Origin of the sequence: Pseudomonas sp. 9Ag, assembly GCF_902506445.1 — a bacterium.
Taxonomy (GTDB): domain Bacteria; phylum Pseudomonadota; class Gammaproteobacteria; order Pseudomonadales; family Pseudomonadaceae; genus Stutzerimonas; species Stutzerimonas stutzeri_AB.
On record NZ_LR733836.1, the window covers coordinates 2,055,323 to 2,112,993 of the forward strand.

A 57,671-nucleotide genomic window follows, 5' to 3' on the forward strand; every position below is an offset into this window, starting at 1 on the left:
GCCGCCCAGCCTTGAACTATTACCTCATCTCCTCCTGGCCGGGCGAAGCGAAAGACGACCCGCAGTCGCGCTTCATCAACGAGCGCGCCCACGCCAATATCCAGAAAGACGGCACCTACTCGGTGGTGCCCCGCATGTTCGGCGGCGTGACCAATGCAGCCGAGCTGCGCCGCATTGCGGATGTTGCCGACAAGTACCAGGTGCCGATGGTCAAGGTCACCGGTGGCCAGCGCATCGACCTGCTGGGCATCAAGAAAGAGGACCTGCCGAACGTCTGGCAGGACCTGGACATGCCGGACGGCCACGCTTATGGCAAATCCATTCGTACCGTGAAGACCTGCGTCGGCAAGGAATTCTGCCGTTTCGGCACCCAGAACTCGACCGCGCTGGGCATCGATCTGGAGAAGGCGCTGTTCGGTATGTACTCGCCGCACAAGGTCAAGCTGGCCGTCTCCGCCTGTCCACGCAACTGCGCCGAATCGGGCATCAAGGACGTCGGCATCATCGGCGTGGACTCGGGCTGGGAGCTCTACGTCGGCGGCAATGGCGGGATCAAGACCGAGGCCGGTGAATTCTTCGTCAAGGTGAAAACCGCAGAAGAAGTCGCCGAATACAGCTTTGCCTTTCTTCAGCTCTACCGCGAAGAAGCCTTCTACCTCGAGCGCACCGTGCACTACATGCAGCGGGTCGGCCTGGAATACATCAAGAAGGTCGTTCTCGAGGACGAAGCCCGGCGCAAGGCGCTGGCCCAGCGGCTGATGTTCTCGCTAAGTTTCGAGGGCGACGGCTGGAAGAAGGCCATCGCCGAGCAATCGTTGAAGAAAGAGTACGAAACCATCCAGTTGACCCAGATCGAGCCGGCATGAGCGGCCGCCGTCAGCTCCAGCCGATCACCCCATCGCGAGGAAACACTCCATGAAATGGTTCGATATCTGCTCCCTGGACGAGATCAACCCACTCGGCGCACGCATTGTCGCCGGGCCGAAAGGCGACATTGCGGTGTTCCGTACCGCCGACGATCAAGTGTTCGCGCTGGACGACCGCTGCCCGCACAAGGGCGGCCCACTGTCCCAGGGCATCGTGTTCGGTAAGCAGGTCGCCTGCCCGCTGCACAACTGGCAGATCAACCTCGACAGCGGCGAAGCGGTCGCGCCCGATGTTGGCTGTGCCCATCGCCATGAAGCCCGCATCGAGAACGGTCGCGTGCTGCTTTCGCTGAACAGCGCAACGGAGTGCGCCTGAGCGTGGCGGGCAACCGTAGGGTGGGCCGGGCGGCGCTCCGCTTCAGCCCACCAACCCGCGCAACCGCAGCTCGGGTTATAGAAGAGAGATGCGTGCTGGAAATTCAATGTTGAAGACCGTTGCTAAAGCCAAGCCACGGTGGGCTAAAGCCCAAACTACGGTTAGGGAATCTCATCAGGAGACCGCGCCATGCAAATGACAACCGCCTCTACCTGCTGCTACTGCGGCGTGGGCTGCGGCGTGCTGATCGAGCACGACGGCGAGCGCATCCTTGATGTCAACGGCGACCCCAGCCATCCAGCAAACTTCGGCAAACTGTGCAGCAAAGGTTCGACCCTGCACCTGACCGGCGATCTCGACGCCCGGGCGCTCTACCCCGAGCTGCGCTTGGGCAAAGCCCTGGCCCGTACACGTACCGGCTGGGACAGCGCGCTCGATCATGCTGCCAACGTATTCGCCGAGACCATCGCCGAGCACGGGCCGGACAGCGTTGCCTTCTATATCTCTGGGCAGTTGCTGACCGAGGATTATTACGCGTTCAACAAGCTGGCCCGCGGGCTGGTGGGCACCAACAACATCGACTCGAATTCGCGCCTGTGCATGTCCTCAGCCGTGGTTGGCTACAAGCGCAGCCTCGGTGCCGACGCGCCACCCTGCAGTTACGAAGACATCGAGCAAAGCGACTGCGTGCTGATCGTCGGCAGCAACATGGCCTATGCGCACCCGGTGCTGTTTCGCCGCCTCGAAGAAGCCAAGGCTAAACGACCCGAGATGCAGATCATCGTGGTCGATCCGCGGCGTACCGACACCGCCGAGCTGGCCGACCAGCATCTTGCGATTCTTCCGGGCACGGACGTCGCGCTGTTCCACGGCATCCTGCACATACTGCTGTGGGAGGGCTGGATCGACCGGGACTTCATCGAAGCCCACACCGACGGTTTCGAGGACCTGAAGCGTCTGGTTCGCGATTACAGCCCGGCCCTGGTCGCGGACCTCTGCGGCATCAGCGTGGCCGAGCTGCAGGATTGCGCGCGCAAGATCGGCAGCGCGCCGAGCTTCCTTTCGCTCTGGTGCATGGGCGTCAACCAGTCCACGGCCGGCAGCGCCAAGAACAGTGCATTGATCAACCTGCATCTGGCTACCGGGCAGATTGGCAAGCCTGGCGCCGGCCCCTTCTCGCTGACCGGTCAGCCCAATGCCATGGGTGGCCGCGAGACGGGCAGCCTGTCCAACCTGCTACCCGGTCATCGCGAAGCTGGCAATGCCGAGCATCGCGCCGAGGTCGCCGACTATTGGGGCGTGCCGGCACTGCCGGAAACCGCTGGCCTCTCGGCCATCGAGCTGTTCGAGGCGGTGCGCAGCGGCAAGATCAAAGCCCTGTGGATCGCCTGCACCAACCCCGCGCAATCGATGCCGGACCAGCAGAAGGTTCACGAAGCCCTGGCGGCTTGCCCGTTCGTGGTGGTGCAGGAAGCCTTCTTTACCACTGAAACCTGCCGCTACGCCGACCTGCTATTGCCCGCCGCCAGTTGGGGCGAAAAGGAAGGCACGGTGACCAATTCCGAACGCCGCGTCAGCCATGTGCGCTCGGCCATCGCCGCACCGGGTGAGGCGCGTGCCGACTGGTCGATCACCTGCGATTTTGCCCGGCGGCTGGAAAGCCTGATGCGTCCCGGGCAGACCAGCCTGTTCGACTTTAACAACCCAGCCGCGCTGTTCGAGGAATACAAGCTGCTCACACAAGGCCGCGACCTTGACCTGTCCGGCCTCAGCCACGCCGTGATCGACCGCCTCGGCCCGCAGCAATGGCCTTTCCCCGCCGGTGCTCGGCAAGGCACGCTGCGACTCTACGAAGACGGCGTGTTCCCGACCGGCAACGGTCGTGCACGTTTCCTCGCCGAGCAATATCAGGCGCCGAAGGAGAAACGCGAGGCGCGGTTCCCACTGACACTGAACACCGGCCGCCTGCGTGATCACTGGCACGGCATGAGCCGCACCGGAACCGCTGCGCGCCTATTCAGCCATGTCGAAGAAGCGCTGCTCAGCATGAACGGCGATGACATGCGCCGTCGTCGCCTGCTCGATGGCCAACTGGTCAAGGTGCGCAGCCGCAGAGGCGAGCTGCTGTTGCCGGTTCACAAGGACGACAGCCTACGTCCGGGTCAGGCTTTCCTGCCGATGCATTGGGGTGACCGCTTCCTCAAGGGCTTGGGCGTCAACAGCCTCACGCTGCCGGCCTTCGACCCGATTTCCAAGCAACCGGAACTCAAGCACGCCGGGGTCGAGGTGGAAAAGATTGAGCTGCCGTGGCAGTTCTTTGCCCTCGTCGAAGGCTCCGTGCAGAAACGCTTCGAAGCGCTGCGCCCGCTGTTCGAAGGCTTCGCCTACGCCAGCTTCAGCCTGACCGGCCGCGAGCGGCCGGCGCTGGTGATCCGCGCGGCATGCAACGAGCCGCCTAGCCGCACGCAACTGGCGAAACTTGAGCAACTGCTCGGCCTGGATGAAGGCCCTGTGCTGGTCTATGACGACCCGCGACGCAGCGTCGGCAAGCGGGTGCGTATCGAGGATGGCCGCATTGTCGCCCTCAGTCTGTCCGGCGAAACCGCCGCGCGCGACTGGCTCAAGCAACTCTGGCACGACGGCAAGGCCGACCAGGCACTGCGCCGCTGGTTGCTCGCGCCGTTGAGCACGCCGCCAGGCGGCGACGTGCGCCCCGCGAAGACGCTTTGCAACTGCATGAACGTCAGCCAGGACGCGATCTGTTCAGGCATTGAGCGGGGCCTGGATTTGAATGGATTGAAGCGGGAGCTGGGTTGCGGCACCAGCTGCGGCTCCTGTGTACCGGAAATCAAGCGGCTGCTGGTGAAACAACCGGCAGTGGCTTGAACACCAACAGCTGGCGATGCATGGCGCGTCGCCGACATGATTAAAGCAACAGGTGAGGTGGAAACATGAGCGCAAAAGTCTGGCTGGTTGGCGCGGGGCCCGGTGATCCGGAGCTGCTGACACTCAAGGCCGTACGCGCCATGGGTGAGGCACAGGTCGTACTGATCGATGATCTGGTCAATCCCGCCATGCTCGAACACTGCCCCAACGCGCGGGTGATCCCAGTGGGCAAACGCGGCGGCTGCCGGTCGACACCACAAGCCTTCATCCATCGGTTGATGCTGCGCTATGCACGCCAGGGCAAATGCGTGGTGCGCCTGAAAGGTGGCGATCCATGCATCTTTGGCCGTGGTGGCGAAGAAGCCGAATGGCTGGCCCAGCGCGGGATAGAGGTCGAACTGGTGAATGGCATCACCGCCGGCCTGGCCGGCGCCACACAGTGCGGTATCTCGCTGACCCAGCGCGGCGTGGCACGCGGCGTGACACTGGTCACCGCGCACACGCTCGACGGCAGCGGCCCCGAGTGGCATGCGCTGGCGCAAACCGGCACCACCCTGGTCGTCTACATGGGCGTGAGCAGCTTGCAGCAGGTTCGGCTCGGTCTCATGGAAGGCGGCCTGTCGGCCAGCACCCCGGTGGCGATGATCGAAAACGCCTCATTACCACAGCAACGCGAATGTCGTTCGCAGCTCGGTGTGATGTGCACTGACGCAGCCGCTTTTCAGCTCAAAAGCCCAGCGATTCTGGTCATCGGTGAGGTCGCGGCGCAGGCCGTAACGCAGGTTTTGAGCCGAATCGCATAGCCTGCGTGCATTGGACTCACAAAGGCGTTTGATTGGTTCGGTGGCCATGATGGCAATGTGATGGTAGTTTCCGCGCCCCACGCTCAAGGCACGGAGCCAACCGATGAATAACCCGCATATACGCTGTCCTAGCTGCTGCGGCCTTGCTGACAGGCTGCGTGGTGCAAAGCACGTACACCAATACCGTAACGGTGACAAAAGACCCGAGCGGCAAAGTGTTAAACATCACCGAGACCGAAACCGTGGTGCAGCCTGCCCAGGGCTATCCAGTCAAGTTGCAACTGATCAAAGACGTTCAGCCATAACTGGGTGCGTCATCTGCAAATCAAGCGGGCTATAAAAAAACCGCGACCCTGAGGTCGCGGTTTTTTGTCACGGCTCGAGCATCACGCCTTCTGCCGCAGCTTCTCCGGTTTGATCAGGAAGCGCGCCAATGCAGGCAGCAGCCAGATCGCGCCGACCATGTTCCAGAGGAACATGAAGGTCAACATCAGGCCCATGTCAGCCTGGAACTTGATCGCCGAGAACACCCAGGTGAACACACCGATGGCCAGGCAGATGCCGGTGAAAACCACCGCCTTGCCTGTCGACTTCAGGGTTTCGTAATAGGCATCCTGCAGCGTCATGCCCTGGCGCAGGTAGGATTCCAGACGGCTGTAGATATAGATGCCGTAGTCCACACCAATACCCACCCCGAGCGCGATCACCGGCAGCGTCGCGACTTTTACGCCAATCCCCATGAAGGCCATCAGCGCGTTGCCTAGGATGGAGGTCAGGACCAGCGGCAGGACGATGCACAGGGTCGCAGCGACAGAGCGGAAGGTCAGCAAGCACATGAAACTCACCGCTGCGTAGACCGCAATCAGCATGGTGGTTTCGGAGGCGGCGATGACTTCGTTGGTCGCTGCTTCAATACCGGCATTGCCTGCAGCAAGGACGAACTCTAGCCCTTCGCGGTTGTTTTCCTCGGCGAACTCGCGGGCCGCAGAAACAACATGCTCCAGCGTCTCGGCTTTGTGGTCATTGAGGAACACCAGCACCGGCGCGAGCGAGCAATCGCTGTTGTACATGCCTTCGGCACGCGCGATGGAGCTGTTCAGCACGAACTGGTTACGAGACAAGGTCTCCCACTTCAGGCTGCCCTCGTTCATGCCCTTGATGCTTTGCCGCGCCACGGTGACCATCGACACCGCTGACTGGACACCCTCGGTGTTCTCCATTTTCCACATCAGCTCGTCCATGGCGGCGAGCGTGTCGTAATGGGCGCAGCCCTCGGGCGCCGTTTTCACCATCACCACCAGCACGTCCGAACTGGTCGAGTAGTTGCTGATGACGAAATCGTTGTCGAGGTTGTAGCGCGAATCCGGGTGCAGTTCCGGTGCGCCCTGGTCAAGGTCGCCGATCTTCAGGTTCTGTCCGTACCAGAGTCCTCCACCCACGGCGAGCAGCGCGATGACAATGGATATCGGCGCGACGATCGGGTTGGCAAAGTTGGACAGCAGGCGCCAGAACGGATGGTTACGCGCGGCCTCATCTCGAGCCTGCTTGACTGCGCGCTGGCTGATGCCCATGTAGGAAATCGCCACCGGCAACAGGATCAGGTTGGTCAGGATGATGACCGCCACACCCAGCGAAGCACCGATCGCCAGTTCGCGGATTACACCGATGTCGATCAGTAGCAGCGTCACGAAGCCAACGGCATCGGAGGCCAGCGCCACCATGCCTGGGATGAACAGTTGACGGAATGCCATCCGCGCAGCCGCAAGCGGATCGTCGGTTTCGCCGGAAGCCATGGCGATGCCGTTGATCTTCTGCACGCCGTGGGAAATACCGATGGCGAATACCAGGAACGGGACCAGCATCGAGTAAGGATCGAGCCCGAAGCCTAGCGTGTGCAGCAGACCGAGCTGCCAAGCAACGGCGATAAGCGTGGTCACGACGACCGCGATGGTGCTCTTGAAGCAGCGGGTGAACCACAGCAGCAGCGCCAGGGTGATGCCGATGGCGACAAAGAAGAACAGCGCAACGCCGACCAGACCATCAATCAGATCACCGACCTTCTTGGCGAAACCGATGATGTGAATCTCCACATTCGGATTCTGCGCCTCGTACTTGTCGCGAATCTTCTCTTCCAACTCATGAGAGAACTTCTGGTAGTCGAGCTTGATCTGCTTGCTGCGATCTTCCGGATCCGAGTAGGACTCCATCAGCGGCACATCGATGATGCTGGACCTGAAGTCGTTGGCAACCAGACGCCCAACCTGACCGGATTTGAGGATGTTGCTGCGAAGGTCATCGAGGCTTTCCGGCGACCCGTCATAGGTCTGCGGGATGACCTCACCGCCGGCGAAGCCTTGCTCCGTCACCTCGGTCCAGCGAACGCTGGGACTCCAAAGCGACTTCATGTTGGAGCGATCAACACCCTGGATATAGAACACTTCGTCATGAATCTGACGCAGTGTTTCCATGTAGTCCTTGGCGAAGATGTCACCGTCCTTGGCTGCCACGGAGATCCGCACCGTGTTGCCCAGGTTGGCCAGATCATCGCGATGCTGGAGCATGTTCTGAATGTAGGGATGCCCCAGCGGGATCATCTTTTCGAAGCTGGTCGAAGGACGAACCTGGGCGGCCTGATAGAACAGGAACACGCTGATCAACAGGCAGACGAGGATCACTGCCGGTCGATTGTTGAATATCAGGCGCTCGAGAAAAGACGCCGGCTTCTGCTGATGCTTGGTCATGTTGGCTCCGGCTTATTGTTGTTGTACGGGCAGGTTGGCGCCGGTCGGCGAAACGATCCGGACGCCGCTCTGCCCGACGAGGACCAGATTGCCACCCGGGTTGCCGACGACGCCCGACAGGGAGCGCCGGTCAGGCCGGCTAAACAGCGTGAAGCTCTTTCCGTTGTCCTCGCTGCTGAGCACGGTGCCGCCGTGGCCAACCACGACGATGCGTCCATCGGCCAGCCTGTTGCCATCAGCCAGTCCCGACTCGACCGCATCACCATCGTCCAACAGCTCGATGGCTTGCCAGCTATCGCCAAAATCGGTTGAGCGGAACAGGTTGCCGCGCAGGCCAAACACGACCACGACACCCGGCTCGCCACCACCAACGACGCCAAAGAACGAGCCCTGATAAGGCGACTCGACGCGCTCCCAGGTCTCACCCATGTCGGCGGAGCGGAACATGCCGCCCATCTCGCCAACGATGAACAGGCCGGACCCGGGAATCTCGGCAATGGCATTGAGGTGAGAGCCGTCCTCGTTGTCCAGGCGATCGGCAACGTCTTCCCAGTTCTCGCCGCCGTCGGTGGTTTCCAACAACACGCCGTAAGCTCCGGTGGCGAAACCGTGCTGGGCATTCTCGAACCAGACGTCGAGCAGCGGCACTTCGCCTTCGCGGTTCTCGTACTGCTGCGTCCAGGTCTGACCACCGTCCGTGGTACCGAGGATCAGCGCGTCGTGACCGACCGCCCAACCGTGCTGTTCGTCAGCGAAATACACCGCCGTCAGCAGCTGCCGGGTAGGCACCTTGGCCTGGGTCCAGCTGGAACCACCGTCGTCGGAATAGAGGATGTGGCCGCGATCACCGGCCGCCACCAGACGCTTGCCGGCATGGGCAATATCGAGAAGCAAGCTGGTGGCGGCTTTCTGCGATTCGATCGCATATCGAACGCCCGGCTCGGCAGGGTTTTGGGCCTGAGCAGGCGCGGCTAGAAACAGGATGGAGAGAACACTGCAGAGCGAGAGCGTTCTTGCCAGCGGCGATTGACTACGGAACATCGGCGTGCGGGTCGTTTTTTCCACGCGGCCAACCGGTGTGCGCCACATGACGGGCTCACTCATACATACCCCCTTTATTCTTATTAGGTAAGGCCTGCGTAGGAAGGCAGGCGAGGCCATGCTATAGGGCTTTCGAAAGCGGCGGCAATTGGCTGGACGTTATGTTTTGTTAAGCATGGCTCAATGATGTTGCGTGATAGGTATGCCTTATGGCACGGCGCTTGGCGCTCTTCTTCTCCGGCATAGGAAGGGGATGTCTGATCGCGACCGGCTAGCACCTCTGTGAACGAAAAATCCCACGGCAAGCGCGGGATTTTCGACAGTCATTGCCTCAAGTCGCAGCCCTGATCAGGCAAGGCTCTTGCTTACCACCTCGTAGACATCACTCGACAACTCCCCGGAGGCCAGGATGCGCTCCAACTCTGTTTTCATCATGCCCTGACGACCGGCATCGTACTTGCGCCAGCGGGTCAGCGGTGCCAGCAGCCGTGAAGCGATCTGCGGATTGAGCTCGTTGAGTACGATGACCTGGTCAGCGAGGAAGCGGTAACCGGCGCCATCGGCACGGTGGAAGTTGACCAGGTTCTGATTGGCGAAGGCCCCGATCAACGCACGCACCTTGTTCGGGTTCTTCAGCGTGAACGCCGGATGCTGCATCAGATGCTGGACGCGCTCCAAGCCACCCGGTTGCGTATTGCCGGCCTGGACGCTGAACCACTGATCCATGACCAGCGGGTTGTCCTTGAAGTGCTCGGCAAAGGCTTCCAGTGCCTTGGCGCGCTCGGCCTCGAAGTCTGAATTGACCAATACCGCCAACGCCGTCAGGCGCTCGGTCATGTTATCGGCCTGCTCGAACTGGTCCACGCACGCGGCCACCACGTCCGGCTTGCCGCTGAGCATCAGGTAGGACAGCGCGATGTTCTGCAAGGCGCGACGGGCAAAATGGCTGGCTTCAGCGACATAGGCCGTCTGGCGCGACACCTCGCGATTGGCCTGATAACGCTTCCAGAGCAGATCGTACAGAGCAGCAGAAATACCATGGCGAGCGAAGTCGCGCGCTGCGTGAATAGCATCGACGTCAGCCACCTCACTGATTTCGGTGAGGTAGGCCTCACTCGGCAGTGACAGCATTTCGGCAACCATGGCCTGATCGAGACTCTCATCTTCCAGCTGGCTGCGCAGCGCAGCAACGAGCCGTTGATCCAGCTGCAACGCTTCGCCGCGCTGGTGCTGGCCGATCATCTCCTGCAGAACCTGAACCGACAGCTGCTGGCCCGCTTCCCAGCGATTAAAGCCGTCGGAGTCATGCTGCATCAGGAACATCAACTGATCGCGGCTGTAGGGGAAGTCCAGCTTCACTGGTGCGGAGAAACCGCGCAACAGCGACGGCAGTGGCTGCTCTGGCACGTCGACAAAAGTGAAGGTCTGCTCAGGCTGGTCGACTGCCAGCACACGGGTAGTGCCCACTGCAGCGTCTTCGCCTTGGAGGCGCAAGGCGATTTCATTGCCCTGCCCGTCCAGCAGGCCCAGCGAAACCGGGATGACGAACGCCAACTTCTCGCTCTGCCCAGGCGTGGGTGGGCAGCTCTGGCGGAACGTCAGGCCGTAGGTTTTTGCGGTGGCGTCGTATTGCTCGCTGACAGCCAGACGCGGTGTGCCAGCCTGGCTGTACCAGCGCTTGAACTGGGTCAGGTCGGCGCCGTTCGCGTCTTCCATGGCTTTGACAAAATCGTCAACAGTGACCGCCTGGCCATCATGCCGCTCGAAGTAGAGGTCGCTGCCCTTGCGGAAGCCCTCCTCGCCCAGCAGCGTCTGGATCATGCGAACCACTTCGGCGCCTTTCTCGTAAATGGTCAGGGTGTAGAAGTTGGAGATTTCGATGAAGGATTCGGGGCGTACCGAATGCGCCATCGGGCCGGCGTCCTCGGCGAACTGATGGGTGCGCAGGTAGGACACGTCCTCGACGCGCTTCACCGTCGGCGAGTTCATATCAGCGGAGAACTGCGAGTCGCGGAATACCGTGAAGCCTTCCTTCAGCGACAGCTGGAACCAGTCGCGGCAAGTCACGCGGTTGCCGGACCAGTTGTGGAAATACTCGTGAGCGACGATGGCCTCGACGCGCTGGTGAGCAGCATCGGTAGCCGTTTCGGCGCGCGCCAGCACGGCGCTGGAGTTGAATATGTTGAGGCCCTTGTTCTCCATGGCGCCCATGTTGAAGTCGTTGACCGCGACGATCATGAAGATATCCAGATCGTATTCGCGGCCGTAGGCTTCCTCGTCCCACTTCATGGACTTCTTCAGGCTGTCCATGGCGTGCTGGCATTTGTCGACATTCTCCGGCTCGACGTAGATGCGCAGCGCCACATCCCGACCGCTCATGGTGGTGAAGCTGTCCTCGATACACCAGAGGTCACCCGCTACGAGGGCGAACAGATAGGCTGGCTTCTTGAATGGATCTTCCCAGGTCGCCCAGTGACGGCCGTCGTCTTCTTCGCCGCTGGCCAGCGGATTGCCGTTAGACAGCAGGATCGGATAGGCCTGTTTCTCGGCGCTGACCGTCGTGGTGAAGGTGCTCATCACATCCGGGCGGTCCAGGTAATAGGTGATCTTGCGGAAGCCCTCGGCCTCACATTGGGTGCAGAACATGCTGCCGGATTTGTAGAGGCCTTCCAACGCCGTGTTGCTTTCAGGGTGAATCACCACTGTGCTGTCGAGGGTGAAGTTCGCCGCGTCGGGCTGCAGCGTCAGGCTTTCTTCGCCTATTTCGTAATCACCCAGGCCGAGCTGACGGTCGTTGATCGCCAGCGATAGCAACTCGAGATCCTGGCCATCCAGCCGCAGGGAAGGCAGACCGGCACCGGCCTCCGGGTTCCGCCGCATGACCAGCTGCGCATGGACCATGGTGCGGTCCTCGTATAGCTCGAAGGTCAGGTGGGTTTCATCGATCAGGTAATCCGGAACCTGATAATCCTTGAGATGAATGACTTTCGGTTGTTCGGTGCGCATCGGCTGGGCCTCTTCGAGGCAGCTAAAAGCGGCGAGCTTGAAGCTGCAAGTGAATAGCATTTGTTGGGCGGATCGTCATGCGTGATCCAACCAGTACCTGCATGATCGATCCGTTGGGTGGATGTCGCTTTCTACATCCACCAATAATCTGCCGCTGTGTTCATTTGGGTGGACGGCCACCCGTGGATCGCCACCCGGTGGATCGCCACCCGGTGGATCGGTGACGTGTGATCCACCCTACGCCGCGCTGCTTGCAGCTACCTGATACGACGTGAACTTGCGAACGTTGATAACGCCTGTATCGAGAATCAGATATTGACCCTTGATGCCCCGCAGGGTGCCTTCGACCACCGGCGTCTTTTCCAGGTCCAGGCTGACGATCTTGGTTGGGTAGGCCTCAACGGGGTAGCGGATCTCCAGCACCTGTGCATCGGCCACTGGCTGGATCGCCTGTAGCCCGTAGCGCTGCTGCAGCTCACGCAGCCCTTCGGCGCAAGCATCGAAGATCTGTTCACGGATCTCGACCAGATCAATGGGCTCTGCATCGCCTTTGAGCAGTGCGCGCCAGTTGGTGCGGTCTGCCACCTGACTGCGCAACAGGTCTTCGACCATACCCGACTGTTGTCGAGTCGCGACGCGCATGATCGGCAGCGCCTGGCTGGCGCCCTGATCGAGCCAGCGCGTCGGCAGTTGCGTAGCTCGTGTGATGCCGACCTTGATGCCCGACGAGTTGGCGAGATACACCACATGGTCGGTCATGCAGAAGTCCATGCCCCACTGCGGATCGCGGCAGGTGCCGAAGTCGTGGTGGCATTTTTCCGGGCTCATGATGCAGATGTCGCATTGCGGCAGTTTCTTGAAGCAGGGATAGCAATAACCCTGGCTGAAACTCTTGTTGGTCTTACGGCCACAGTGGCTGCAATGGATGGCGCCCAGGTACTCCAGCCGAATCGTCTTGCCGATCAGTGGATTGACCGGAACCAGCGTGTCGTTCAGGCGGAAGGAATACTGGGCCTGATCACCCAGTTGAATCGACATCTTGCTCAGGGCGCCGCGTCCCAGCTCGAGCATCAGTGTCGGGTCCCGGAAGCGGGTGAAAACAGGCTGGTATCGATAGACGCCTTGTTCTTGCTCTTGGAGGCGCATTCCTGGCCACCCATGTAGCCGGTGCGTTCCTCTTCCGGCAGATTCTTCATCTCCCAGGCAATCATTGCGCCGAGGCAGGTTTCTTTCTGCTCGGGCGTCAACTTGCGGCCGTCGCTCCACTTGCCCAGCTCGACGGCGGTCTTCAGGTTTTCGTAGATTTCAGGGGTGATGTTTTCGATGGCTTCGATAAAGGACGACATGACCGGCTCCCGGGGAAACGAGGGCGCATTCTACCGAGCGGCGCGGTTTTAGGGAAAACCGATCAGCCGTTGTGCTGCACTAGACCGCGGCCTTGCGGCGTGACAGCAACCCCCCTAGAATGCCCGTCAAGCAGCCGGCCATCAGCCCGCCAACGTGGGCTGCGTTGGCAATCGCCAAGGCGCCGAAGCTGACCACTTCGATCACGCCCGTCAGGCAGATCACCAGCCAGACCAGCATCAGCACCACAACGCCTGGGGGCAGCCGGTAGGACTCGTCGGGCGACAGTTTCTGGTACAGCCAACAATGCCCGAGCAGTCCGTACAACACGCCGGATAGACCGCCAAATAGGCCCGGACCGCCGTAGCTATATTGCGCCACGTTGGACACGACACCGAACACCAGCGTCAGGCCAAGCAACATCAGCGCACCTTGTCGATATTCGATGCGCCGCCCGAGTTCCCAGTACCACATCGAGTTCATGGCCAGATGCAGGAAGCCGAAATGGACGAAGATGGGTGTCACTAGTCGCCACCACTCCCCGGCGGCCAGCGTCTGCTCGAGCGTCGCAAAGTAGGCGTAGTCACCGTCGATGCGGAAGTCACCAAAGCTGAACCAGCGGATGGTCTCGAAGTTTTCACCAAGCATGGTGATCGCGGCGGCGATCATCGTCAGCAGCAACACGGCTGCTGTCAGCGGGCTGCGGCGAAGGCTGGCTAAGAAATCGCCGCCCCGGCGTGCCGGTTGTTCGGCTACCACAGCGCCATCGCCCCTGGGGTAGCGCTGATACAGCTCTCGGACCTGCTCGGCGGTTGCCGCCGGTACCCGCAACACCTGCTCGCCGGACTCTTCGGAGACCCGGCATGGGACCTGCAGGCGATGCAACAAGGCGATGAATCCGCTCAGGTCTTCTGACAATGGCAGGCGCAGCGCCTCAACGATGTTCATCTATCGCTCCACGTCTTCCCAGACGAACTTCGCCGGGTCGAGTCTGGTTTCCTCATCGAGCCGGTAGGCGACGAGCTTGCCGTATTTCACCGCGCTGTAATCAAGACAGGCGAGGTTGGGCCGAATCGGCGCCGGCGTTCCGCTGCGCCAGTAGTGCCCGACAAACAACAGCGGGTCATCGGGGCCATAGAGCAACAGTTTATTTTTCTGGCTTTCGCTGAGCGGCATCCGCGCAGCCTTCTCCGGCAGGCCGTCGGGCTGAAAAACGATATCGCCATAGGTCTTGGGGTTCTCTTCCCAGAACTTCGTCCTGAAAAAACTGCGGGTGAAGCCTTCAGCACTGGTCAAGGTCAGGCCTTCCGGCAGGGGCATGTCGGTGCCGCGCAGGAGCCGATCCAGCGCCTTGGCAGCGAAGCCCTGGTTGAACGCCGCGTCACGCAGAAAATCCAGATCGACGCGCCCCTGGCTTAGCCGCAGTCGCAGCTGACTAATCACAGCGTTGTCCCAGCACGCATGCACGACGCGAAAACGCTCGCTTTCGAGGTACAGCGGTAAGGTCATGAACCACTCGCGGAAGGCACTCCACTCTTCCGAATATTGCTCGAACTGCTCAAAGGTATGCTGCAACAGCATGGCGTAACGCGGCGTGTGATCACGAACGAAGGTCTTGCCGCTGTCGGGCGGTGCCGGGGTATACCAGCCCAGCGCGTTGAATTCGTGATTGCCCATGATGCAATGCGCCTGTCCCGCTTCAACCATTGCATGGACCAAATGCAGCGCCTCGCGAATTCGAGGGCCGCGATCAATGATGTCGCCAAGAAAGATCACTTGTCGGCGTGGATGCCGCCACACATCCCCGTGCTGACGATAGCCCAGCTGCTCGAGCAGGCGGGTCAAGGTGTGGGCACAACCATGCACGTCCCCGATCAGGTCGTAGCTGCGCTCCGGGTCGACAAACACTATTCCCCTCCACCGAGTCGGCTGCCCCAGCCAAGTTTGGTGCGGCAGACCTCGTAATAATTGTGGTCAAGCGGGTGGATCAGGTGAAGCTTTTGCGGCTTCTTGCGCACCGTGACGGTATCGCCTGGCGCACAGGTGAAATGGTTCTGCCCATCACAGGAGACCTGCGGATAGATCTGCATGTTCGGGGAAACGACGATTTTCAGCTCGCTGTTGCCATCCACCACGATCGGCCGGCTGGACAAGGTATGCGGGTACATCGGAACAACCACGATCGCATCCAGGCGTGGGTGCATGATCGGCCCGCCGGCGGACAGCGCATAGGCCGTAGAGCCTGTGGGGGTGGCAATGATCAGCCCGTCGGCCTTCTGACTGCAGACGAACTGACCATCGATGTACAGCTCGAACTCGATCATCCGGGTCGACTTGCCGGGATGCAGCACCACGTCGTTGAGCGCATCGCCTTCGCCGATGGACTCCTCGAAGCGCCGCACCTGAGCCTCAAGCAGGAAACGATTCTCGAGGGTGTATTGCCCACTGAGCACCTCCGCGACCTTCTCTTCCAGCTCATCAGGGCGGATGTCGGTGAGAAACCCAAGGCTGCCACGGTTGATCCCCAGCACCGGGACCCGATGTTTGGCCAGCGCACGCGCCGCGCCCAGCAGGCTGCCGTCGCCACCCACCACGATCACCAGATCGCAGGAATCGCCGAGACGCTGCCGCGACGAGGTCTGCATGCCATGGCCAGGCAGCACCTCAGCGATGTTTTCTTCGAGAATCACGTGCAGGTGGCGCTCCACGAGGAATCTCTTCAACCGGCGGATGGTATCCAGCACCTGGGAACTGCCCAGGCGGCCGATGATGCCGATATTGCGGAACTGATCCATTGAAGCTCCCTGAGGCGAGACGGGTGACAAGCAATTGCGCGACAGAAGAAACACCGACCGGCCGAAGCTTAACAGGCACTGATTTGGTGTCGCGTAGGCACACTCAAGTTCAACGCCCTGTGTTGACCTGGATTCCCTGTCGCAATGCAGCCGACGAATTATGGGCGAAAGCTGGAAGTGGCAGCAAACCAACCTCGGCTATGCTGCTTGCATGAATCTTCCTTGTCTTGGTGATCTGCTTCCCAGCTTGCAGCACCCCGCCGTGCGGGATCTCGCCTGGGCGCTGCTTTCGCCACCTTTGCTGAGCGAAGCCCCGGCACCACAGCGACACCCCCTCACGGCCAGCCGCTGGGCTGAGCAGCCTGATGAACTCGCGGACTGGCTGCGCCTGCTCGACACGCAGCCGGGCGTTCTTGATGCCTGGCTTGCACAACGCAGTGTTCGGCGGCTGGGCCTTTATTACGAGCGGCTCTGGCAATTTGCGTTGTGCCAGGCGCCGGATATCGATCTGCTGGTGGCGAATCTGCCGATCCGTCAAGGCGGTCATACCCTGGGCGAACTGGATCTGCTCCTGCGCGACCGGGAAGGCGTCCATCACCTGGAACTGGCCGTTAAGTTCTACCTTGGGCTGGACGGCGACAGCGCACGGCACGATCGCTGGCTGGGCCCCGGCAGCCACGACCGGCTCGATATCAAGCTGCGGCGACTTTGCGAGCATCAACTCAGGCTGCCGTCGGAGCCCGCCGCGCAGCTGCTGCTCAGCGAGCTGACCTGCGCCCAGATCAACAGCGCACTGTGGCTGGGCGGCTATCTGTTCCGGCCGCTAGCAAGCAGGTGCTCTGCGCCTGTTGGCGCCGACCCAAGACATCTGGGCGGGCGCTGGCTGCGTCACCAAGACTGGGCCAGCTTCGCTGGATACGACGATCGCGCCACCTGGCAACCGCTACCCCGGCATGCATGGTTGGCACCTGCGCAGATGCCGCTGGATGACGTTTGGAAGCGCGCCGATTTCGATCGTTGGCTCAGCGAAGTAGAGGGTCAGCGCCAGGCGAAAATGCTGGTGCGCCTGGAGCCGCAGGTGAACGGAACCTGGCTCGAACAGGAGCGTCTGTTCCTGGTACCCAGCGCCTGGCCGGCTCACTGAGCCGCAGCTGACGTGAAAACGTCATCCGCATCCTGCAGACTTGAGCGGCGACAGCAGTGCCACCTCCTTTCACCGCAAGGGTCAGCCTCGATGAGCTCGGACCAGCTCCATTCAAACGCCCCGGAGCACTCGAATCCGTGGACAATTTTTCTGTTATTCCTGCGCCTGGGTCTGACCTCATTTGGCGGTCCGGTGGCGCATCTGGGGTATTTCCGTGAAGAGTTCGTCCACCGCCGGCGCTGGCTCGACGAGCAAGGCTATGCGGACCTGGTTGCGCTCTGTCAGTTTCTCCCCGGCCCGGCGAGCAGCCAGGTCGGGATCGCCATAGGGTTGTTGAGGGGCGGCTATCGCGGTTCGCTGGCGGCCTGGACGGGATTCACCCTGCCCTCAGCAATCGCGTTGGCATTGTTCGCGCTCGGCGTCGGCCGCTGGGGGGACAGCTTGCCTGACGGAGTCCTCCACGGACTGAAAATCGTCGCGGTCGCGGTCGTGGCTCAGGCGGTATGGGGAATGGCGCGCAATCTGTGCACCGATGGCCCGCGTATCGCTATCGCCCTGCTGGCTGCATGCGCTGTTCTGCTGTTGGCCAGTGCCTGGGCGCAGCTGGTCGTCATTGCCATCGCCGGTCTGACGGGGTTGCTGTTGTTTCGTCCGGCTGCGGCGTCCGGCCTGACGCCCTTCCAGCCTCGCGTGAGCCGAACAGCCGGCGTCTTGGCGTTGCTGCTGTTCTTTGCCTTACTGCTGCTGCTGCCCGCCTTGGTTGCTGTCTCGAGCAACCAGCTGGTGGCGATGGTCGACAGCTTCTACCGCGCCGGGGCCTTGGTCTTCGGGGGAGGCCATGTGGTGCTGCCGCTACTGCAAGCCGAAGTCGTGCCCAACGGCTGGGTCAGCAACGACACGTTTATGGCCGGTTACGGCGCAGCCCAGGCGGTCCCAGGACCCCTGTTCACCTTCTCAGCTTTTCTCGGGGCCTCAATTGGCAGCGGCAGCAGTCTGATCAACGCCGCGCTGTGCCTGATTGCCGTGTTCATCCCCTCGTTTCTACTGGTATTTGGCGCTATGCCTTTCTGGGATCGTCTGCGCGCCAATCGAAGGATGCAGGCTGCACTGGGCGGTGTGAATGCGGCGGTGGTCGGCCTGTTACTTGCTGCGCTGTACGATCCGGTGTGGACCAGCGCGATTTATGGCCCTGTTGACATTGTCCTGGCAGCGATTGCTCTGGCGGCCCTGATGGTGTGGAAGTTGCCGCCCTGGCTGGTGGTAATGGCCGGTGGCATCGGCGGCTGGCTACTTGTCATGCTGAGCTAGGATCACATCGGCTCAGCCGCTGAGTTCGGTACGTCCGCCGGAACGTGCGAGGTAACCGTTACCCTGCTCACAGAGCAACATCGCATAATCCTCCGCCGACAGCCCGTCGAGGCCGCCCCGCAGCGGATACGCGCTGAAGCCCAACTGCGTCAGCAGAAACACCGCGCTGGCGCTGCGTTTGCCGCTGTCGCAGTAACACAGGTACAACCGATCCTGCTTCAGCAATCGCGTCTTCAGCCGCAACAGATGCAGTGGCATCGTCAGCGCTTGCTGGGCATGCCCCCGCTCATACTCTTCCAGCAACCGGACATCCAGCCATTGAGCACCCTGCTCGATCAGCGCGTTGGCCTCCTCGAGGCTGAGCTCGTCAACCACCGGCGCTTTCAATAGCGCAACGAAATTCTCGCGCGCCAGCTTCAGCACGCAGCCATCCTCGATCAGCGTAACGGTGGCGTTACGCGGTGCGTCGGTCAGCAGCGCTTCTTCCCCGAAGCAGGCTCCGACGTCCAGCTCCGCCACTACCTGGCTGGCGCTGCCAAGGCCGATCATAACCTCGGCGCGGCCACTCTTCAGAAAGTAGCAACAGTCGCCGGCCTCCCCTTCACGCAGCAGCACGTGGCCGGCCGGAAGGTCGATGGTTTCGAGCTTGGTAAGCATGTCGCGTACGTTTGCTGGAGGCACCTTGGCGAACAGCGGGTTTTCCAGCAGCGCTTCGAGCCAGTCGGTCAGCTCACCTGCCGTTGCCAGCTCCAACAGCAGATCGGCATTGGCATGCTGCCATGTCACAAGGCGCTCGAGCAGCGCACTGTCGATGCACAACACGCTGGCATCTTCCAGGCCGCAGACCCTGTTCAGCCGTACGCTGGAGGCAAAAACATGGCAACTTTCAGACGAGCCCGCAACCAAACGACGCTCGCCATCCGGCGTCAGCTGCAACAGGGTGCCGCTGAGCAGAAAATAGCTCAGACCCGACGGCGTCTGCTCATCGAACAGCACCTCGCCTGGCGCGAGGGTACGCGACACCAACTGATGACGAATCTCCTGCAAATACCGAGACGGCAGCGTGTTGAGCGGAACCAGGCGTTGGAGCAGATCCGAAGCTAGCGGCTTGTTCATCCATGAATTCCAAGGGAGCGAGAGGTCAGCGCAGCAGCTCTTCCAGTTGCGCCTTGGCAGCTCTCCTGCCCTGCAGGCCACCGGTGTGCACGAAGATGAGCCGCGTACCAGCGGCAAAATAACCGCCCTGTACACTAAGGCGCAATGCCATCATCGCCTTGGCCGTGTAAACAGGCTCCAGCGGCACCCCTGCCATCGCTTCGGTCTCCCGCAGGAACCGAGCCAGCGGCTCGTCGAATCGACCGAAGCCACCGCGGCAGGCATCAATCAGCTGATACCCAGAATCGGCTGTGCCGGCGTCATGCAGCAATCGACTCACCTCGTCCGCTACACCGTGCGAAGGCGGGCCTGCCAGGGCTCCATGGACCGTTCTCCTGCGCTGCTGCGCCTCACCGACCACCAACCCGGCCAAGGTGGTACCGGTGCCCGCGGCAAGCCACCAGCCTTCGTAATCCGCCCAGCCGAGGGCGGCCAGGCGAGTTTGCACGTGACCGACCAACGGAGCGCAACCCAGCGCACCAGCAAGCCCGCCGCCACCTTCAGGCACGCTGTAGTAGTCGGGATATCGATCGCGCCAGGTATCGAAGAAATCCGCCCGGTGCCGATCGCGATAACCGCCATAACCCAGCCAGTGCAACTGCATGCCGAAGCGCTGCAAGTCTTCGACAGTCGCTGTTTGCTGCGGATGGCCGCGCAGCAGCCCAACGCTGCCCAGGCCGTGACGCTTGGCCGCCGCCGCCAGCGCATGCAAGTGATTGGAATGAGGACCGCCAACGCTGATCAGCCCTGACGCGCCGCCGGCCTGTGCCGCAGCGAGGTGGTGGACGAGCTTGAACCATTTGTTGCCGGACAGCTCGGGGTCGATCAGATCCAGGCGCAGCATGGCAACCTGAACATTGGCTGCGTGCAGCCAAGGCAAATCAAGCCGCTGCAGCGGTATCGAGGCCAGACAGGGGATGGACACAGAAATGATAGCGACCCTGTCAGCTACCGGTACGCAGGCGATCCTGAGACCGGTGCCTGGCGCAACAGTTGGACTCGCCAATCACGAAGCGTGCGGGTGAATCGACCTTATCCAACGGCATGTTGCAGCGCTCGCCCGTCGAGAGACTGGCCACACAGGTTGGTTGCTGATAATGCTGAACCCACTTGCCGTATTGCTCCTCGGACACACCGCACTTGGCGGCGGCATAGGCCAGCGGATTCTCCTGATAACCCGCCATGTCCTGCAGAGCGATGGTCAGATGCCCGGCGCCTGGATGATAAGCCATGAATATCACGCCGAGCCGGGAAAGACGTTCAAGCACCCGGTCACCAGTCTGCTCGGTCAGCACCCCGACCTGCTTCTGCAGCGCTTCGATCTCATCCTGAAGCTGCGCATCCAGTTCGTTGCGATAAGCCAGCTCGACGTCCCGGATAGCAACCTGTTCCTTGTATTCGGCCACCGCTGCGGCGACTTGCACCTGCACCTCGGTGCTGAAGCGCGCCCGGGCAGCGTCAGCTTCGTCGCGACTGTTGTGCTCAACCGCACGCAACTGCCGGCTCATCTCTTCGCGGGTCTTCTGGAAGCCCTCGGCCTGCTCTGCGAGCTGCGCGCGAAGTTTCACTGTCTGCTGCTCCTGCTCAAGCAACTCGCCACGCAATCGAGCCAGTTCGTTCTGCAGCGTTGCTTGCTGTTGAGCGGCCAGCTCTCGAAGTTTGCTGATGTCGGCCTCACGCAACTGTTCCAGGCTGGCAATGCGCAAACGCTGCTGCTTGATCAACTGCGCAGCCTTGAGTCGTTGTTCCTTTTCAAACTGCTCGGCGCGGCGAGTGGCGACCTGCTTGGCCGCGTCCGGCGCGTACCAGGTATCTTCGGCCACCATTTGCAGGCGCTCGGCGGGCACGGTTTGCGATGTCTCCTCTTCGACCAGCAGCCCCAACTGGTTGCGCTTGATGCGATCACGCAACATGACGAAGTGATTCTTGCCAGGCGTCAAGTCCGGGTCCCATAAGTGCATCTGGTGCCAGGACACCGGGCACTGGCTACGACAGGCCAGGCGAATCGGCCCGGCGCCGAGGTCCGGCCCGCGCCCGGTGCGTTCGGCAAGGCTGCGCAGCGGAATATTCCAGCCACTGTCGGCTGATCCGTCCTCGTCGAAATCGAGATAGAAGAAAACCGCCGCGCGAATCTGTAGCCGAGGGTTGATCAGCACATACGCGACCCGCATCTGCTGATCGGCAAATTCCCGCATGCTCACCACCCCATCGAGCATGGCCTCGAACTCGGGGTAGAGCATTTCCTTGCAGACGCCGCCATCATTGAAGAACAGTACGGCCTCGACCGTCTGCGGTTTGATCTGCATGCTCGGCTTCCTCAACAACTTGAAACGGCCCGCGGGAATCCGCGCTGCGGGTTCGTGGCGCCCCGCTAGCCCATGGTTGGCGCAAAGTGTAGGGGAAAAAGCGAAACCGGCAATGTGACTGGGTTGGCAGCGACTTCGGCACCAGGAGCACCTGTCGAAACGCCACCGACAAAGTGTGAACGGGTCGGACTAAGCCTGTCGGCCTTTCAGTGCCGCGAGCTGAGGTGCCAGGCGCCGGCCCATCTCCTCGCCGAGCGCCTGCAGTCCGCTCATCGGCCGAACCATCACTTCGAAATCGGTGATCAGCCCTGCTTCATCGAAGCGAATCATGTCGATGCCCTTGAGTTGACGGTCACCGACGCGCGCACTGAACTCCAGCACGACATCTGCCCCATCGGTGCTCGCCAACTCGCGGTGGTAGGCAAAATCTTCGAACACCGTCACCACTGTATTGAGAATCAGATTGACCGCTGCCGCGCTTTCGTAAGGCACGAAGGCCATCGGCGAGCGGAACACCGCCTGCGGATGCAAGAGCTCCGGAAGCCGGCTCAGATCTCCTGCTGCAATCATCTGATGCCACCGTTTCAAGGTTTCGCCAGCGGGCGGTTGTAGCGCAAGGGATGTACTCACATCGTCGCTCCTATACGAAAAAGTCCCGCCAAACAGACTGTGTGAGAAGCGGGACTTGTCTGGATCAGACTTCAGCGGCCAACCGTGAACCCTGGTTGATGGCGCGCTTGGCATCGAGTTCTGCGGCGACATCGGCTCCGCCGATCAGGTGAACCTGACGCCCGGCCGCCTCGAGTTCGGCCTGCAATTCACGCAATGGGTCCTGGCCGGCGCAGACAATGACCGTATCAACCGGAAGCACCTGCGGCTCGCCATCGGCCACACGGATGTGCAGGCCTTTATCGTCCACCGCCAGGTATTCAACGGCGCTGATCATCTGCACGTGCTTGTTCTTCAGCCCCGTGCGGTGAATCCAACCGGTTGTCTTGCCCAGGCCGTTGCCCACTTTGGACTTCTTGCGCTGCAGGAGATAGACCTGCCGTGCCGGCGCATGCGGCTCCGGCTGAACGCCGGCAACCCCACCCCGAGCTTCCAGCGCGAGATCGATACCCCACTCGCGCCAGAATGCCTCTCTGTCGAGGCTGGTCGATAGGCCGTTGTGTGTGATGAATTCCGACACGTCGAAGCCGATCCCACCGGCCCCGATCACTGCCACATGCTGCCCAACGGGCTTGCGTTGCAGGATCGCGTCTATGTAGCTGATCACCATTGGATGATCGATACCTGGGATATCCGGTGTGCGCGGCGCGATACCGGTTGCCAAAATGATCTCATCGAAGCCGCCCGCCAGCAGGTCAGCCGCACTGACGCGGGTGTTCAGGCGGACATCAACGCCAGTGCTCTGCAGCTTGCTCTTGAAGTAGCGCAGGGTTTCGAAGAACTCTTCCTTGCCCGGCACACGCTTGGCGATATTGAACTGACCGCCAATCTCACTCGACGAGTCAAACAGCGTCACCTGATGGCCACGCTCCGCTGCTACGGTAGCAGCCGCCAAGCCAGCCGGGCCCGCACCCACCACCGCTATTTTCTTTATCGTGGTGGTGGGGATGTAATTCAGCTCGGTCTCGTAGCACGCCCGTGGATTGACCAGGCAGGTGGTCAGCTTGCCGCTGAACGTATGGTCCAGACAGGCCTGGTTGCAGCCGATACAGGTATTGATAGTCTCGCTGCGGTCCGCGGCCGCCTTGTTGACGAAATCAGGATCAGCAAGGAACGGACGCGCCATGGACACCATGTCTGCATCACCTTCTGCCAGGACCTGCTCGGCGACTTCCGGCGTGTTGATGCGGTTGGTAGTGACCAGCGGAATGCCGACCTGGCCGCGCAGTTTCGCCGTTACCTTGGTAAAAGCCGCGCGCGGCACCTTGGTGGCAATCGTCGGAATACGAGCCTCGTGCCAGCCAATTCCGGTGTTGATCAAGGTGGCACCGGCTTGCTCAATGGCCTTTGCCAGCATCAGTACCTCGTCCCAGGTGCTGCCGCCTTCCATCAGATCGAGCATCGAGAGGCGATAAATAATGATGAATTCGGAACCAACCGCTTCGCGTACGCGACGGACGATTTCAACCGGTAGACGCATACGGTTTTCGTAGCTGCCGCCCCACCGGTCGGTGCGGTGGTTGGTGTGGGCTACCAGGAACTGGTTAATGAAGTAGCCTTCCGACCCCATGATTTCGATGCCGTCGTAGCCAGCCTCCTGAGCCAGACTTGCGCAGTTGACGAAGTCACGGATCTGTTTTTCGATGCCCTCTTCGTCCAGCTCGCGTGGCGTAAAGGGGTTGATCGGCGCCTGGATGGCGCTAGGTCCTACCAGCTGAGGGCTGTAGGCATACCGCCCGGCGTGGAGAATCTGCATACAGATCTTGCCCCCTGCCTCGTGCACCGCCTGGGTGACCACCTTGTGCTCTTCTGCTTCCTCTTGAGTCGACAACTTGGCTGCTCCAGCGCGTACCGAACCTTCCTCGTTCGGCCCGACCCCACCGGTGACGATCAGGCCAACACCTCCACGGGCCCGCTCGGCGAAAAAGGCGGCCATGCGCTCGAAACCGTTGGGCATCTCTTCCAGGCCGGTGTGCATCGAGCCCATCAGTGTTCGGTTGCGCAGCGTGGTAAAACCAAGGTCCAGCGGAGCCAGTAGATGCGGAAAAGCAGTCATGTTCGTTCCTCGATCAGGCGGCACAGCCAGTGCCAGTAATACTTCGGTCGGTCGCCACGCCTCTGTTGGGCGCAGTCGCAATGCCGTGACGATAAACAGCACCTGCCGCGCGCTCAATGACCGAAAATTACAACTATCTGACTGAAACGCGCAAAACGCTTGGCAAACGGCAGCACGATGCCTAGGCTCTGCGCAACACCTTCGGTTCTGTATCCCATGCGCACCTATAGCAAGTTGCTCGGCGTCGCCGTTGTCGCCCTGGCGGCGCTCATCATCTATCTCGACTGGACCCGTGATCGTCGCAGTGGGGCTCTGCTGTCCGATCTCCGGATCTTGCCAATCGAGAGTCAGGGCCAGCCGAGTGAGACCGGCAACCTGCTCGGTATCGAGACCCGGCTGATGCCGGCGGACTACCAGAGCCGCGAACGATTGCGGTTGAAGTTCGCCACCTACCTGGACCAGGCGCGAGCAGCCGGACTGCTGAATGCCCGAACCGTTGCAGTTCTGCCCGAGCATGTCGGCACCGGCTTGTTCGCCCTCGGCGAGAAGCCTGAAGTCCAGCAGGCCCGTACGCTACGCAACGCCATGCAATGGATGGCGCTGAGCAATCCATGGGACTACCTGCGGGCGTTGCTGGATAACGAAGGGGATGATCGCCGCACCGAAGCGGTAATGAAGCTCAAGGCACGGAAAATGGCCGATGATTATCAGGAAATTTTTGGAGGTCTGGCGAAAGCGTATGGCGTGACGCTCGTCGCCGGCTCGATCGTGCTGCCTGAACCCTATCTGGACGAGGGTCGACTGCGAAGCGGTAGCGGGCCGCTTCGGCAGGTCAGTCTAACGTTTATGCCAGACGGCAATGTGCTGGGCCCGCTGCAGTACAAGAAGCATCTGAGCCGTTACGAGCGCCGTTACAGCGAAGCGCCTGAGGACCGGGCACCATCGGTGCTCCAGACACCAGCTGGGCGTTTGATCGTGCTGCTCGGCTGTGACGGCTATACACGACACATCTCCGAAGAAGCCGAGCTGCTGGCGGTGCCGGGTGCGCGTGACGAACCGCTGAACACCTGCGGCGCGAACCTGAGCACAACGGCAACATTGGCACGGATGGAGGTGCAGACACTCGGACTACCCTGGAATCTCGTGGGTTCACCTCGCAGACCGACAAGACACCTTCACGGCGAGCCGGTGCGATTGAACAACCTGTGGCTGCCAAGTCGACCATGAATCATCAACGGGTTCGCCTCGGTGATCTTTCGGTCGGCTTCGTGCACAGCCTGGTCAGCGCCTTGCAGGAACAACAGATCGACCCACAACCGCTGCTGGACGCGTACGGTCTCGACCATGCGCGGCTGTCGGAGCCGCGAGCGCGACTGTCGATCCCCCGCTACATGCGGCTGGGTCATGCGGCCATGCAGCTGGTGGGAGATCCTGGGCTTGGGATCGAAATGGGGCGGCTACGCAAGGCCGGTCACCTCGGACTCGTCGGGGTGACCTCGGCCCAAGCCCCTACGGTGCGCGAAGCTGCACGTGCGCTGATTCGCTACGAGCCGCTCTATGCGAGCAACTACCGAGGCGCCTCAGGATTTCATGAGGATGCGACCGGCGCCTGGCTCAGGTTCTATTCGATCAGCCCATACAACTGCTACAACCAGTTTGTCGTAGACACAGTATTGGCGAGCTGGGTTACGCAACTTGGTGCGGTCGCGGGCCAACCGCTCACTTCGGTTGCGGTACAGATCGAATTTCAGCGCCCCAACTACGCCGCGCGTTACGAAACGTTTTTTGGAAAACCCGTCGAGTTCGCATCGGAGCACAATCAGCTGCGGTTGGATCAGGCGACGCTGGCGCTCCGTAACCCGGAACACTGCCCGGGCACCTGGCGCCAGCTTCTTGAGCTTTGCGAAGCTGAACTGGAGCTCCGCACCCGCACCCGCAGCCTCCGCGAGCGCGTGGCTGAGCTGCTCGGGCCAATGCTCAAGGGCCAGGAACCTGATCTGCAGCAGGTCGCAGGACGGTTGCAACTGCCGCCCTGGACGCTGCGCAGAAAGTTGGATGAAGAAGGCACCAGCTACCGAGCGATTCTCAACGACACTCGGCGAGATCTCGCCATGGCTTACATCCGCGACACCGAATCGGCGTTCGGCGAGATCGCCTGGTTACTCGGGTTTTCTTCGGCGGAAGCCTTTCAGCGGGCGTTCAAACGTTGGAGCGGACAGACGCCGGGAGAATATCGGCGCGCACAACGGCGCGCCGAGTGATCCGTCAAAGCTCGAACGCGTCGTCAGCAGGCTCTGGCCCATCCTGCTCAGATGCATGCCATTCGAGTATTTCGTCTTGATAGTCGTCCATAGAAACGATCCTCTTCTCAGGTTTGCCTAGTTCTGCTTTTCAAAGTCCATGCCAGCGAAACTAACCTGCATACATGACGGAAACATGAAGCACTTCACAGCGCGGATGACCATTAAATAGCCTCAGCAGGCTGTAGCCACAACGCGCCATATCGCCGCACGTTCGCTCAAAGGCTCTAGCTCGGTGATCAGGGCGAGGTCAAGCCCGCTGCAGTCATCGCCTGTCGGATCAGCCAGGCCACTACTCCCAGGGCGAGTACGCTTGCTGACCAGATCAGAACCAACCAGGTCATGCGCTTCCACAGCGGCTTGGGCTCGGCTGCACCGCTTTCGTGCTTGTTTTGCATATATCGCTCCGTGACGGCCCGTTTCAGTGATAGCCGTCTTCTGCACTGACCTTTCCGCGAAACACGTAATAGCTCCAGGCGGTGTACATGAGGATCAGCGGAATGATCAGCAGCGCCCCAACCAAAGTGAACCCCTGGCTCTGGGGTGGCGCAGCGGCTTCCCAGATGGTGACGGATGGCGGAATGATATTTGGCCAGAGGCTGATCCCGAGTCCGCTGTAACCCAGGAAGATCAGCGCCAGGGTAAACAGGAACGGAGAATAATGGGCGTAACGCTTGATTGATCGCAGCAGCCCGAAGGTGCACGCCAGCACGAGAATCGGCACCGGTAGGAACAGGATCAGATTCGGCATGCTGAACCAGCGCTCCGCGATGTCCGGATGGGTCAGCGGCGTCCAGATACTGACGATGCCAGTAACGGCCAGCACCGCCCAGACCAGCGGAATACCGATGTCATGCATGCGTTTCTGCAGGTCACCGGCGGTTTTCATGATCAGCCAGGTGCAGCCAAGCAAGGCATACGCCACGATTAGGGCCAGACCGCAGAACACCGAGAACGGCGTCAGCCAGTCCAGTGGGCCACCGGCATAAGCGCGATCAGCCACAGGGAAGCCATGGATGAAGGCCCCAAGTGCGACCCCCTGGAAGAAGGTTGCGGCCAGCGAGCCACCAACAAAGGCCTTGTCCCACACGTGCTGCCGGGCCGCGCTGGCCTTGAAGCGAAACTCGAACGCCACACCACGAAAGATCAACCCCATCAGCATGAAGATGATCGGCAGGTACAGCGCCGAAAGCACAACCGAATAAGCCAGCGGGAACGCGGCGAACAGTCCGGCCCCACCTAGGACGAGCCAGGTCTCGTTGCCGTCCCAGATCGGCGCCACGGTATTCATCGCGACATCACGCTCGGAGGTATCGGCCAGAAACGGAAAGAGGATGCCAATACCCAGATCGAACCCATCCATCACCACGTACATCATGATGCCGAAGATGATGATGACGGCCCAGATCAGCGAAAGATCAATTCCCATAACTCAGTTCCTCTCGCCCAGTTGGTCACCATGATCGTGAGGGATCGCCTCGTCTGCTGCGGACAGTGGCCGCATCGGCGTGCGCTTCTCGCCCGGCCCACCGGCGCCCTTCTCGTTGCCTTCATTGATGATCGGCCCTTTGCCGATCAGACGAAGGACGTAGACGAAACCAATGCCGAATACCGCGAAGTAGATCAGGACGAACATCGCCAGGGTCAGCCCCAGCTGCCCGGCGCTATGGTTGGATACCGCATCGGCAGTCCGCATGATTCCGTACACCACCCAGGGCTGCCGCCCAACCTCGGTGGTAAACCAACCGGCGAGAATCGCGAGAATCCCCGACGGGCCCATCAACAATGCGAGACGCAAGAATGGCTTGGAGTGAAACAGTCTGCCGCCGCGACGCAGCCACAGACTCCAGAAACCGGTGAAGATCATCAGCAGCCCCAACGCAACCATGATCCGGAAGGTCCAGAAGACAATGGTTGAATTGGGCCGGTCCTCCTTGGGGAAGTCCTTCAGCGCCGGGATCTGCTCGGTCAGGCTGTGCTTGAGAATCAGACTGCCCAAATAAGGAATTTCGACCTTGTAGCGCGTTTCTTCCCGCTCCATGTCCGGCCAGCCAAACAACAGTAGCGGCGTCGGCTCACCTGAAGCGTTATCCCAGTGGCCCTCCATCGCGGCGATCTTGGCGGGCTGATACTCCAGGGTGTTGAGACCATGGAAATCCCCCACCACCGCCTGGATTGGCGCAACGATCAGCGCCATCCACATTGCCATGGAAAGCATCTTGCGCACTGCGGGGTTGTCGTTGCCGCGCAGCAGGTGCCATGCGGCAGAGGCGCCTACCATGAACGCCGTCGCTAGAAACGCCGCGATCGCCATGTGGGTCAGACGGTAAGGAAACGACGGGTTGAAGACGATGGCAAACCAGTCCACTGGAATCACGATGCCATCGATGATCTCGTGACCCTGTGGGGTATGCATCCAGCTGTTGGATGCCAGGATCCAGAAGGTTGAAATCAAGGTGCCGACTGCGACCATCAATGTCGAAAAGAAATGCAGCCCGGCGCCAACGCGGTTCCAGCCAAACAACATGACGCCGAGGAAACCCGCCTCCAGGAAGAATGCGGTAAGCACCTCATAAGCCAGCAACGGCCCCGTGACGCTCCCAGCAAACTCGGAATAGGCGCTCCAGTTCGTGCCGAACTGGTACGCCATGACGATGCCAGAGACCACTCCCATACCGAAGTTGACGGCAAAAATCTTCAGCCAGAAATGGTAGAGATCTCGATAGACCTGGCGCTTCGTTTTCAGCCACAGACCTTCCAGCACCGCCAGGAAACTCGCCAAACCAATGGTGATCGCCGGAAAGATGATGTGGAACGAAATCGTGAAAGCAAACTGGATTCGCGCAAGCTCAAGCGCTTCCAAACCGAACATTAACCACCCCTCGTCAGTAAGCCACCAGCCCCTGGCTTGTTAGTCAAAGCACGCATTACTGACAGCATTAAACCGCAAGGGTGCGTCGATTACCCCGTTACAGGTTGACGCAGGTCAAGGTAAACGCTTGAAGGTTGTGGTCAGGCCAACCTCTGGCACGTTGCTGTCCTGCATGTGCAGCAACTACCACGCCGTTGTTGGCAGCCCATTGAGAATCGCAAAGAAAGCATGGCGTGCATCAGCAAGGCATCACCACGCAGCATCAGCCTCGGAAGTAACCCACCTTGCGATTCAACTCCTGAGCGAGCGTCGTCAGGTCTCGACTCGAGGCGGCTACTTGATTGGAGGCAGCAGAACTGGCGACGGCCGAATCATGGATGCGCGTGACGCTCTGGTTCACCTCCTCGGCCACCGCACTCTGCTCTTCCGAGGCCGTTGCGATCTGAGCATTCATTTCGTTGATCGAGCCGACCTCTTGGCGAATCTTCGACAGCGCCCCCTCCGCCTCGTGAGTTTGCTCGACCGTCTGTTGCGCCATTCGCCTACTGGCCTGCATCACCTCTGTCGCCTTGCCTGCTCCAGCCTGCAAGGACTCGATCATTTCACTGATCTCACTCGATGACTGCTGGGTGCGGTTGGCCAGCGACCTCACCTCGTCGGCCACGACCGCGAATCCTCGGCCGTGCTCCCCGGCACGCGCCGCCTCGATGGCAGCATTCAGGGCCAAAAGGTTGGTCTGCTCTGCAATGGCGGTGATGACCTGAAGAATTTTTTCGATGCTGCCGCTTTGCTCGGAAACCTGGGTAACCGTTTCGGTGGCCTCCTCAAGCACCTTGGCCAGATTGTGGATCGATATCGCCGTTTCGCCCACCACACGGGTACCGGTCTCGACTTGCTCGTCGGCACTTTTGGCTGCAGACGCGGCGCGGGCAGCAAAGTTGGCGACTTCACTGACGGTCGCTGCCATCTGATTAATGGCGGTCGCCACCTGCTCGGCCTCGGCGGACTGCTGCTGGATCTGCTGATTGCTGTTGGACGATGAGGTCAGCAGTTCTCCTGACGCCACGCCAAGCCCGTCTGCAGCCGCACGAACTTCGGCGATGATGCCGGTCAATCGGCTGGCCATTTTTGCAGTCGCACCCATAACGCTGTCCGGATAGCGGGTGAGGATCACCTGGCCGAGGTCGCCATCGGCAAGGTTGCCGATTACGCGGGCCACTTCATCTGGCTCTGCGCCGAGGGTTGATCGCAACTTGCGGATGATCAGCACTGCGATCGCCGTGCCCAACAAAATCGCTATGCCGGTGACAGTGACGATGAGCATGAGAAAGCCGCTAGCCGTATCACGTACTACGGTCACCTGCTGATTTATGGACATCTCCTGATGATCGATAAAGGCGTTGATCAGGCGCAGCCATTCGTCATAGCCACCTGCGACGTTTTCCAGGAGAAAGGCGTAGGCCCGTTCCGAGCCTTGAGCGAACCGCATGTCGATAACTTGCCTGGTCAGCTCATTGGTCTTCACTTCTACCGCTTCGATCTGTCCCATCAGTTGAAGCTCGATAGGGTCAGCGGTGCGCTGGGCCAACATTGCCTTCATCGGACCGGCCGAGTCGGCATACATTTTTGCAAGCCGGTCGATTTCAGCTACCCGATTACGCGCAAAATTCGGGTCAGCCGCGCTTACCGCGTCGCGTACGGCAATCGCCCGGTCGTGAACGCTACCGCGGAAATTGATCGCGTAGCGCTGCTTCAAACCTGCCTGAGAACTGATGCTCTTCATGGTCTGATCAATGGTGTCGACCTTGAACGCACTGATCATTGCAACAACCGCCATCAACGCGAGTACGACGAAAAAACCGAGACCGAGGCGCCTGGACACTGACATATGCTTGTTCATGATGAGTCTCTGTACGGGAGCTGCTAGGCAGCTAGCGATAAAGGTCGTTACGGCGCGCCACCAGAAACTGTGAGCCGGCCATATCCTGTACAAGACAATGGCACATTGACATATATTTGTACAAGTATTTCGCGATTATCGTCAGTAACAAGTGGTTATTCGGATGAAAAACCCTCCGGAAGAGCGAAAAAACCTTCACCGCGCACGTTGGATGTACAAGTTTGAGAATTTAGCTTGATACACAGGCGTGCAGATCCAGACCAGACGCATCGGCGTGGATGGGGCCGATTGATGAGATCGAAACCAGCATGAGGAAGGTAGAAACGAAAAAAGCGGCCTTAAGGCCGCTTTTCGCGTGGCTTCCGCAAATGGGAAGCAGATATGGCGCAGCGGACGGGACTCGAACCCGCGACCCCCGGCGTGACAGGCCGGTATTCTAACCGACTGAACTACCGCTGCGCGTCGGCCGGACTTTCGTCCGATTCGCAAAGCTTCAATTCTCAACCGTTGTGACTAGTGGCTGATCGCCCTGCGAGGCGCGCAATTTACGCACCCCCCCTCACCAAGTCAACACTGTGCCGCGATTATTTATAAAAAAATAACGGCGAACCCAAATGGTTGCTGTAATTGACCGGCCGTTGGGCACCTTTTGCCTGAAAAACAGTCAGTTGCACTGGCATACTCAGGTGCTTGTTTGTCATGGTCTGGGTCTACACTGCCAGCCAAGCCCGCCGCTTGCAGCTTCCGCGATCGAACAAGCGGTCACCGTCATCAATCACTTGGTTTCATGGAGCGCCTAGCTTGGCTTCCCCCGCAGCACTGCAGAAAGTTCGCCAGTATGCGCCCCTGGTCGTTAGCGCAGTGGTCGTCGTGCTATTCGGCCTCTATCTGGCTGGCCAGATCATGACCTGGCTCAAACTGACTCAAACGCCGCCTGCCGCTATGCTGGACGATCGCCAAGTTACCGGGGCAGCACCTGATCTTGAGCGAATGGAGCAGCTATTTGGATCTCCTCCTTCAACCGGCCAGAGCTATAGGCCCGGCGAATCGAGTTCTAATCTAACCTTGCTAGGCAGCTTCGTTCATGCGGACCCGGCTCGGTCGACCGCAATCATTCAGCTGAGCAGCCAACCGCCGCAGCTTTACCGGATTGACCAGGAACTTGAATCGGGGGTGCGCCTGTACAGCGTTCACCCAGACAGGGTCGAAGTGAAGCGTGGTGATCGTATCGAGAGCTTGTTTTTCCCAAGCGTTCGCTCCCCCACGGCCGCGCTCGATAGCCTGCCCGACTATAGTGAGCCAGCGGAGGAGGAAATACTCGATCCGCAAGCCGAGATGCTTCAACAGCAGATGGAAGCACTCCGGCAACAGATGGAAGGGACTACAAGCCCGCCAGAAACCATGCCCTCCGACGAACAGACCACGGAAGACAACTGACCGATGCTGCCATTTTCCTCCCGCCCGCTCATTGCTTTGCTCGCCGCCGGTCTGCTTGCCGCTTCCCTGCCTCTGTACGCCGCCGACCCAGGAATCGAGCCGAGCGAGACCCAACAGGACGGCTGGACGATCAACCTCAAGGATGCGGATATCCGAGCCTTTATCGATCAGATAAGCCAGCTGACCGGGCAGACCTTTATTGTCGATCCTCGCGTAAAGGGACAGGTGAGCGTCGTGTCGTCAACGACCCTTTCCCTTGAAGAAATCTACCAGCTCTTCCTGTCAGTCATGGCCACCCACGGCTTCAGCGTGCTCACCCAGGGTGAAGTCGCTCGAATCGTGCCCAATGCTGAAGCCAAGTCGGAGGCTGGCGGAGGACCGACCGGTGGAGATCTGCTGGAGACTCGCGTCATCCAGGTCCAGCACACCTCGGCCACTGAATTGATTCCATTGATCCGTCCCCTGGTGCCGCAATACGGGCATCTTGCGGCCGTCAGCTCGGCCAACGCGCTGATCATCAGCGACCGCAGCGCCAACATCGCGCGCATCGAAGACCTGGTACGACAGCTCGACAAAGCCCAAAACGACGATTACTCGGTGGTGAATCTGCAATACGGCTGGGCTGTGGACATCGCTGAGGTGCTGCGTAATACCTTGGCACGCGGAGAAGCCAAAGACACTGCCGGTGCGCAGATCATTGCCGATTCGCGCACTAACCGTCTGATCTTTACCGGACCAGAACTGGCCCGCCAGAAGTTGGCCAGCCTGGCCAATACACTCGATTCACCCAGCACGCGCTCAGCCAATACCCGAGTGATTCGCCTGCGCCACAATGACGCCAAATCGCTCGCCGAGACGCTCGGAGACATTTCCGAAGGGCTTGCCACACCTGGAGATGGCGAAGCCCAGGGTGGTCGCCAGCAGAACATACTCATTCGCGCCGACGAGAGCCTCAACGCTCTGGTCATGCTGGCCGAACCGGAACTGATCTCGACGCTCGAATCGATAGTTCGCCAACTCGATGTGCCCCGGGCTCAGGTGATGGTAGAAGCAGCCATCGTCGAAGTATCCGGTGACATCACTGACGCACTTGGCGTGCAGTGGGCCGTGGATGCGCGAGGTGGCACTGGCGGAGTCGGTGGTGTCAGCTTCGGTAACACGGGCCTTTCCATCGGCAGCGTGCTCAACGCCATCAATGACAATGAGATCCCAAGCAATCTGCCCGACGGCGCCATCATCGGTGTTGGCACGCGTAGCTTTGGTGCACTGATTACCGCACTGTCTGCCAACAGCAAGAGCAATCTGCTCTCGACCCCGAGCCTGCTAACGCTAGACAATCAGGAAGCCGAGATTCTGGTGGGGCAGAACGTGCCGTTCCAGACCGGCACCTACACAACCGACGCGTCTGGTGCGAACAACCCGTTTACCACGATCGAGCGAGAGGATATCGGCGTCACACTCAAGGTGGTCCCGCATATCAACGAGGGCGCCACGCTGCGCCTGGAGATCGAGCAGGAGATTTCTTCGATCGCACCGTCCGCAAGCCTTTCGGCGCAGGCCGTGGATCTGGTGACCAACAAGCGATCAATCAAGAGCACCATCCTCGCCGAAGACGGCCAAGTCATCGTACTGGGTGGTTTGATTCAGGACGACGTGACTCGTACCGATTCCAAGGTGCCGCTGCTCGGCGATATCCCACTGCTGGGAGCGTTGTTCCGCTCCACCCAGGAAAGTCATATCAAACGCAACTTGATGGTGTTTCTGCGGCCGACAGTGATTCGCGACCGTGCTGGCCTGGCCGCGCTGTCCGGCAAAAAGTACAGCGACATCCGAGTCATCGAAACCAGTCCAGGCAGCCCGAGTATCCTGCCAGCCACGCCTGAAGGCCTGTTCGATGGGCAGGGACAGCCGGCCCCGGCAATCGACCTGCGCTCCAACGAACCCCGCCAACGCAGCCGTATGCCCGCTACACCGGCAACGCAACGCGCGCCACAGAGCTTCACCGCACAACCGCAGCCTCCGGCTCAAGCGCCGGTTCGCTCAGGCTGGGCAGTGCAGCTGGCGAGCCTGCAAAATGGCGACAGTGCCCGGGGGCTGGCGAACAAGCTTCGCGAGGAAGGATTTGAGGCCTACCTGCGCGTCAGCGGGCGCACGCACCGGGTCTTCGTGGGCCCGATAGACAGTCGGCAGGAAGCCAGTCGGATTCGGGACCAACTGGAGATCGAACAGCGGCTTGATGGTTTTGTGGTGAATTTCGAGCCGATGAAGAACTGAACCACTGACACTCGACACTGACAGGTTGCGTCGGCGTCCAGCCAGTAAAAAAAAGCCCCGCCTAAGCGGGGCTTTTTTTACTGTATCGATCTAAAGCGCAGCCAATCCTCGTGCGAGATCAGCTTGCAGGTCAGACACGTCCTCAAGCCCCACAGCTACCCGAATCAAGCTATCACGGATCCCTGCTTTGGCTCGGTCTTCGGCAGATAGACGCCCATGGGTGGTGGATCCGGGATGGGTGATGGTGGTTTTGCTATCACCCAGATTCGCCGTGATTGAGATCAAGCGAGTGGCATCGATGAAACGCCAGGCGCCCTCTTTGCCGCCAGCCACCTCGAAGCTCAAGACCGCACCAAAGTCTTTCTGCTGACGCTTGGCCAGTTCGTATTGAGGATGGCTAGGCAACCCTGCGTAATAAACTTTCTCGACGCCCGGCTGTTGCTCTAGCCACTCCGCCAATGCGCGCGCACTGGCACAGTGTGCTTGCATACGCAGGCGCAGCGTTTCCAGGCCTTTGAGAAAGACCCAGGCGTTGAACGGACTCAACGTCGGTCCTGCTGTGCGCAGAAATCCCACCACTTCCTTCATTTGTTCGGCACGACCAGCAACCACACCGCCAAGACAGCGGCCTTGGCCATCGATGTATTTGGTGGCGGAATGAATGACAATATCGGCACCAAGTGCCAGCGGCTGCTGCAGGACAGGTGTGCAGAAGCAATTGTCCACCGCGAGCATGGCACCATTGTTATGACACAGCGCAGCCAGCTCGGCAATATCAACCAACTCGGCCAGCGGGTTGGAGGGGGACTCGACGAAAACCAACCTGGTGTTGGGCTTGAATGCGGGCGCCCAGTCTGCAAGATCGGTAAGCGGTACGTAATCGACCTGCAGCCCGAAACGCTTGAGGTATTTCTCGAACAACGAAACGGTAGCTCCGAAAACGCTGCGCGATACCAGCACGTGGTCGCCAGCGGAGCACAGGCTCATCACCATGGCCAGGATTGCGGACATCCCCGACGCGGTCGCTACGGCCTGCTCAGCGCCTTCCATGGCGGCAATACGCTCTTCGAATGCTCGCACGGTGGGGTTGGTATAGCGTGAATAGACATTCCCTGGCGTCTCACCGGCAAAACGCGACGCAGCGTCAGCCGCACTTCGGAACACATAGCTGGACGTGAGGAATAACCCTTCGCCATGCTCCCCCTCAGGCGAGCGGCGCTGGCCCGCTCGAACAGCCAGCGTATCCATGCTCACACCGGACAAATCACTGTCCAGACGGCCTGCGTCCCAGTCGGTTGTCATAGTCATTTCCACCCTGGACCGTGGCGGCAAAGCCGCCGGGTCGATCAGTTGTTATACAGGTCGATAATGGCGCTGCCGGCGACGCCCTTGCTTTTGCTCAGGTCATTGCGGGCCTGCTCGATCTTGTGCAGATAAACGTCATCGATATCGCCGGTCACGTACTTACCGTCAAACACTGCGCAATCGAAGTTCTCAATCTTTACCTTACCGCCGCCAACAGCCTCGATCAGGTCTTGTAGGTCCTGATAGACGAGCCAGTCGGCACCAATAAGTTCGGCGACCTCTTCGGTGCTGCGATTGTGCGCGATGAGCTCGTGTGCACTGGGCATGTCGATGCCATAAACGTTCGGATATCGAACGGCTGGCGCTGCAGAACAGAAATAGACGTTTTTAGCCCCGGCTTCGCGAGCCATCTGGATGATTTGCTTGCAGGTCGTACCGCGGACAATGGAGTCATCCACAAGCATCACATTTTTGCCGCGAAACTCGAGGTCGATGGCATTGAGCTTCTGACGTACCGACTTCTTGCGCGCGGCCTGACCGGGCATGATGAAGGTCCGACCGATATAACGATTTTTCACAAATCCTTCGCGAAACTTTACGCCAAGCCGGTTCGCCAGTTCCAATGCAGCCGTGCGGCTGGTGTCGGGAATCGGGATGACCACGTCGATGTCATGTTCGGGACGCTCCCGAAGAATCTTGTCAGCCAGTTTCTCACCCATGCGCAGGCGCGCCTTGTATACCGACACGCCGTCCATCAGCGAATCCGAACGCGCCAGATAGACATGTTCGAAGATGCAGGGGGCGTAGTGCGGGTTAGGCGCACACTGACGAGTGTGCAACTTGCCATCAGCCGTGATGTAGACGGCTTCGCCTGGGGCTAGATCGCGAATCAGCGAAAAGCCCAGTACATCCAGCGCGACGCTCTCAGACGCGATCATGTACTCCACACCCTGATCGGTGTGACGCTGGCCGAACACAATTGGCCGTATTGCATGCGGATCGCGGAAGCCAACAATGCCATAGCCGGTGACCATAGCTACTACGGCATAGCCGCCCACACAACGTTCATGCACCTTTGCAACGGCGGCAAAGACATCCTCCTCGGTGGGCTGCAACTTGCCCCGCACTGCCAGCTCATGGGCGAAAACATTGAGCAGCACTTCCGAGTCTGAGTTGGTGTTCACATGGCGCAGGTCGGACTCGTATATTTCCTTGGTCAACTGGTCGACATTGGTCAGGTTGCCGTTGTGCGCCAGCGTGATGCCATAAGGGGAGTTCACATAAAATGGCTGCGCCTCTGCCGAGCTCGAGCTGCCCGCCGTGGGATAACGCACATGACCGATACCCATGTTGCCTACCAGCCGCTGCATGTGACGCTGCTGGAAGACGTCCCGTACCAGCCCGTTGTCCTTGCGTAGAAACAGCTTGCCGCTGTCACTGGTCACGATTCCGGCGGCGTCCTGCCCACGATGTTGCAGTACGGTAAGCGCGTCATACAACGCCTGGTTGACGTTCGACTTACCGACAATGCCGACAATGCCACACATGCAAGGAACCTCTCAGTTGTTACAGGCTGATCCGGACATAGCACTGGCTTGAGCCTTGGCACGTCCTTCTAATGAGTGCTCGCCTCAGCTTGAAGCATCGAGCGAACCGGCCACCCACTGACTTCCAAACCCGAGAATCAGGTTCTTCGACCAGTCAGCAACCAACAGAAAATGCGGTAACAGTGTCGACTCTCGCCACCAGGGATCTTGCTGGACAGGGGCGAGGCTGAGCAGGCCAACCAATACCACGACCAACAGCCCCCCTCGTGCGGCGCCGAACACCATGCCAAGGAAACGATCAGTACCGGAAAGGCCAGTAACCCGCACCAGTTCTCCGATGAGGAAGTTGACCAGTGCCCCGACTAACAAAGTCAGGACGAACAGAATTAGGCACGCCGCAATGACCTGAAAGGAAGGTGTGCTGATGAACTCCGCGAGGTAGTGCGAAAGCGCGCCACCAAACATCCAGGCAACAACCCCGGCGATGATCCAGGTGAGCAGTGAAAGCGCCTCCTTAACGAAGCCTCGTTTCAAACTGATCAAGCTGGAAATGACCACAACGGCGATAAACGCCCAATCGACCCAGGTGAATGCCACAGGGTTTCCTGCAAAGGAGAAAGGCGGCGTATTTTAGCAGAGCGCCCGCTTGGGAGTAAGCACCGTGGAGGCGCCCTCCCGACTGGCGTTAAAAGGGGTGGAGCACCATCAAAATCAGCGTTGCTCTGGTTTGAAACGTACTACGAATCCGTCAAGTTTATGCTGTCGTTGCAATTGATCACGCAAGCGATTGGCCTCCGCCCGCTCCACCAACGGCCCCACGAATACTCGATTCATCCCGTCCGCAGTGCGTATATAGGCGTTATAACCTTGAGACCGCAGAGTTTTCTGCAACTTCTCGGCGTTCTCGCGACTGGAAAGGCTGGCCAGCTGAACCGACCAACTAACCGGCAGGTTGGCAGTATCCAGCCGCTGCTCTTCCGCATTTTCCGGCATGAGCGGTGGGGCTGTGGTGACTGCCTGCTCGGAAGCTTCCGGAGCAGGCTGTGCCTCCGCTGGAACTGGATCGATCGGATTAGCGGGAATACTGGATTCGGCGACAGAGTCTTCTTCGATAATCTCGTAATCTTCAGGGATGGCTTCGACCGCTGGCTCAGGGACCTCTACAGGCTGGGTCTCAATAATCGGCGCAGCAGGTGTTTCTGGCATTGCCGGAGCATCAACAGCGATCTGCTGGTCGGCATCATCTCGATTGAAAAGCATCGGTACGAATATTACCGCCAGCGCAACAAGCACCAACGCGCCGACAATACGCTGCAACAATCTTCTATCTACCAAGAGCATGCCCTCCGCTCGATGCGAGCTGATCTAGCCAAGCCAGCGCCTCAGCCACACAGTAAAATGATCCAAACACTACTATCTCGTCACCCTTGCGCGCCTGCTCACACTGCTGCTGGAGCGCCTCGGGTATTCCAGAGCAGATAGTGACGGCCTCGCCTCGCTCCATCAATGCCGATCTCAACTCGTGTACCGTTCGCGACCGAGGGGTTCCCAAGGGCGCCACCGCCCAGGAGTCGAAAACGGTCTTCAGCGCATCGATGACACCCAAAAGATCCTTGTCAGCCAAAAGGCCGAAGACGGCAAGGCGGCGACCGGACGCCGATTTCTGAAGCAGTTGACCTGCCAAATAGTCAGCAGCGTGCGGGTTATGCCCAACATCAAGCATGATCGTCAGCTCAACACCGCGCCAGCAGACAGTGCGCTGATCCAGGCGACCGGTAACGCGAGTGCCTTGCAATGCCTCGACGAGCTGCTCCGGCTGCCATGACGATTCAAGCAATGCAAAGGCCTGCAACGCTAACGCAGCGTTATCCAGTGGCAGGGAGAGCATCGGTAGATCTAGCAGCTCCAGGCTACGTCCATCGGCGGTTTTGCCACGCCAATGCCAACGGCCCGCCTCCTTGCTCAGATCGAAATCGCGCCCTCGGACCAATAGAGGCACAGCGGAACGGGACGCGCTTTCCAACAAGGATTCTGGCGGATCAAAGTCGCCACATACGGCGGGCTTTGCAGGGCGAAATATACCGGCTTTTTCAAAGCCCACGCTTTCGCGGGTAGTCCCAAGCCATTCGGCATGGTCCAAACCGATATTGGTAACCACCGCCACGTCCGCATCGACTAGGTTAACTGCATCGAGACGCCCGCCTAGCCCGACTTCAAGGACCACAGCATCAAGTGCTTCGCGCTCAAAGAGCCAAAAAGCAGCCAACGTACCCATTTCGAAATAGGTGAGGGAAACAGAGCCTCTCGCTTGCTCCACTGCCTCGAATGCTTCGCATAAGGCCTCGTCTGTCGCATCGGCATCGTTGACACGAACCCGTTCGTTGTAGCGCAACAGATGCGGTGAGCTGTAAACACCCACCGTCTTACCCTGCCCTGCCAGCATTCGCGCTATGAAGGCGCACGTGGATCCCTTGCCATTGGTACCTGTTACGGTGACGACCTGGCGAGCCGGACGTGTCAGTCCTAGCCTTGCGGCGACTTCGCGGCACCGCTCAAGGCCCATATCAATAGCAACAGGATGAAGCTGCTCAAGATACTCGAGCCAGCCTCCCAGGCTGCGCCCGGTCATGCGTCAGCCGTAACCAACGCGGGTTCGCCCGGAGTAGGCAACTGCTGAAGCTGGGCCAACAGACGCGATAGACGAGCGCGCAACTCGGAACGAGGGACTATCAAGTCGATCGCACCATGATCAAGCAAGAACTCACTGCGCTGGAAACCTTCAGGCAGTTTCTCACGCACGGTCTGCTCGATAACGCGCGGACCGGCGAAACCAATCAGCGCCTTAGGCTCTGCGACAATGACGTCTCCCAGCATGGCGAGACTTGCCGATACCCCCCCATAAACCGGGTCGGTAAGAACGGAGATGAAGGGCAACCCCTCCTCGCGCATACGTGCCAGCACTGCAGATGTCTTGGCCATCTGCATCAGCGAAATCAGCGCCTCTTGCATCCGAGCACCGCCGGACGCTGCAAAGCAGACCAGCGGGCACCGTTGCTCAAGCGCAGCGTTCGCAGCACGCACAAAACGCTCCCCAACGATAGCCCCCATAGAACCGCCCATGAACGAAAACTCGAATGCACAGGCCACAACCGGCATATGCATCAAGGTGCCACTCATTGCGATCAGGGCGTCTTTTTCCCCGGTCTGCTTCTGCGCAGCGGAGAGCCGGTCCTTATATTTCTTACTATCCCGGAATTTCAGTCGGTCGACTGGCTCGAGGTCTGCAGCGATCTCTTCACGGCCTTCCTTATCGAGGAATATATCCAGGCGAGTTCGCGCGTCGATCCGCATGTGATGCTGGCACTTCGGACAAACATCCAGGGTTTTTTCCAGCTCCGGGCGATAGAGAACCGCCTCACAGGACGGGCATTTATGCCAAAGCCCCTCGGGTACTGAACTTTTCTGCGTTTCCGAGCGCATGATCGAGGGGATCAGCTTATCTACCAGCCAGTTGCTCATGCTTTTTGTTCTCCACAGTTTCTCGGTCCCGCGCGTAGCGACTGCACGCACCGGCAAAATTCACGTTTGCGACCAGTGTCCAACCGGAGTCACTGCGTCGCGTCGGCACTATTCACAAAACGCTGTCACTGACGATTGCCCCTAACCCCACCAATGGCAGCTCATCATTGATGGGCCTGGACAATTCAGCGAATGGTAACTGGACGGCAAGCAACCTCCGTTCGTCACATCGACGCCCTTACCAACCGAACGAACTCCCTCACACTCGCGGCATCTTTGATGCCCTTGCTAAGTTCCACTCCCCCACTCACATCCACGGCGAACGGCCGCACCTCAGCTACGGCCTGCTGGACGTTTTCGCAAGTCAGCCCGCCGGCAAGTATCAAAGGCTTAGGGAGGTCAGCGGGTATGAGCGACCAGTCGAAAATCTCGCCAGTCCCCCCAGGAACGCCAGCAACAAAAGTGTCGAGCAGAATGGCGCTGGCACCAGCATAGCGTGCAGCCTGCCGCTGAACGTCCTCGCCCGTCTGGACGCGGAGCGCCTTGTACCAGGGTCGACAGAAACCTTCGCAGTCGGCGGGGCTTTCATCACCGTGAAACTGAAGCATATCCAACGGTACGGCATCGAGCGTTGCGCTGATCTCGCTACGCGATGCATTGACGAACAAGCCGACGGTTGTGACGAAGGGTGGCAGAGCAGCAACAATATTCCAGGCTTGCTGCACACTCACTGCCCGCGGACTCTTGGGGTAGAACACCAGACCGATTGCGTCCGCCCCGGCTTCAGCCGCAAGAAGCGCATCCTCGACGCGGGTAATTCCACAGATCTTGCTACGAACGATAGGCAACGGCGGGCACCTGCAAGAGAAGACCCCGGATGGTAACAAAAGCACGAGAGGCTGCAACCTGCATCACCCGCCCCCCTAACATCCTGCATCGCCAAGGCCCGTTCGAATTTAGCCTTTTGCTTCATCACTGGAGCGCGCGAACATCCGGCAGCCCTGACAGGAAGTGTGGCCCCAAAAAGCGTTCTGGTAACTGGAACTGCTCTGGATAATCCACTTGAACGAGATACAACCCGTACGGATGGGCCGTCACTCCACCAGTACGCCTCACCCGCGACTCCAGTACCTCCCTAGCCCATGGCACAGGCCGCTCGCCGGAGCCAATTGTCATGAGAACGCCGGCAAAGTTACGCACCATATGGTGCAGAAAGGCATTGGCCCGAACATCGATGACGATAAGCCTGCCGTGTTCGAGTAACTCAAGGTGATGGATCGTTTTGATCGGCGATTTTGCCTGACATTGGCGAGCACGGAAGGCACTGAAGTCATGAGTTCCAACGAACGCTTTAGCTGCCTCACGCATGCGTGCGATGTCTAGAGGGCGGTGATTCCAGGTTACCTCTTCGGCCAGATGGGCAGGTCGTATGTGGTCGTTGTAGATCACGTATCGGTAACGACGAGCCATGGCGCTGAAACGCGCATCGAAGCTGTTCGGCATCTCCTTGGCCCAGGTCACGCTTATATCACTGGGCAGGTTCTGGTTTGCACCCATGACCCAGGCGTGCATGGACCGCTTCACTGGCGTATCGAAATGCACGACTTGGGCGCACGCGTGAACGAGCGCATCGGTACGCCCAGCGCAACTTAACGTCACCGAGTGACCGCCAGCAACCTTGCTCAAGGCGTTTTCCAACGAAAGCTGAATGGACGGTACGCCGTCACGCTGTCGTTGGAAGCCCCGATAACGGGCGCCTTTGTACTCGACGCCGAGGGCAATTCTGAAAACGTCAGCGGCAGCCGAATCGGCTGCCACTGGGCGTACTGCTTCAATCATAGTCAGGCTAGTTTGGCGAGCATCTCTCGCGCCTCTTGCTGCTGGTTGTCACTTCCTTCGCTCATTACTTCGTCCAGAATATCGCGGGCACCCTCAGCATCACCCATGTCGATGTAGGCACGCGCGAGGTCAAGTTTGGTGGTGGTCTCATCAGTATCGGCAAAGAAATCGAAATCGTCATCAAGCGCCTCAGGTGTCGACGCAACCGGCTCAACCGCACCAGTCGTCATTGCTGGAGACTGATCAAGCGGCTCATTGAAATCGCGTGACAGATCTTCCAGATCCGCCTCGACCACCTCCAACTCAGAAGAGAATGTTTCCGGCGCAGGCTCCGCAACGGGCTTGTCGTCCAAGGACAGATCGAACTCGTCCGGCATGTCCGTGGGCTGGTCGGGGTCAGTAAGCCCAAAGTCAAGCTCATCCACTGACTCGCTCGAGGCCGGCTTAGTCTCGTCTGCAAGACCCAGCATCAAATTATCGTCAGCAGTCGAACTGGAAGATGGCTCATCTAGATCGAGGGAGAAGCCAGCCAGCTCATCATCCAGGGAGACATTGCTGGAAGTTGCCGGTTCGTCTAGATCAAACGAAAAGTCATCTGCAGCTTGGTCCTGTGCTGCGGCATCCAGGCCCATCTCGTCGAAGTTGACGTCATCCCGCTCCACAGCGGACCCGCCGACAGGCGTAACGGAGAGGTCCGTCAGGTCATCTTCCAGTTCGAGATCATCAAGGCTCAGATCAAAATCGTCATCCGCCTGTTGCTCCGCCAAGGGGGCAGGCTCTTCCAACTCAAGATTGTCCAGACTGAAACTGTCGAGGTCGTCGCTCGCGGAGACAGACGCAGCCACCGCGCCAAAACCTGCGGCCGCCATTGCTGGATACCTGGCCTTAGTTTGCTCGATCTCCGCAGACGAACCACCTATTTCCCGTAGCTCTGCTTCCTGGCGGGCAAACCCTTCTCGGTCGCCAAGCTCAGCATAGACCTCCATGAGCTTTAGGCGCAGGTCGCTACGTTGTGGCTCGTCATTCAGCGCATTCTGAAGCAGCTCGGCTGCCTGATTAAAACGACCGTAGGCAATATAGATGTCTGCTTCCGCCAGGGGATCGCTGCTCGTACCAGCCAGCGAGTCAGCAGAAACCTGATCAGCATCGTGAGAGGCACCTAGGTCAGCAGATTCAGTGTCGGACGAATTGAGCTCATGCTGCGCAACATAAAAGCTATCAGTCGAATTGTCAGCCAGAAGACTTTCTTGCAACTCAGCCTCTCTCATCGCGTTGCGACGAGACAGCACCATCAAGCCGACCAGCAGGAGCAACAACGCGCTGCCACCCAGAACACCGAGTAGAACGGGACTACCCATCAATTCATCAACATAGCCGTCGGCTTGCGGTTCTTGCGGAGCAGAAACCGGTGCCGCGGTAGCAGCAGGCGCCTGAACATCCGGCTCAGGAGCTTCTGACTTCTCACTCTGGGGCGGCTGAGGCGCGGCGCTCGGAGCAGGATTGGCCTCAGTAGCAACTTCAGGGACAACCTCGGCCGCTTGCGTCACAGGCGTAGCGCTGTTGTCGGCTTCATCGACCGAGGGAGACGGCGAAGCAGCCACGTCAAGACCTGCCTCTGCCCCGGACGCCAGCTGCGCCTGCAACTTGGCGAGCTGGTCGTCTTTTAGCTGCATCAGTCGTTGCAGCTTATCCAACTGCCCCTGCAGATCATTTAGACGATCCTTCAGGTCGAGATTTTCTCGACGACTGGAATCAAGACTTTCTTCACTGACGGCCAGCTTGTCGCGCAACGCTGCAGCGTCAGCGCCGTCCCCGCCATCGCTGCCAACGGTAGACTTACCGGCCTCTGGCGCAACCAGGCGGAGGTTATCGCCTTGCTCGCTACGCGAGGGTGCAGCATCGGCTGAGCCGCGCTGGGTTGCGTCGAGCTGACGAGCAGCCGGCGCCCCAGGGCCCGCAGCCTGTCGCCAACTCGCGTTCTGCTGGGCAACCTCCTGAATCGCCTCTGCTTGCGACCGGCGGCCAATCTGCTCGGCGCTGGGCAAGCGAAGCACTTGGCCGTTCTTCATTCGATTGATGTTGTTGCCAATGAACGCGTCCGGATTAATATCCTGAATGGCCAACATGGTTTGATGGACGGTACCACCCAGACGGGCCCGCTCTGCTATCTCCCAAAGCGTGTCGTTAGGGGTAACTTTATATTCGCCACCCTGCGACGTAGGAGTCGTGGAAGACGAAGAGGCAGGTCGGGACACGACTTGCGTGGCAGCGACTGGCCGGGAAACCGGAGCGGCAACCGGCAGTTGCGGCGCGACTGAAGCCGCAATCTCGGGCGAATACAGTGGCGGATCCAGGAGCAACGTGTACTCACGCAGGAGACGACCGCTTGGCCAGAGCACTTCGATGAGGAAATTCAGATAGGGTTCGCGAACCGGTTTGGTCGAAGACACGCGAATGACGCTTTTGCCGTCTGGGCGTAAAACCGGGGTGAAGGTCAGGTCAGTCAGGAAATACTGGCGATCAACACCTGCACGATTGAAATCTTCAGCGGACGCCAGAACCGGAATAACTTCACCGGGCGCTAGCGTTTTGGCATCCAGCAGTTCGATTTCGGCCACCAGCGGTTGATTCAGCGCAGACTTCAGCGTGACCTCGCCCAAGCCCAGCGCATAAGCCATTTCGGAAGTCAGCGCGGTAGCAGCCGCGATTGCCAGCACCAGATTGCGAACCCGAACCATTGTGTAAATCCTTGTTTTTAACTTTTCTCGGATCTTCGAGAGGGTCTTATAGTCACTGCCTGCGCCCGCCAGGTAGCGGTCCCCCGTCAGCGATAAGCCTAAACATCGTTTTTAGCTAGACTAATTCTTCGAACTTCCAGCAAGTATCTTTTACAGATAGGGTTTTATCAACAACTCACCAGACCAGCTGGCGCTGCCCGTCACGCCTTTTCGCGTGTTATCAGACCCAATCCACAAATTAGCCCGGCGTGCAAAAGCGAGTGGCTGGATTAATCACCTGCATAACATCTCAGATGCCGCTTCCCTTGCGTGCCTTCGGGCGCTTCGCTGTGGTGGAAGCAACCCCATATACATGACGCATAGACTTAAGCTGATCGAGAGCGGTAATTTGCTTTGTCATGGCGCAAAAAAAAAGCGCCGCGGTATCCCGAGGCGCTTCTGAATTGACTCGTACGGGAGTTATCGCTCGAGAAGGATACGCAGCATGCGTCGCAAAGGCTCTGCAGCACCCCACAGCAGCTGATCGCCCACAGTGAATGCGCCAAGGTAATGCGACCCCATGTTCAGCTTTCGCAGCCGACCGACCGGAACACTCAATGTGCCAGTCACTGATGTCGGACTCAGTTCCTGCATACTCGCATCTCGATGATTCGGAACGAGCTTCACCCAGGGGTTGTGCTGGCTGATCATGCCTTCAATATCCGAAATGGGCACATCTTTGTTCAGCTTGATGGTCAATGCCTGGCTGTGGCAACGCATCGCCCCGACACGTACACAGATACCGTCGACTGGAATCGGGCTCTTGAAACGCCCTAGAATCTTGTTGGTCTCCGCCTGTGCCTTCCACTCTTCGCGGCTCTGGCCGTTCGGCAGCTCTTTGTCGATGTAAGGAATTAAGCTGCCCGCCAGTGGAACGCCGAAATTGTCTACTGGGAACGCTTCCGAGCGTTGGCATTCGGCGACCTTGCGATCGATGTCCAGAATGGCGCTGGCCGGATCAGCCAGTTCATTGGCAACCGATGCGTTGATACTGCCCATCTGCTTGATGAGTTCGCGCATATTCTGCGCCCCAGCACCGGACGCAGCCTGATAAGTCATTGCACTCATCCAGTCGACCAACCCATGCTCGAACAGGCCACCCAGGCCCATCAGCATCAAGCTGACCGTGCAGTTGCCGCCGATGTAATTGAGGGTGCCCGCGTCCAGTTGATGATCGATGACCTTGCGGTTGACCGGATCGAGCACGATAACGGCATCGTCGTGCATACGCAGCGTCGAGGCTGCATCGATCCAGTAGCCTTTCCAGCCCGCTTCCCGCAGTTTGGGGAAAACCTCGCTGGTGTAGTCACCACCTTGGCAGGTAAGAATTACATCGAGGGATTTCAATTCATCGATGCTGTAGGCGTCCTTGAGCGGCGCTATATCCTTGCCAATCGAGGGGCCCTGACCGCCGACGTTGGAAGTAGTAAAGAATACCGGCTCGATCAGGTCGAAATCCCGCTCCTCCAGCATCCGCTGCATAAGCACGGAGCCAACCATACCGCGCCAACCGATCAGACCTACACGTTTCATCGCAACTACACCTATATATGTGTGACCCGCATGACGGGCCGTCGACTAAGAAATACGCTTTCGGGTTCGAAAGCGCGGGCGCGCTGTCCATTTATGTCTGACACCACGCCTCGCACTCCTCGGCGTTTCCGCCTAGCCGTCGCCCACAAGCTCTATCAACGGCTGGTGCAAATGGGACCAGAGAGATTACAACTTCGCGAGCGCCGCGACTACCGCATCACCCATCGCCTGGGTATTCGCCTTTTCACAACCCTCAGACCAGATATCACCCGTTCGCAGGCCCTGATCCAGCACGTTACTAACCGCCTGCTCGATCGCATCTGCTGCAGCGACCTGGTTGAAGCTGTAGCGCAGCATCATCGACACCGAGAGGATCGTTGCCAGCGGATTGGCGATACCCTTGCCTGCAATGTCCGGTGCCGAACCGTGACAAGGCTCGAACATACCTTTGTTATTCGAATCGAGAGAAGCGGACGGCAGCATGCCGATTGAACCTGTCAGCATGGAAGCTTCATCCGACAGGATGTCGCCAAACATGTTGTCGGTGACGATTACATCGAACTGCTTCGGTGCGCGCACCAGCTGCATTGCGGCGTTATCGACATACATATGGCTGAGTGCAACGTCCGGATAGTCCTTACCGACTTCCTCCACCACTGCGCGCCATAGCTGACTGGATGCCAGTACGTTGGCCTTGTCCACCGAGCAGAGTTTCCTGTTGCGCACCCGAGCCATGTCGAAACCGACCTTGGCGATCCGGCGGATTTCGCTCTCGCTGTAGGGCAGCGTATCGAAAGCCATACGCTCGCCATTTTCCAGCACCTTGCTCTCGCGTGGTTGACCGAAGTAGATTCCCCCGGTCAGCTCGCGAACGATGAGGATATCCAGGCCGGACACGATCTCCGGCTTCAGGCTGGAGGCAGCTGCCAGTTGCGGGTACAGCAAGGCCGGACGCAGATTGCCGAACAACCCCAGCTGCGAGCGAATCTTCAACAGACCACGCTCAGGCCGGATAGCAGGGTCTATTGCGTCCCACTTCGGCCCGCCAACGGCACCCAGCAGGATTGCGTCCGCAGCACGAGCACGCTCGAGCGTCTCGTCAGCCAATGGCACGCCGTACTTATCAACCGCCGCCCCACCCAACTCGTCGTAGCTCAGCTCCAGGTCGAGCTGAAACTTGTCGTTAGCCAGCTTTAGCACCTTGACCGCTTCGGCCATGATTTCAGGACCGATGCCGTCGCCAGGAAGAACCAGAATCTGTTTAGACATTTAAAGATTTCCTTCTAAAAGCTGAAAGCCGCGTGTAAACCACCCTGGCTCCCAACTTCTTGTTTTATTTGATCGCGCCGAACAACCAGGGCTGGCTCTTTTGATGACCTGCTTCGAACGCCTTGATGGCCTCAGCATCCTGTAAAGTCAGGCCGATGTCGTCCAAGCCGTTCAGCAGGCAATGTTTGCGAAACGCATCGACTTCGAAGCTGTACTGCACACCGTCCGGACGGGTGACCGTTTGCGCTGCCAAGTCCACGGTGAGTTGATAACCCTCTGCAGCCTCGGCCTGTTCGAACAACTCGTCGACTTCTTCTTCTTTCAACACGATTGGCAGCAAGCCGTTCTTGAAGCTGTTGTTGTAGAAGATATCGGCAAAGCTCGGCGCGATAATCGTGCGAAAACCGTACTCTTCCAATGCCCAAGGCGCGTGCTCACGCGAGGAGCCGCAGCCGAAGTTTTCCCGAGCAAGCAAAACGCTGGCGCCCTGATAGCGCGGAAAGTTCAGCACGAACTCCTGATTCACCGAACGATGCGAGCAGTCCTGATTAGGCTGTCCGACGTCCAGATAGCGCCACTCATCGAATAGGTTCTGACCAAAGCCAGTACGCTTGATCGACTTGAGAAACTGCTTGGGGATGATCTGATCGGTGTCGACATTAGCGCGATCGAGCGGCGCGACGAGACCGGTATGCTGGGTGAATGCTCTCATGGTGGTCTCCTTAGGCCTGCATCAATTCACGAACGTCAACGAAGCGACCAGTCACCGCAGCCGCAGCAGCCATTGCCGGACTGACCAGATGCGTTCTGCCACCGGCACCCTGGCGCCCTTCGAAGTTGCGGTTGGACGTTGACGCGCAATGCTCGCCACTGCCCAGTTTGTCGGGGTTCATTGCCAGACACATCGAACAACCGGGCTCGCGCCACTCAAAGCCTGCCTCTACAAAAATCTTGTCCAGCCCCTCGGCCTCGGCCTGTTGCTTGACCAGTCCCGAACCCGGCACCACCATCGCCTGCTTCACCGTTGAGGCAACCTTACGCCCCTTGGCCACTTCCGCGGCAGCGCGAAGGTCTTCGATCCGCGAGTTGGTGCAGGAGCCGATAAAGACGCGATCAAGCTGAATGTCGGTGATCCGTTGGTTGGCCTGCAGCCCCATGTATTTCAGCGCACGGCTTATGGAGTCACGCTTGACCGGGTCAGCTTCAACCGCCGGATCAGGCACGCTTTGATCAACAGCCAGGACCATTTCAGGTGAAGTACCCCAGCTGACCTGCGGCTTGATGTCTTCGGCCTTCAGCTCCACGACGGTGTCGAAGACCGCGTCCTCATCCGAAACCAACGTCTTCCAGACCTCGACAGCCTGCTCCCAGTCGGCGCCCTTGGGTGCGAAAGGGCGGCCTTCGACATAGGCGATGGTCTTCTCGTCCGCAGCTACCATACCCACACGGGCACCTGCCTCGATGGACATGTTGCAGATCGTCATGCGCCCTTCCATCGACAAGCCGCGGATGGCGCTGCCGGCAAATTCGAGCGCATGACCATTGCCACCCGCGGTGCCGATCTTCCCTATGACGGCCAACACGATGTCCTTGGCGGTCACGCCGAAGGGCAGCTTGCCTTCAACGCGCACCTGCATGTTCTTCATCTTTTTCGCAACCAAACACTGCGTGGCGAGCACATGCTCGACCTCCGAAGTGCCGATACCATGAGCCAGCGCAGCGAACGCGCCGTGCGTGGAGGTGTGCGAGTCACCACAGACCACGGTCATGCCTGGCAGGGTTGCGCCCTGCTCCGGCCCAATGACATGAACGATGCCCTGACGAACGTCGTTCATCTTGAATTCGAGGATGCCGAAGTCATCGCAGTTCTCGTCCAGCGTTTGCACCTGGATGCGGGAAACCTCGTCTGCAATGGCTTCCAGGCCACCCTGGCGCTCGCCCTTGGTGGTCGGCACGTTGTGATCCGGGGTGGCGATGTTGGCATCAATGCGCCATGGCTTGCGCCCTGCCAGGCGAAGCCCTTCGAACGCCTGTGGCGAGGTCACTTCGTGCAGGATATGACGATCGATATAGATCAGTGACGAGCCGTCGTCACGGCGCTTGACCTCGTGCATTTCCCAGAGCTTGTCGTAGAGCGTTTTGCCAGCCATCGGACTTTCCTCATCAGTGCGTAGGGCAATAGCCCTTTTGCTTATGAGGTCATGCTAAGGACTTGCTAAGGATTACTCAAATTCATATTTTTCATCACAAGCATTCCTTCATGGAATGCTAAACAACGCTAAGTAAAATCACTGGAGCCGGACATGGACCTCGCCAACCTCAACGCCTTCATAGCGGTCGCCGAGATGGGCAGCTTCTCCCAGGCCGCCGAACGCCTCCATCTGACTCAGCCAGCGGTAAGCAAACGCCTGGCTTCACTGGAGTCACAGCTGAACGTGCGATTGTTCGATCGGCTAGGCCGCGAGATCGGCCTGACCGAAGCCGGCAGAGCGCTGCTGCCTCGCGCTTATCAGATCCTCAATGTGCTGGATGACACCCGTCGCGCCCTGACCAACCTCAACGGCGACATCAGCGGGCGGCTGACCCTGGCGACGAGCCACCACATCGGCCTGCATCGCCTGCCTCCGTTGCTGAGACGCTTCACTCGTGCGTACCCGGACGTGAATCTGGATATCCGCTTCCTCGATTCTGAGGTGGCTTACGATGAAGTCCTGCATGGGCGCGCCGAGCTGGCGGTGATCACCCTGGCGCCGCAAACCGCAACGCCTATTCGTGCGATCAAGGTCTGGGAAGATCCGTTGGATTTCGTGGTTGCGCCCGAGCATCCCCTGGCACGCATGGGCGAAATAACCCTGGCCGATGTCGCCGGCTATCCGGCAGTGTTTCCTGGCGGGAATACCTTCACCCACCATATTGCCCAGCGGTTGTTCGAGCGCGAGGGGCTGACACCCAATATCACGATGAGCACCAACTACATGGAGACGATCAAGATGATGGTGTCCATCGGGATCGCCTGGAGCGTCCTTCCACGCACCATGCTTGATGATCAGGTGGTGCGCTTGCCGCTGCCGGGCGACCAACTGGCGAGGCAGCTCGGTTATATCACGCATACCGAGCGCACCCTATCTAACGCAGCCAAGGCCTTCATGTCTTTGCTGGACGCCGATCAAGCGACTTGCACTTTGCCATCAGCTACGGATAAGTTCGGGGCACAATTACAAAATCAAAGAGAATCATGAGCATCGCCTGCCATCGACACCTTCAGCAGACCCAGCCCACTGAGGCCGCCCATGTTGCCGCCTGACGCGAAACCAGAGTCCTCATCAAGCGCAGCACCCAAACCATGGCAAGACGTTCGCCTGCTATCCGTGCTGGATGGGGCTGGGCTCGGCCTGTGGTCCTGGGATGTTCAACGCGGCACCATGCACTGGTCGCTCGGCACTGGAAAACTGTTCGGCCTGGACTCCCCGCTGGTAGAGCTAACTCCGGATCAGTATCTAGATCTGATCGTTGCTGAGGATCGTCCGCATATCGAAGCCGCTGCATGTTCGGTGCTTGCCGGCTCAGAAACGCGCTTCAGTTTCCGGCACCGGGTTTGCTGGCCTGACGCTAGCGTGCGGTGGCTGGAGATCGATGGCCAGCGGCAGATCAGTGACGATGGCAACACGATTCTGGTTGGGGTCATTCGCGACATCACCGACCAGCACACTCAGGCGCAGGCGCTGGAAGACAGCCAAGAGCGCCTTGAGTTGGCATTGGCCTCCGCAGAGCTGGGCAACTGGGAATGGCACATACCAAGCGACCGCCTATATGCCTCTCCCAGAGCGTCCGAACTGCAAGGCCTGATAGAAGGCCCATTCGATGGCTCGTTTCGCGAGTTTTTTCGCAGCGTTGCTGCCAATGACCGCAAGACGATGCGCACGGCATACAGCGATTTACTCGCCGGACGCCGGCAAACCTATCAGGCCACGTATCAGGCGATCCATTCAGACGGCACGATTCGGCATCTTGAAAGTACCGCCAAACTCTACCGAGACGAGCATGGCGCGCCGTTGCGCATGGCGGGGATCATCATCGACGCCACCGAAAGGGTCCTGCGCGAGCAACATTTGGCAGCCTCGGAAGCGAAGTTCTCGGCCTTGTTTCAAGGCAGTCCGGACCCGATCTCCCTGTCCCGCATCCGCGACGGGGTTTTCATGGAGATCAACCCGAGCTTCAGCGTCGTGTTTGGTTGGAACAGTACCGATATCGTCGGGCGTTCTGCCCCTGAAGTGGGCATCTGGCGAGACGAGCGGCAGCGAAAATCACTGTTTGAGCAGCTGATGCGCGATCAACGGCTGGAGAACGCCGAGGCACAGTTCCGCACCCGCGCAGGACAAATCGTCACCTGTGTGGTTTCCAGCAGGTTCATCCGTGTCGACCGCCGCCTGTGCATCGTCACCACTTTTCGTGACATTACCAAACGACAACAGGCCGAAGCAGCGCTGAAGGCCAGCGAGGTCAAATTCGCCAAGGCGTTCCATTCGAGCCCTGACGCCATCATCATCAGCGAGCGCAGTACTGGACGATTCATCGAGGTCAACGAAGGCTTTCACCGCCTCTCTGGATACCTTCCAGAAGAAGCCATCGGCAGGACCTCTTCCGAGCTGGGCGTCTGGCCCAGCACGCAACGCCAAGAGATCCTCGAACGGCTCGAACGTGATGGCCGGGTGACGAACTGGGAGATGGTCGGACAGGATCGTCACGGTCGTCTCAAGCAGATTGAAGTATCGGTAGAGCCTATCGAGCTGAACAACACCGATTGCCTGCTGTTATCCGCGCGCGACATCAGCCAGCTCAAGGCGGCTCACGCGCAGATCCATCACCTGGCCTATCACGACCCGCTGACCAATCTGCCCAACCGTACCTTGCTGATGGATCGCCTGACCCAGCAGACGGCGCTGCACAAAAGACACAACCTTCGCGGTGCGTTGTTGTTTCTCGACCTCGACCACTTCAAGCACATCAATGACTCGCTCGGTCACCCGGTCGGCGATGCAGTCTTGAAGATGATCACTGCTCGCCTTGAGGCCAGCATCCGCCAGGAGGACACAGTGGCCCGCCTGGGAGGTGACGAATTCGTTGTGCTGCTGACCGGCTTGACCGGCAAACGCTCAGAAGTGACCCGCCACGTTCGCCAGATTGCCGAAAAACTTCGTACGCTTCTCGCGCAACCCATGGTGTTCGAAGGCAACAGGCTGCAGGTAACACCCAGTATCGGCATCGCCCTGATGCCGGATCACGGCGAGACACCCGCCGATCTATTGAAGCGAGCCGACATCGCTCTTTATCGCGCCAAGGATGCCGGACGCAATGCAATCCAGCTCTTCCGCACGACCATGCAGCAAGCCGCCAGCGCGCGCCTGCAACTTGAAAGCGAGCTGCGCCTGGCGCTACAGCGCAACGAGTTCGAATTGCACCTTCAACCGCAGGTAGATGCGCGCTCCGCCAGGGTGATTGGCGCCGAGGTTCTGTTGCGCTGGCATCATCCCGAGGATGGCGTGCGCTCTCCAGCTCAGTTCATCGACGTGCTTGAAGAAAGCGGCCTGATCGTGGATGTCGGCAATTGGGTCATCAAGGATGCCTGTCGTATTGCCGCCTCGCTATTGACAAGCGGGCTCGTACATCCGGACAGCTTCAGCCTTTGTGTGAACATCAGCCCGCGCCAGTTCCGCCAAAGCGAATTCGTCGAACGGATTCTCGAGGCGCTCAAAGCCGCCGAGCTCCCGCATAGGATGATCAAGCTGGAAATTACCGAAGGCATTGTGATTCAGAATCTGGAAGACACCATCGCTAAAATGCGCCGTCTCTGCCGGCAGGGCGTGAGCTTCGCCATGGACGATTTTGGTACTGGTTATTCGTCGCTCACTTACCTGAAGCGCCTACCAGTAGATGTTCTCAAGATCGACCAGTCGTTCGTCCGCGATGCGCTGGACGACCCAAACGACGCCGAGATTATTCGCGCCATTGTTGCAATGGCGCGGAGCCTCGGGCTGGAAGTGATTGCCGAGGGTGTCGAAAAGCAGGCTCAACTCGACCTGCTCCAAGCGCTGGGCTGCCACCTGTATCAGGGCTATCTGTTCAGCCGCCCTCTTCAGCTGGCGGATTTCGGAAAATTGCTAAAGGTCTATTCAGCTAGCTGAATGGACCTTTTCCTGCAAAAGAAAAGCCCTGCCGAGCGATTCCACAGGCGGGGTTCCCTCAGGTTACAGGCCTATCACATATGCGCGGGCTGACCGATCAGCTCTCCAACGCCAAACGTTCACCGTTGATTGGAATGCGCTTGGGTTTAGCCTCCTCCGGCACGACACGCTCGAGCTCGATGCTGAGCAGCCCATTATTCAGCGCTGCGCCTTTCACCTCTATGTGGTCAGCAAGGCGGAACGAGAGCTTGAACGCGCGCTGGGCGATGCCCTGATGCAGATAGGTAACGTTTTCGCCACCGTTTTCACGCTTGCCGCCACTTACCGTCAGCACGCCTCGCTCGACCTGCAGATCAAGGTCGGACTCCTGGAACCCAGCGGCTGCTACGATAATGCGGTACTCGTCATCACCGTGCTTTTCCACGTTGTAGGGCGGAAATGAGCCGTTTGCGTCATTGCGCAGCGCGGACTCGAACAGATCGTTGAAACGATCAAAACCAATGGACTGACGAAACAGTGGAGCCATCGAAAAATTAGTCATGTTGCTTTCTCCTGAGATTCAGCGAGTGGTTCATACAGGACCCGAATTCGGCACCCTGTAATGCCCTAGATAGGAGCGACTCGCTTGTTTTCAAGACCGTACGCCGGGGATTTTTTATGTCGAAAGTGATGTTGATAACAGGCGCCAGCCGTGGCATTGGCGCAGCCACCGCCAGGCTCGCAGCGGCTGAAGGTTACGCGTTGTGCCTGAACTTTCGACAGCGTCATGACGCAGCAGAGCAGCTACTGAAAGAACTACGCAGCCAGGGCGCACAAGCGATTGCTATCGAGGCGGATATAGCGGACGAATCACAGGTCGTCCGACTGTTCGAAGCCGTCGACGCAGAGTTCGGCAGGCTCGACGCACTGGTGAATAACGCCGGAATGCTTGAACGCCAAATGCGCCTCGACAACATGGATAAGGCACGCCTGGAGCGCGTATTCGCGGTCAACGTGTTTGGAAGTTTTCTCTGCGCACGCGAGGCGGTCAAGCGCATGTCGACCCGCCACGGCGGTTCCGGTGGCGCCATCGTCAACGTATCGTCGATTGCTGCCAAACTCGGTGCGCCCAACGAGTACATCGACTATGCAGCCGCCAAAGGCGCAATAGACAGCATGACCCTTGGTTTGGCCAAGGAAGTCGCAGCGGAAAGCATTCGGGTCAATGCCGTACGGCCTGGCGTGATTTACACAGAGATCCATGCCAGCGGTGGCGAGCCAGACCGCATCGAACGCGTCAGGAGCAGCGTGCCCATGGGCCGAGGGGGCGAAGCGCTAGAGGTGGCGGAAGCAATTCTTTGGCTGGTCAGCGACAAAGCCAGCTACACCAGCGGCGCTCTGCTCGATGTGAGTGGTGGAAGTTAGTAGGTAACTAGACAGCCTCTTCAAATCCCAGTGAGCTCTCGTCTAAGCCCAACAGCGCGTCCAGCCGCTCGCAATCATTTTCCCGCCGTAGCTGAGCGAACATCGTAACGGCTTGCGGATAGCTGCGTGTCAGCAGAGATATCCACTGCTTCAAGCGGCCAGGTGCATAACGCGGAGACATCTTGCGTCGCGCCTGCCCCCAGAAATCAGCCAGTAGCGGCTGGAGATCTTCCCAACTCATCGGCTCAAGCAGCTCACCAGCTTTTGCCGCCGAGATCTGCCGGGCTAGATCCGGCCGACAGACCAGGCCGCGACCTAGCATGATATTCTCGACACCACTGACTTCTCGGCAACGGCGCCAGTCATCTACCGTCCAGATATCGCCATTAGCAAACACTGGCACATTGACGGCGTCTCTCACCCTGGCCACCCATTCCCAATGAGCGGGCGGCTTATACCCCTCGACCTTGGTCCGCGCATGCACCACCAGCTGCTCTGCGCCCCCGTCAACCAGCGCGCGGGCACAATCGAGCGCCCCTTCCTTACTGTCAAAACCCAGACGCATCTTGGCTGTGACGGGAATCGACCCCGGCACAGCCTTGCGTACCTCATGAAGTATGGAATGGAGGAGTTCTGGCTCATTGAGCAGGATGGCACCGCCGCGCGACTTATTGACAGTCTTGGCCGGGCAGCCAAAGTTGAGGTCGATTGCCGGGGCGCCAAGGCTGCACGCATAAGCAGCATTATCAGCCAGACAAAGAGGATCGGAGCCCAGCAACTGCACTCGCAATGGTGTGCCCGCGCGAGTAGCGGCTCCACGCTGAAGCTCAGGAGCCAGTCTGTGAAAGCTGGACGCCGGTAGCAGACGATCAGAAACCCGAATGAACTCGGTCACGCACCAATCGACGCCACCTACACCGGTGAGCACGTCCCGCAGGATGTCATCAACGAGCCCTTCCATAGGTGCCAAGGCGATCTGCATCAGAAACGACCCAACCGAAAAAAGGCTGCATTGTA

Annotated in this window: 45 protein-coding genes, 1 tRNA gene and 1 pseudogene (1 of these 47 cut by a window edge); 13 read left to right on the forward strand and 34 right to left on the reverse strand. The window is 59.4% G+C overall.

Going from position 1 to position 57,671, the window contains the following annotated elements; translation table 11 throughout:
* The 4 genes from nirB to cobA all read left to right on the forward strand — a co-directional run.
* Window positions 1-866 carry the final stretch of a nitrite reductase large subunit NirB gene (nirB, locus tag ALTERO38_RS09005; protein ID WP_159968160.1) on the forward strand. It extends 1,585 nt beyond the left edge of the window, so 866 of the gene's 2,451 nt are visible here — the last part of the coding sequence; the start codon falls outside the window, past its left edge; it ends in the stop codon at window positions 864-866.
* Window positions 867-915: 49 nt separating this feature from the next.
* Window positions 916-1,242 (forward strand): nitrite reductase small subunit NirD, encoded by a 327-nt coding sequence (nirD, locus tag ALTERO38_RS09010; protein ID WP_102836219.1) that lies wholly within the window; start codon window positions 916-918, stop codon window positions 1,240-1,242.
* 189 nt (window positions 1,243-1,431) lie between these two features.
* The gene (locus ALTERO38_RS09015; protein ID WP_159968162.1) at window positions 1,432-4,128 is read left to right on the forward strand and encodes a nitrate reductase; all 2,697 of its coding nucleotides are present in this window, start codon (window positions 1,432-1,434) and stop codon (window positions 4,126-4,128) included.
* A gap of 65 nt (window positions 4,129-4,193) precedes the next feature.
* On the forward strand, window positions 4,194-4,931 hold the full coding sequence (gene cobA, locus ALTERO38_RS09020; RefSeq protein WP_159968163.1) for a uroporphyrinogen-III C-methyltransferase: 738 nt from the start codon (window positions 4,194-4,196) through the stop codon (window positions 4,929-4,931).
* A 386-nt stretch (window positions 4,932-5,317) separates the two neighbouring features.
* Here the strand turns inward: cobA and ALTERO38_RS09025 are convergent, their stop codons facing one another.
* The 8 genes from ALTERO38_RS09025 to ALTERO38_RS09060 form a co-directional block, all read right to left on the reverse strand.
* The gene (locus ALTERO38_RS09025) at window positions 5,318-7,672 is read right to left on the reverse strand and encodes an RND family transporter (RefSeq protein WP_159968165.1); all 2,355 of its coding nucleotides are present in this window, start codon (window positions 7,670-7,672) and stop codon (window positions 5,318-5,320) included.
* A gap of 12 nt (window positions 7,673-7,684) precedes the next feature.
* On the reverse strand, window positions 7,685-8,776 hold the full coding sequence (locus tag ALTERO38_RS09030) for a YCF48-related protein (RefSeq protein ID WP_159968167.1): 1,092 nt from the start codon (window positions 8,774-8,776) through the stop codon (window positions 7,685-7,687).
* 285 nt (window positions 8,777-9,061) lie between these two features.
* A complete protein-coding gene (pepN, locus tag ALTERO38_RS09035) occupies window positions 9,062-11,719 on the reverse strand; it encodes an aminopeptidase N (RefSeq protein WP_159968168.1) in 2,658 nt (885 codons plus the stop codon).
* 237 nt (window positions 11,720-11,956) lie between these two features.
* Entirely contained in the window at window positions 11,957-12,790 is an 834-nt protein-coding gene (locus ALTERO38_RS09040; protein ID WP_102836213.1) for a DUF2797 domain-containing protein, read from the reverse strand.
* Entirely contained in the window at window positions 12,790-13,065 is a 276-nt protein-coding gene (locus tag ALTERO38_RS09045) for a YeaC family protein (protein ID WP_159968169.1), read from the reverse strand. The genes ALTERO38_RS09040 and ALTERO38_RS09045 overlap by 1 nt, the downstream gene beginning before the upstream one ends.
* Before the next feature lie 79 nt (window positions 13,066-13,144).
* Window positions 13,145-14,011, reverse strand: a complete 867-nt coding sequence (locus tag ALTERO38_RS09050; protein ID WP_159968170.1) for a rhomboid family intramembrane serine protease — start codon at window positions 14,009-14,011, stop codon at window positions 13,145-13,147.
* Window positions 14,012-14,971 (reverse strand): metallophosphoesterase, encoded by a 960-nt coding sequence (locus ALTERO38_RS09055; RefSeq protein ID WP_159968171.1) that lies wholly within the window; start codon window positions 14,969-14,971, stop codon window positions 14,012-14,014.
* Window positions 14,971-15,858 carry an NAD(+) kinase gene (locus ALTERO38_RS09060; protein WP_045426155.1) on the reverse strand — a complete coding sequence of 296 codons (888 nt, stop codon included), beginning with the start codon at window positions 15,856-15,858 and terminating at the stop codon, window positions 14,971-14,973. Before ALTERO38_RS09060 ends, ALTERO38_RS09055 begins: the two co-directional genes overlap by 1 nt.
* Window positions 15,859-16,069: 211 nt before the next feature.
* On the opposite strand from ALTERO38_RS09060, the gene ALTERO38_RS09065 reads away from it, so the two are divergent.
* Both ALTERO38_RS09065 and chrA read left to right on the forward strand, forming a co-directional pair.
* The gene (locus ALTERO38_RS09065; protein ID WP_159968172.1) at window positions 16,070-17,002 is read left to right on the forward strand and encodes a DUF1853 family protein; all 933 of its coding nucleotides are present in this window, start codon (window positions 16,070-16,072) and stop codon (window positions 17,000-17,002) included.
* A 90-nt stretch (window positions 17,003-17,092) separates the two neighbouring features.
* Entirely contained in the window at window positions 17,093-18,310 is a 1,218-nt protein-coding gene (gene chrA / locus ALTERO38_RS09070) for a chromate efflux transporter (RefSeq protein ID WP_159968173.1), read from the forward strand.
* 12 nt (window positions 18,311-18,322) lie between these two features.
* Here chrA and ALTERO38_RS09075 read toward each other — a convergent pair whose 3' ends face one another.
* The 5 genes from ALTERO38_RS09075 to ALTERO38_RS09095 form a co-directional block, all read right to left on the reverse strand.
* The gene (locus tag ALTERO38_RS09075; protein ID WP_159968174.1) at window positions 18,323-19,426 is read right to left on the reverse strand and encodes a cyclic nucleotide-binding domain-containing protein; all 1,104 of its coding nucleotides are present in this window, start codon (window positions 19,424-19,426) and stop codon (window positions 18,323-18,325) included.
* A 25-nt stretch (window positions 19,427-19,451) separates the two neighbouring features.
* Window positions 19,452-20,396 (reverse strand): 1-aminocyclopropane-1-carboxylate deaminase/D-cysteine desulfhydrase, encoded by a 945-nt coding sequence (locus ALTERO38_RS09080; RefSeq protein ID WP_159969670.1) that lies wholly within the window; start codon window positions 20,394-20,396, stop codon window positions 19,452-19,454.
* A gap of 13 nt (window positions 20,397-20,409) precedes the next feature.
* Entirely contained in the window at window positions 20,410-21,771 is a 1,362-nt protein-coding gene (locus ALTERO38_RS09085) for a chromosome partitioning protein ParA (protein ID WP_159968175.1), read from the reverse strand.
* 189 nt (window positions 21,772-21,960) lie between these two features.
* Complete coding sequence (locus ALTERO38_RS09090; RefSeq protein WP_256663848.1) at window positions 21,961-22,401, reverse strand: nuclear transport factor 2 family protein; 441 nt, start codon at window positions 22,399-22,401, stop codon at window positions 21,961-21,963.
* A 64-nt stretch (window positions 22,402-22,465) separates the two neighbouring features.
* Window positions 22,466-24,496 carry an NADPH-dependent 2,4-dienoyl-CoA reductase gene (locus ALTERO38_RS09095; protein ID WP_159968176.1) on the reverse strand — a complete coding sequence of 677 codons (2,031 nt, stop codon included), beginning with the start codon at window positions 24,494-24,496 and terminating at the stop codon, window positions 22,466-22,468.
* 216 nt (window positions 24,497-24,712) lie between these two features.
* Between ALTERO38_RS09095 and ALTERO38_RS09100 the strand changes: the two genes are divergently transcribed.
* Complete coding sequence (locus tag ALTERO38_RS09100) at window positions 24,713-25,723, forward strand: carbon-nitrogen hydrolase (RefSeq protein WP_159968177.1); 1,011 nt, start codon at window positions 24,713-24,715, stop codon at window positions 25,721-25,723.
* Complete coding sequence (locus ALTERO38_RS09105; protein WP_159968178.1) at window positions 25,720-26,757, forward strand: AraC family transcriptional regulator; 1,038 nt, start codon at window positions 25,720-25,722, stop codon at window positions 26,755-26,757. Before ALTERO38_RS09100 ends, ALTERO38_RS09105 begins: the two co-directional genes overlap by 4 nt.
* 278 nt (window positions 26,758-27,035) lie before the next feature.
* Here ALTERO38_RS09105 and ALTERO38_RS09110 read toward each other — a convergent pair whose 3' ends face one another.
* The 6 genes and pseudogenes from ALTERO38_RS09110 to ALTERO38_RS09130 all read right to left on the reverse strand — a co-directional run bounded on the left by ALTERO38_RS09110 (window position 27,036) and on the right by ALTERO38_RS09130 (window position 32,027).
* The gene (locus tag ALTERO38_RS09110; protein WP_102836204.1) at window positions 27,036-27,194 is read right to left on the reverse strand and encodes a DUF2474 domain-containing protein; all 159 of its coding nucleotides are present in this window, start codon (window positions 27,192-27,194) and stop codon (window positions 27,036-27,038) included.
* 23 nt (window positions 27,195-27,217) lie between these two features.
* The gene (cydB, locus tag ALTERO38_RS09115) at window positions 27,218-28,225 is read right to left on the reverse strand and encodes a cytochrome d ubiquinol oxidase subunit II (protein ID WP_159968179.1); all 1,008 of its coding nucleotides are present in this window, start codon (window positions 28,223-28,225) and stop codon (window positions 27,218-27,220) included.
* A gap of 3 nt (window positions 28,226-28,228) precedes the next feature.
* Complete coding sequence (locus ALTERO38_RS09120) at window positions 28,229-29,668, reverse strand: cytochrome ubiquinol oxidase subunit I (protein ID WP_159968180.1); 1,440 nt, start codon at window positions 29,666-29,668, stop codon at window positions 28,229-28,231.
* A 262-nt stretch (window positions 29,669-29,930) separates the two neighbouring features.
* Window positions 29,931-31,046 (reverse strand): methyl-accepting chemotaxis protein, encoded by a 1,116-nt coding sequence (locus ALTERO38_RS09125; protein ID WP_372239410.1) that lies wholly within the window; start codon window positions 31,044-31,046, stop codon window positions 29,931-29,933.
* 12 nt (window positions 31,047-31,058) lie between these two features.
* Window positions 31,059-31,568, reverse strand: a pseudogene (locus tag ALTERO38_RS21780) (MCP four helix bundle domain-containing protein); the annotation flags it as partial.
* 382 nt (window positions 31,569-31,950) lie between these two features.
* Window positions 31,951-32,027 (reverse strand) — tRNA-Asp (locus ALTERO38_RS09130).
* A 342-nt stretch (window positions 32,028-32,369) separates the two neighbouring features.
* Here ALTERO38_RS09130 and ALTERO38_RS09135 point away from each other — a divergent pair.
* Together ALTERO38_RS09135 and gspD are read left to right on the forward strand one after the other, a co-directional pair.
* Complete coding sequence (locus tag ALTERO38_RS09135) at window positions 32,370-33,005, forward strand: type II secretion system protein N (RefSeq protein WP_159968181.1); 636 nt, start codon at window positions 32,370-32,372, stop codon at window positions 33,003-33,005.
* A 3-nt stretch (window positions 33,006-33,008) separates the two neighbouring features.
* Complete coding sequence (gene gspD / locus ALTERO38_RS09140) at window positions 33,009-35,279, forward strand: type II secretion system secretin GspD (RefSeq protein ID WP_159968182.1); 2,271 nt, start codon at window positions 33,009-33,011, stop codon at window positions 35,277-35,279.
* Between the two features lie 90 nt (window positions 35,280-35,369).
* Here the strand turns inward: gspD and ALTERO38_RS09145 are convergent, their stop codons facing one another.
* The 13 genes from ALTERO38_RS09145 to leuC form a co-directional block, all read right to left on the reverse strand.
* On the reverse strand, window positions 35,370-36,581 hold the full coding sequence (locus ALTERO38_RS09145) for an O-succinylhomoserine sulfhydrylase (protein WP_159968183.1): 1,212 nt from the start codon (window positions 36,579-36,581) through the stop codon (window positions 35,370-35,372).
* A 44-nt stretch (window positions 36,582-36,625) separates the two neighbouring features.
* Window positions 36,626-38,131, reverse strand: a complete 1,506-nt coding sequence (purF, locus tag ALTERO38_RS09150; RefSeq protein WP_148926229.1) for an amidophosphoribosyltransferase — start codon at window positions 38,129-38,131, stop codon at window positions 36,626-36,628.
* Between the two features lie 84 nt (window positions 38,132-38,215).
* The gene (locus ALTERO38_RS09155; protein WP_159968184.1) at window positions 38,216-38,728 is read right to left on the reverse strand and encodes a CvpA family protein; all 513 of its coding nucleotides are present in this window, start codon (window positions 38,726-38,728) and stop codon (window positions 38,216-38,218) included.
* Between the two features lie 114 nt (window positions 38,729-38,842).
* Complete coding sequence (locus ALTERO38_RS09160) at window positions 38,843-39,472, reverse strand: SPOR domain-containing protein (protein ID WP_159968185.1); 630 nt, start codon at window positions 39,470-39,472, stop codon at window positions 38,843-38,845.
* Complete coding sequence (gene folC, locus ALTERO38_RS09165; RefSeq protein ID WP_159968186.1) at window positions 39,456-40,760, reverse strand: bifunctional tetrahydrofolate synthase/dihydrofolate synthase; 1,305 nt, start codon at window positions 40,758-40,760, stop codon at window positions 39,456-39,458. The genes ALTERO38_RS09160 and folC overlap by 17 nt, the downstream gene beginning before the upstream one ends.
* Entirely contained in the window at window positions 40,757-41,650 is an 894-nt protein-coding gene (accD, locus tag ALTERO38_RS09170) for an acetyl-CoA carboxylase, carboxyltransferase subunit beta (protein WP_159968187.1), read from the reverse strand. Before accD ends, folC begins: the two co-directional genes overlap by 4 nt.
* Window positions 41,651-41,874: 224 nt before the next feature.
* Window positions 41,875-42,498: a phosphoribosylanthranilate isomerase gene (locus tag ALTERO38_RS09175; protein ID WP_159968188.1), complete on the reverse strand. Its 624-nt coding sequence runs from the start codon at window positions 42,496-42,498 to the stop codon at window positions 41,875-41,877.
* Window positions 42,499-42,622: 124 nt separating this feature from the next.
* Window positions 42,623-43,489 (reverse strand): tRNA pseudouridine(38-40) synthase TruA, encoded by an 867-nt coding sequence (gene truA, locus ALTERO38_RS09180; RefSeq protein WP_159968189.1) that lies wholly within the window; start codon window positions 43,487-43,489, stop codon window positions 42,623-42,625.
* Between the two features lie 2 nt (window positions 43,490-43,491).
* Window positions 43,492-46,227 carry a FimV/HubP family polar landmark protein gene (locus ALTERO38_RS09185; RefSeq protein WP_159968190.1) on the reverse strand — a complete coding sequence of 912 codons (2,736 nt, stop codon included), beginning with the start codon at window positions 46,225-46,227 and terminating at the stop codon, window positions 43,492-43,494.
* Window positions 46,228-46,686: 459 nt separating this feature from the next.
* Window positions 46,687-47,799, reverse strand: a complete 1,113-nt coding sequence (gene asd, locus ALTERO38_RS09190; protein WP_159968191.1) for an aspartate-semialdehyde dehydrogenase — start codon at window positions 47,797-47,799, stop codon at window positions 46,687-46,689.
* 186 nt (window positions 47,800-47,985) lie between these two features.
* Window positions 47,986-49,068: a 3-isopropylmalate dehydrogenase gene (gene leuB, locus ALTERO38_RS09195; protein ID WP_159968192.1), complete on the reverse strand. Its 1,083-nt coding sequence runs from the start codon at window positions 49,066-49,068 to the stop codon at window positions 47,986-47,988.
* A 64-nt stretch (window positions 49,069-49,132) separates the two neighbouring features.
* Window positions 49,133-49,780, reverse strand: a complete 648-nt coding sequence (gene leuD / locus ALTERO38_RS09200; RefSeq protein ID WP_159968193.1) for a 3-isopropylmalate dehydratase small subunit — start codon at window positions 49,778-49,780, stop codon at window positions 49,133-49,135.
* 10 nt (window positions 49,781-49,790) lie between these two features.
* Entirely contained in the window at window positions 49,791-51,218 is a 1,428-nt protein-coding gene (gene leuC / locus ALTERO38_RS09205) for a 3-isopropylmalate dehydratase large subunit (RefSeq protein ID WP_159968194.1), read from the reverse strand.
* 153 nt (window positions 51,219-51,371) lie between these two features.
* On the opposite strand from leuC, the gene ALTERO38_RS09210 reads away from it, so the two are divergent.
* Window positions 51,372-52,307, forward strand: coding sequence for a LysR family transcriptional regulator (locus ALTERO38_RS09210; protein WP_159968195.1), 936 nt, complete (start codon window positions 51,372-51,374; stop codon window positions 52,305-52,307).
* Between the two features lie 51 nt (window positions 52,308-52,358).
* A complete protein-coding gene (locus ALTERO38_RS09215; RefSeq protein ID WP_159968196.1) occupies window positions 52,359-55,250 on the forward strand; it encodes a GGDEF domain-containing phosphodiesterase in 2,892 nt (963 codons plus the stop codon).
* Window positions 55,251-55,347: 97 nt separating this feature from the next.
* Here the strand turns inward: ALTERO38_RS09215 and ALTERO38_RS09220 are convergent, their stop codons facing one another.
* Window positions 55,348-55,791, reverse strand: coding sequence for an Hsp20 family protein (locus tag ALTERO38_RS09220; protein WP_148926239.1), 444 nt, complete (start codon window positions 55,789-55,791; stop codon window positions 55,348-55,350).
* 116 nt (window positions 55,792-55,907) lie between these two features.
* Here ALTERO38_RS09220 and ALTERO38_RS09225 point away from each other — a divergent pair, with 116 nt between their 5' ends.
* The gene (locus tag ALTERO38_RS09225; RefSeq protein WP_159968197.1) at window positions 55,908-56,654 is read left to right on the forward strand and encodes an SDR family oxidoreductase; all 747 of its coding nucleotides are present in this window, start codon (window positions 55,908-55,910) and stop codon (window positions 56,652-56,654) included.
* Window positions 56,655-56,661: 7 nt separating this feature from the next.
* On the opposite strand, the gene ALTERO38_RS09230 is transcribed toward ALTERO38_RS09225, so the two are convergent.
* Window positions 56,662-57,636, reverse strand: a complete 975-nt coding sequence (locus ALTERO38_RS09230; RefSeq protein WP_148926241.1) for a tRNA-dihydrouridine synthase — start codon at window positions 57,634-57,636, stop codon at window positions 56,662-56,664.
* Window positions 57,637-57,671 lie beyond the last annotated feature (35 nt).

Excerpts from the sequence above, each read along its gene's own strand:
- nirD (WP_102836219.1), top strand. The coding sequence starts at position 916 with ATGAAATGGTTCGATATCTGCTCCCTGGACGAGATCAACCCACTCGGC.
- ALTERO38_RS09015 (WP_159968162.1), top strand. The coding sequence starts at position 1,432 with ATGCAAATGACAACCGCCTCTACCTGCTGCTACTGCGGCGTGGGCTGC.
- cobA (WP_159968163.1), top strand. The coding sequence starts at position 4,194 with ATGAGCGCAAAAGTCTGGCTGGTTGGCGCGGGGCCCGGTGATCCGGAG.
- ALTERO38_RS09025 (WP_159968165.1), bottom strand. The coding sequence starts at position 7,672 with ATGACCAAGCATCAGCAGAAGCCGGCGTCTTTTCTCGAGCGCCTGATA.
- ALTERO38_RS09030 (WP_159968167.1), bottom strand. The coding sequence starts at position 8,776 with ATGAGTGAGCCCGTCATGTGGCGCACACCGGTTGGCCGCGTGGAAAAA.
- pepN (WP_159968168.1), bottom strand. The coding sequence starts at position 11,719 with ATGCGCACCGAACAACCGAAAGTCATTCATCTCAAGGATTATCAGGTT.
- ALTERO38_RS09040 (WP_102836213.1), bottom strand. The coding sequence starts at position 12,790 with ATGCTCGAGCTGGGACGCGGCGCCCTGAGCAAGATGTCGATTCAACTG.
- ALTERO38_RS09045 (WP_159968169.1), bottom strand. The coding sequence starts at position 13,065 with ATGTCGTCCTTTATCGAAGCCATCGAAAACATCACCCCTGAAATCTAC.
- ALTERO38_RS09050 (WP_159968170.1), bottom strand. The coding sequence starts at position 14,011 with ATGAACATCGTTGAGGCGCTGCGCCTGCCATTGTCAGAAGACCTGAGC.
- ALTERO38_RS09060 (WP_045426155.1), bottom strand. The coding sequence starts at position 15,858 with ATGGATCAGTTCCGCAATATCGGCATCATCGGCCGCCTGGGCAGTTCC.
- ALTERO38_RS09065 (WP_159968172.1), top strand. The coding sequence starts at position 16,070 with ATGAATCTTCCTTGTCTTGGTGATCTGCTTCCCAGCTTGCAGCACCCC.
- chrA (WP_159968173.1), top strand. The coding sequence starts at position 17,093 with ATGAGCTCGGACCAGCTCCATTCAAACGCCCCGGAGCACTCGAATCCG.
- ALTERO38_RS09075 (WP_159968174.1), bottom strand. The coding sequence starts at position 19,426 with ATGAACAAGCCGCTAGCTTCGGATCTGCTCCAACGCCTGGTTCCGCTC.
- ALTERO38_RS09085 (WP_159968175.1), bottom strand. The coding sequence starts at position 21,771 with ATGCAGATCAAACCGCAGACGGTCGAGGCCGTACTGTTCTTCAATGAT.
- ALTERO38_RS09095 (WP_159968176.1), bottom strand. The coding sequence starts at position 24,496 with ATGACTGCTTTTCCGCATCTACTGGCTCCGCTGGACCTTGGTTTTACC.
- ALTERO38_RS09100 (WP_159968177.1), top strand. The coding sequence starts at position 24,713 with ATGCGCACCTATAGCAAGTTGCTCGGCGTCGCCGTTGTCGCCCTGGCG.
- ALTERO38_RS09105 (WP_159968178.1), top strand. The coding sequence starts at position 25,720 with ATGAATCATCAACGGGTTCGCCTCGGTGATCTTTCGGTCGGCTTCGTG.
- ALTERO38_RS09110 (WP_102836204.1), bottom strand. The coding sequence starts at position 27,194 with ATGCAAAACAAGCACGAAAGCGGTGCAGCCGAGCCCAAGCCGCTGTGG.
- cydB (WP_159968179.1), bottom strand. The coding sequence starts at position 28,225 with ATGGGAATTGATCTTTCGCTGATCTGGGCCGTCATCATCATCTTCGGC.
- ALTERO38_RS09120 (WP_159968180.1), bottom strand. The coding sequence starts at position 29,668 with ATGTTCGGTTTGGAAGCGCTTGAGCTTGCGCGAATCCAGTTTGCTTTC.
- ALTERO38_RS09125 (WP_372239410.1), bottom strand. The coding sequence starts at position 31,046 with ATGTCCATAAATCAGCAGGTGACCGTAGTACGTGATACGGCTAGCGGC.
- gspD (WP_159968182.1), top strand. The coding sequence starts at position 33,009 with ATGCTGCCATTTTCCTCCCGCCCGCTCATTGCTTTGCTCGCCGCCGGT.
- ALTERO38_RS09145 (WP_159968183.1), bottom strand. The coding sequence starts at position 36,581 with ATGACAACCGACTGGGACGCAGGCCGTCTGGACAGTGATTTGTCCGGT.
- purF (WP_148926229.1), bottom strand. The coding sequence starts at position 38,131 with ATGTGTGGCATTGTCGGCATTGTCGGTAAGTCGAACGTCAACCAGGCG.
- ALTERO38_RS09160 (WP_159968185.1), bottom strand. The coding sequence starts at position 39,472 with ATGCTCTTGGTAGATAGAAGATTGTTGCAGCGTATTGTCGGCGCGTTG.
- folC (WP_159968186.1), bottom strand. The coding sequence starts at position 40,760 with ATGACCGGGCGCAGCCTGGGAGGCTGGCTCGAGTATCTTGAGCAGCTT.
- accD (WP_159968187.1), bottom strand. The coding sequence starts at position 41,650 with ATGAGCAACTGGCTGGTAGATAAGCTGATCCCCTCGATCATGCGCTCG.
- truA (WP_159968189.1), bottom strand. The coding sequence starts at position 43,489 with ATGATTGAAGCAGTACGCCCAGTGGCAGCCGATTCGGCTGCCGCTGAC.
- ALTERO38_RS09185 (WP_159968190.1), bottom strand. The coding sequence starts at position 46,227 with ATGGTTCGGGTTCGCAATCTGGTGCTGGCAATCGCGGCTGCTACCGCG.
- asd (WP_159968191.1), bottom strand. The coding sequence starts at position 47,799 with ATGAAACGTGTAGGTCTGATCGGTTGGCGCGGTATGGTTGGCTCCGTG.
- leuB (WP_159968192.1), bottom strand. The coding sequence starts at position 49,068 with ATGTCTAAACAGATTCTGGTTCTTCCTGGCGACGGCATCGGTCCTGAA.
- leuD (WP_159968193.1), bottom strand. The coding sequence starts at position 49,780 with ATGAGAGCATTCACCCAGCATACCGGTCTCGTCGCGCCGCTCGATCGC.
- leuC (WP_159968194.1), bottom strand. The coding sequence starts at position 51,218 with ATGGCTGGCAAAACGCTCTACGACAAGCTCTGGGAAATGCACGAGGTC.
- ALTERO38_RS09210 (WP_159968195.1), top strand. The coding sequence starts at position 51,372 with ATGGACCTCGCCAACCTCAACGCCTTCATAGCGGTCGCCGAGATGGGC.
- ALTERO38_RS09215 (WP_159968196.1), top strand. The coding sequence starts at position 52,359 with ATGTTGCCGCCTGACGCGAAACCAGAGTCCTCATCAAGCGCAGCACCC.
- ALTERO38_RS09220 (WP_148926239.1), bottom strand. The coding sequence starts at position 55,791 with ATGACTAATTTTTCGATGGCTCCACTGTTTCGTCAGTCCATTGGTTTT.
- ALTERO38_RS09225 (WP_159968197.1), top strand. The coding sequence starts at position 55,908 with ATGTCGAAAGTGATGTTGATAACAGGCGCCAGCCGTGGCATTGGCGCA.
- ALTERO38_RS09230 (WP_148926241.1), bottom strand. The coding sequence starts at position 57,636 with ATGCAGATCGCCTTGGCACCTATGGAAGGGCTCGTTGATGACATCCTG.